This is a genomic window from Saccharothrix saharensis (genome assembly GCF_006716745.1).
GTDB lineage: Bacteria > Actinomycetota > Actinomycetes > Mycobacteriales > Pseudonocardiaceae > Actinosynnema > Actinosynnema saharense.
Genome location: NZ_VFPP01000001.1, coordinates 5,374,094 through 5,428,683, shown reverse-complemented (window position 1 = coordinate 5,428,683; position 54,590 = coordinate 5,374,094). Strand labels below are relative to the sequence as shown.

The following is a 54,590-nucleotide window of genomic DNA, read 5'->3' as shown; positions in this document are numbered from 1 at the left end:
CTGGGTCCGCTGAACCCGCCGAGCAGCACACCGATGATCGTGGCGCTGTCGGGCACGGGCGCGGGCGTCGGCCTGCTCCTGCTGACCCTGTTCATCGTCCACACCGTGAACCGCAACCGCGCCCGCCGCGCCCTCGCACCACCCAGGCGCTCGACGATCTGACGCCGGAAGGGCCGCCCGACGGGCGGCCCTTCCTCGTGAGTCCTACGTCCAGGCCCGTGAGTTCAACGCTCGGACAGCTCAGTCCTCGCCCAGGACGGGTGGTGCGGACTTCTTGGGCTTGCCGAACACCTGCTCGGTCGAGCCCGCGAGCTGGACCTTCGACTTGTGGTCCTTGTCGCCGCCCTGCTGGCCGCCCGCGCCCATGCCGCCCATCATCCCCGCGCCCATCATCCCGGTGCCGCCGGCCGCGGGCGGACCGGACGGGCCCGCCGCCGCGGCCGCCGCCGGACGTGCCCCGGGCTCCGCGGGACGGGGCTCGGACACCCCGGTCGACCCGCCCTGCTGCAACCGCTCCGCGTGCTCACCGCCCGGCACACCACCACCGCCGGGCACGCCACCGCCACCACCGGGCACACCGCCACCGCCGCCACCGGGCACACCGCCACCGCCCGATCCGGACCCGGCCCCACCGGACGCGGCCGGCTTCGTCTCCGCCGGAGGCGTGGTGGCCGGCGGCTCCGGCGCGGTCGGCTTCACGGGCGGGGTGTACGACCAGTTCCGCTCGGGGTAGCGGTGCTCCATCTTCACGTCGGCGAAGTCGTCCGAGCCCGACACCCCCTCGCACAGCCGCAGGAACGCCTCCAGCACGTCCCGCACCGACTCGTGCAGCTCCTTCGCCGGGTCGTGCAGCTCGTCCAACGCCTCCACCACGCGCCGGTCGCCGTCCACCGGCAACGCCGCCGCGCCGGACACCGCGTCGGCCGCCTCGGCGAACACCCGGGACATGTCCTGCACGATCCCGCGGATGCCCTCGGCGGTCTGGTCCAACGCCTCGCTCATCGCGTGCATCGCGTCGGACATGTCGTGCCCGGCCAGGCCGACCTCCCGCATGTGCTCCACGAACGAGTCCGCGTCCTTGCCCTGCCACGCCGAGTCGAGCTTGCCCAGCGGCTTGGTCAGGTCACGCGTCACGTGCTCGGCGACCAACCCGGCCTTGCGCCAGCGCTCCGCCTCCTCGTGCAGGTCGTTCCAGTCGCCCACGACGGGCGCGAAGTAGTCGGCCACGAGGTCGCGCACGCCGAGCCGCCTGCTGATCCCGGACAGGTAGTCCAGCTCCGGCCCGACCTCGGCGGCGATCTGCCTGCCGTCCTTGCCCCGCATCAGCCCAACCCCGCCCGCCGGTCGATCGCCTTGATCAACGCCACCGCGTCGTCGTCCTGGGCGCCGTAGTGCTCGGCCACGTCGTGCAGGCCCTTCGCCGCGGACGTCAGCACCTCGCACGCCCGGTCGAGCTGCTGGTGCAGCAGCCCGGCGGCCCGGCCGTACGCCTCGGCGCTGCGCAGGGTGCGCCCCAGCTCGCCGAAGCTCCGGGGGCCCATCGGCGCGTCCCGCAGCTCGGCCCGCGCACGGGTCAGCTCCTCGGCCGCCTCCTCGACGCGCCGCGCGTACAGCTCGAGCCGGCGCGGGTCGACCGCAACCTGCCCGCCGCCCGCCGGCCCGCGTGTGACCTCGTTCACCCCGACACCTCCTGCACCCTCTGACGGGAACCGGCACACGCCGGTTCCCCCGAAGGGCTCAGCACCGGAAAGTCAGCCGCCCTGCTTCCCGGCCTTCTCCTCGGGCAGCACGCCGTTGTTCTTCGGCACGGGGATCGAGTCCCAGCTGCGGGAGGCGTCGTTGCGGTTGAGCTGCGGCCCGTTGGGCAGCAGCCGCAGGATCGACTCCGGTCCGGGCGAGAACCCGTCCGCGCCGAGCCCGAGCGCGCCGCTGGTGGTGACGTCCGGGACGCCGTACTTGACGCCGCGGCCGGTGATCAGGTGGATCGGACCGCTGTCGAAGTCCTGGGTGGACGTCGCGCTGCGCACCACGGCCGACTTGCCCGGCGCCATCACGAACTGGCTGACGACCTCACCGGTCGCGCCCACCTGGTTGATCTCCACCGGCACCACGTTCGACGGGATCGGCAGGGACGGCGCGATGGTCACCTTGGTGTGCTGCGACTTGTTGTCCGACGTCACGTTCTGCGCCTGCCAGCCCAGGCAGATCACCCGGTTGTTCTGGTTCGGCTCCAGCACCTCGGGCACGTCCGGCGGGTAGTCGTCGAAGTCGAGCTGGTCCACGGTCGGCGCGTCGTTGGTGCGCGCGATGTCGACCAGCTTGGGTTCCGCGCCCTGGGCGTAGGCCGCGCGCAGCAGGTCGGCCGCGGCCCGGCTGATCTTCTGCAGGCCGTCCTTGAGCACCACGTGGAACTCGGACTCCGCACCGGAGCGGCGGACCTCGATGACCGCGCCGATCTTCAGGTTCTCGTTCTGCACGTAGTTCACGTTCTGGCCGCGGCCCGGGATCTCGGGCGCCACCAACGGCTTCGCCTCGGGGATCGCGTTGAGCAGGCCGGAGCTGATCGCGCGCGGCTTCTTCTGGCTCAGGTTGAGCGCGGTGCGCACCTCGGCGTTGGTCAGGTCGACCTTGGCCCGCACGGTGGACGTCGAGGTGATCTTCGAGTTCACCGGGGCCTTGTAGATCAGGTACGCCTGCTTGTCGTCGGTGCCCGCGCGCACCAGCAGGGCCCGGTTGCCGTCGAGCAGCTCGCCGCCGCCGCTGTAGCCCGCGAGGACGGTGGTGGTGAACTTGCCCGGCGCGGACGGGTCGTTCAGCGACTCGTCCAGCTGCAGCGTGTCGCACACCGACCAGTCCGGCCCGATGCGGTCGGCGGGCTTGGGCAGCACGTCCGGCCCGTCCGGGATGCCCGTCAGCCGCCCCTTGGGCAGCTTCGCCAGTGCCTTCTCGCTGACCAGCTTCGGCTCACCGCCCGCGACCTGCGGTCCCGCGTTGACCTGGCCCGCCGCCGCGTCACCACCCGAGACCGCCGCCTGCCCCTTGTCCGGGTTGGACCGCTGGAGCAGCAGCAGCCGGGCGGACGCGAGGTTGGTCATCGGGATCAGCGTCTTGTTCGAGCCGACCGTGTGCACGACGTAGACCTGGCCGGTCTCCTTGGAGATCGCGATCTGCGTCTGGTCGTCGACCTGCGGGTCCGGCGAGAAGAAGCCGAAGATCAGGAAGCCGAGCAACCCGATGACGCCGAGCAGGACGCCCACCGCGGTCGCGCGCGAGTGCGTGCGCATCGGGTCGTGCAGCATCACCGCGTCTCTGCGCACCAGGGCGGACTGCATCCTGCGCAGCACGAAGCGGTAGGCCTGGACCTGTGACTTGGTGGTGGGTGTTGATGCCATTCTCGGCTCGCTGCTCTCCCAGTCGCGGTACGGTCTGCACGATAGCCGGACGGCGGGTGGTCCGTGTGCGGGTTGGTCAGACCCGGTCGGTCCACCCGGCGCACGCCGACGGAAAGAGAACCAGAGCGGATGTCCGTGACCACCCCACATCCGGGCCAACCCAATCCCGCCATGGGACGCGCGCAGGCGGCAGGTGGCGCCGTGCGCGCCGCGCTGCTCCGGGCGCGCCGCCGCACCGCGGGCGCGAGCCTGGGCTCGCTGCCGGTCGCCAACCTGGTTGTCCTCGAGGTCGGCGTCGCGGTCGGCCTGGTCCTGATCGCGGTCGGCGCGACCGGTGACGGCGTCGCGCCCGTGCCGATGTACGTCGCGGGCGGCATCGTGCTGATCGCGTTGATCCTGGCGTTCACCCGGTCCCGGGGTCGCTGGCTGACCCAGTGGATCGGCCTGGTGTTCCGCTACGCGTTCCGCTCGCACGGCCGCACGGCCAAGCGCACCGGCCCGGTGGAGATGAAGCCGCCGTCGGAGGAGGAGTCCTCGGTCATCGGCCCGGACGACCCGCGGGTGGCGTTGCTGCGCCTGGCCGTGCCGGACCTGGTGGTGGCCCGGGGCGTCGACCACGAGCGCCGTCCGCTGGGCATGGCCTGGCACCAGGGCGCGTGGACCGCCGTGCTGCTGGTCGACCCGGCGCCGGGTCTGATCACCGCGGTGGGCAGCGCGCCGTCGTTGCCGCTCGGCGCGCTGGCGCCGACGTTGGAGGACCGCGGTGTGGTGCTCGACGCGATCTCGGTGATCTGGCACTGCTACCCGGGCAGCGCGGCGCTGCCCTCGAACTCGCCCGCGCTCAACTCCTACATGGAGGTGCTCGGCCCGCTGCCCGCGGCGGCGCGTCGGACCACGTGGATCGCGGTGCGGCTGGACCCGCGGCGGTGCGCGGCGGCGATCCGGGAGCGCGGCGGCGGCGTCGTGGGCGCGCACCGGGCGCTGATCGGCGCTCTCTCGCGCGTGCGCAACGCGTTGGAGTCGACGGGCGTGTCGATCCGGCCGCTGGACCCCGACGAGCTGATCCGGGCGGGCATCTCGGCGGCCGAGCTGACCTCGGTGGCCGGGTCGAACACCTCGGTGTCGTTGCGGGAGAAGTGGTCCGGCGTGACGGCGGGCGGCGTGGGCCACGCCAGCTACGCGATCACCGGCTGGCCGTCCAAGGGCATGCGCAACAACCTCAACGCGCTGACCGGCGTGCGCGCGCTGTCCTCGACGCTGTCCATGACGATCTCCCCGAGCAGCGAGCAGGGCCAGGTCGGCCTGCGCGGCATGGTGCGGGTGAGCGCGCGGACGCCGACCGAGCTCGACCGCGCCGACGACCGGCTCAAGGCGCTGGCCGACAAGCTCGACATCACGCTGACCCCGTTGAACGGCCTGCAGGTCGCCGGGCTGGCCGCGACGCTGCCGCTCGGAGGTGTGGCGTGAGCAACTCCCGGTTGATGGACACGAACGGCAGGGGCGTGGCACCGGAGTTCCTGGTGTCGCCGCAGATGCTGGACGTGGTGAGCCCGTCGGGCGACCGCGGCGGCATGGTGCTCGGCTCCGGCCTGCAGGGCGAGCCGCTGACGATCTCCGTGCTGCGGTCCGCGCCGACCCGCATGGTCGTGGTCGGCGGGCTGTACCTGGCCCGGCAGATCGCGTTGCGGGCGATGGCGACCGGCGCGTGGATCACCATCGCGACGGGCCGCCCGGCGGCCTGGCAGCCGGTGGTGCGCGCGGCGGGCGCGGGCCCGGACGGCAGGCCGTCGCCGCTGGTGCAGTTGCGCCGGCTGAGCCCGGTGGAGCTGCCGCGGCCGTCGGAGGACACCCCGCTGCTCGTCGTGCACGACGGCGGGCACGTGCCGCAGGAGTTGTTCCCGCCGCGGTCGCCGTGGCAGACCACGATGTACGTGTTGCCCTATTTGCACCCCCAGGCGGCGACCACCGCGAATTCCGCGGACCTCGTGCTGCTGCAACGGCTGCCGGTCGGGCAGGCGCAGTTGGCGAGCCAGATCTGGCGGCTGCCGCCGCAGATGGCTCACCAGCTCACCACGCTCAAGGACGATCAGGTGATCGCGCTCGGCACGAACCTGTGGCGGCCGCTGCGACTGGTCACCACCCCCGGTGAGCAGCAGATCCTGGGTGCGGTCCGACGCGGCGACTGACCCGCGCGCGACACCCGGCGTGCCCCTGGACCACCGGTCCGGGGGCATATTTTTCGCCCTCGGTCCAGTCACTCTCCGCAGCAATTCGTTCACAGCACGAATAAAACTGTGGAGGAGCCATTCGTCGGCTGTTGCCACCAAATTCTTGCGCCTCACCCGCAGGGCGAACTAGGAACTACTCACCGTGTCCGGTCGGTTTCGGGGGCGACACCGACCGGGCACCCACCCTGCGAAGAGGAGAACCCCCGCCATGGGAGACGTTCGCGCGTCCAGGACGAGACGGCTGGCCGGTGTCGGGCTGGCCACGGGCACGGCGTTCGCGGTCACGGCCGCACTGACCACCTTCACCTCCGCCGCCGCGGAGGGACAGATCCTCGGGGCCGACGCGCCCAACGCGGTCAAGGACAGCTACATCGTCGTGCTGAAGGACATGAGCACGAGCAGCGTCGGGACGTTGAGCGGCAAGTACCAGGCGAACGTCAAGCACACGTACACGAGCGCGCTGCGCGGCTTCTCGGCCACCATGACCGAGGCGCAGGCCCGCAAGCTCGCCGCCGACCCGTCGGTGTCGTACGTGCAGCAGGACGGCGAGGTGAAGATCTCCGGCACGCAGGCGCCGACCCCGTCGTGGGGTCTGGACCGGGTCGACCAGGCCGCGCTGCCGCTGGACAACTCCTACACCTACCCGAACGAGGGCGCGGGCGTCACCGCCTACATCATCGACACGGGCATCCGGTTCTCGCACAGCGACTTCGGCGGTCGCGCCGTGACCGGCCGCGACACCGTCGACAACGACAACGACGCCACCGACTGCAACGGCCACGGCACGCACGTCGCCGGCACGGTCGCGGGCTCGGCCTACGGCGTGGCGAAGAAGGCCAAGCTCGTCGGCGTGCGGGTGCTGAACTGCGCCGGCTCCGGCACGTACGCGGGCGTCATCGCGGGCATCGACTGGGTGACGGCGAACGCGGCCAAGCCGGCGGTGGCGAACATGTCGCTCGGCGGCGGCGCGGACGCCGCGGTCGACCAGGCCGTGCGCAACTCCATCGCGTCGGGTGTGACCTACGGCCTCGCGGCGGGCAACGACAGCGGCGCCAACGCGTGCAACACGTCCCCGGCGCGCACGGCGGAGGCGATCACGGTCGGCTCCACCACGAACACCGACGCCCGGTCGTCGTTCTCCAACATCGGCACCTGCCTGGACATCTTCGCGCCGGGCTCCAGCATCACGTCGGCCTGGCACACCAACGACACCGCCACCAACACGATCAGCGGCACGTCGATGGCGACGCCGCACGTGGTCGGCGCGGCGGCCGTCTACCTGGCCGCGAACCCCACCGCCACGCCGCAGCAGGTCCGTGACGCCCTGGTCAACGGCGCGACGAACGGCGTGGTCGGCAACGCGGGCACCGGTTCGCCGAACAAGCTGCTGCGCGTGATCGGCTCCTCCACCCCGCAGCCGGGCAACTGCGCGGCCAAGACCAACGCGACCGACGTGGCCGTGCCGGACCTGGGCACCGCGACCAGCCCGATCTCCGTGACCGACTGCGCCGGCAAGGCCGGCTCGACCGCCACGGTCGAGGTGCACGTCAAGCACACCTACCGGGGTGACCTGGCGATCGACCTGATCACGCCGAGCGGCGCGGTCAAGCAGCTGAAGGTGACGTCCGGTTCGGACAGCGCGGACAACGTCGACGCCACGTACACGCTGAACCTGTCGGCGGAGAACGCCAACGGCACCTGGCAGCTGCGCGTGCGTGACGCGTACAGCCAGGACACGGGCTACATCGACACCTGGACCCTCGACCTGTAAGCCGGTCGCCCGATCCAGTCGCACCACAGCGGCCCCTCACCACTTCCGCCGGTGAGGGGCCGCTCCGCGTTTCACCCGATCCGGCACTGCTTCGCCCCGGTGGGACTGCGCTACGGTCATGATCAAGTCGATCGTGGAGGTTGGAACCATGTCCGCAGCGCTGAAGGAAGAGACCCAGGCGCGACTGGAAGGGGCCGCCCTGCCGAACCCGTTGATCGGCCCGCACACCATTCAGGAATGGATCGAGCTGCCCTCCCCGGAGGACGGTTCGAGCGTCGAGCTGATCTTCGGACACTTCCACGTGGATCCCCCTCCTTCCGGCGAGCACCAGCTCGCGGTGACCCGTCTCATCCGGCCGTTCGAGGATTCGATCTCCGCGGCCGGCCGGACAGACCTCTACGCGGTGATCGGCGTGGGAGTGAAGATCTCCTCCACTCTCCGCAACGGTTCCATCCCCGATGTGGTGATCATGGACCGGCCGCCCGCCGGTGCGAGCTTCCCCGCCGAGGCGCTGCGACTGGCGGTCGAGGTCTGGTCACCGGGTAACGACCGGAACGAACGCGAAGCGAAGGTGGTCGCCTACGCCGCTGCCGGCGTGCCGTTCCTCTGGACGATCAGCCGCAAGGGTGATCATCCCGGGCTGGAGCTGATCGCGCACCGGTTGCACGAGGGCCAGTACGTGCTGGAGAACACCGTCCGGGCCGCCGGAGCCGCGACCATCACCGCCGCGCCCGTCCCGATCACGCTCGACTCGGCCGACCTCGTCTTCTAGCCCTCACACCCGCGCCGCGCACGAGCGCAGCGCCGCCAGCACCCGCGGCCACGTGCAGTGGGTCGGTTCGGTGGTCCGGTTGTGCGCCGCGATCCGCAGGCGTTCCTCCCGGTCGTGCGCCAGGCGCGCGATCCCCGCCGCCAGGTCGTGCGTCAGCAGCCCCTCCACCCCGTCGCGCACGAAGTCCGCCACCCCCGTCCCCGGCCGCGCCACCACCGGCACCCCCGCCGTCCGCGCCTCCAGCGCCGCCAGCCCGAACGCCTCCCGCACCGCCGGGTTCACGAACACGTCCGCCCCGGCCAGCAGGTGACCCACCCCCTGCCGGTCCAGCCGCCCGGGCAGGCTCACCCACCCCATCCCGTGCCGCTCGACGTACCGCCGCAGGACAGCCATCTCCGGCCCCGCCCCGGCCACCGTCGCCCGCAGCCGGACGTCCGACGACACCGCCCGCAACGCCCGCAGCAACGCCATGGGCTCCTTGCGCGCCGCCAGCCGACCCACCGACACCACGTGCACGGCGTCGTCCGGCCGCTGCGTCGGTAACCCGCGCCACGCCGACGGCACGATCCCGTTCGGCACCACCGCCACCGGCAACCCGGGGACGACCGCCCGCACCCGGTCCGCCGCCGCACGGCTCACCGCCGCCACCGCCACCCGCGCCGTGCTCCACGACGCCAGCCGGTCCAGCGCCCGGTAGCACCGCTGCACCACCGGGTCCCACATGCTGTGCACCACGACCACCGCGGGCAGGCCGAGCCGCAGTGCCGACCGCACCCCCGACCAGGCGAACGGCGAGATCGCGCCGACGTGCACGTACACCACCGACGGCCACCGCGCGGCGATCACCCGGTCGAGGTGCGAGCCCGCCCGCGGGTGCACGGGCAGGTCCCACGGCAGCCGCACGGCGATCCGGTGCACCTCGTACCCGTCCCCCGGTGCCGCGTCCCTGGTCGCGGTCACCACGTGCACGTCCTCCCCGGCGCGCGCCTGCTCGCGGGCCAACCCGGCCACCTGCACCTCGATCCCGCCCAGGCGCGGCAGGAAGCAGTCGGTGACGTGAACGATCGACAAGTGCACTCCCGTCAAGCCGCCGAACGGACCAACTGACACTCTTGCACCCGTGAGCCGAACGTGCGTCTTCTTCCACGCCCACCCAGACGACGAAGCCCTGCTGACCGGCGGCACGATGGCGCGCCTCGCGCGGGAGGGACACCGCGTCGTGCTCGTCGTCGCGACCGCCGGTGAACGAGGGCTGAGCGCGCATCGGACCGATCTGGGCACCGTGCGCACGAAGGAAGCGCACGCGGCGGCCCGTGCTCTCGGCTGCGCGCGGGTGGAGTTCCTCGGCTACCCCGACTCCGGCCTGGACGGGCGGCGCGGTTTCGCCCGCGCCGACGTCGGCGAGGCCGCCGAACGGCTGGCCGAGCTGCTGCACGAGGAACGCGCCGACCTGCTCACCGCCTACGACCCGCACGGCGGCTACGGCCACCCCGACCACGTGCAGGTGCACCGGGTGGGCGCGCTGGCCGCCGAACTCGCCGGCACGCCCCGCGTGTGGGAGGCGACGGTCGACCGCACGTGGCTGCTGCGCGGCCTGCGGCTGGCCCGCCTGGTCCGCGACTTCGACCTGGAGCCGTTCGAGCGCGCGTACACCGCCCGCGCCGAGATCACCCACTCGGTGGATGTCCGGCGGTACGCGGGGGCGAAGCGGCGCGCGATGGCGGCGCACGCCACCCAGACCACCGGCGGCGACTCGAGCCGCACCCTCGCCGCGCTGCTCAAGCTGCCGCCACCGCTGTTCAGGACGATCCTGGGAACGGAGTGGTACGTCGAGCGCAAACGATTGCGAGCGCGATGAGGCCGTGGCTGCGCGTCACCGCGTCGCTGGCGTCACTGGCCCTGGCGGCGTGGCTCGTGGTCGCCCTGGTGCCCGCCGTGAGCGGCGTGGCGTGGACGGCGGTCGCGGAGCAGTTGCGCGCCGTCGGCCCGGGCACGGCACTGGGGTTGACCGCGCTGTGGCTGGCCGGGCTCTGGGCCTACACCTACGTGCTCACCGGCTCGTTGCCCGGCCTGCGCAACACCCAGGCGTTCAGCCTGAACGCCGCGGGCAGCGCGGTCAGCAACGTGCTGCCGCTCGGCGGCGCGGCCGGGGTGGCGGTGACCGCGGTGATGGCCGCGAGCTGGGGCCACTCGGCGCGGGCGATCACCACGTCGGCGCTCGTCAGCGGCCTGTGGAACGCGCTGTCCCGGGCGGCGCTGCCGCTGCTCGCGCTGGCCGTGCAGGGCGCGGTGGTCTTCGGTGACGGCGTGCTGGTCGCGGCGGTCGGCGCGGCGGCCGGGCTGCTGCTCGCGGTGGTGGCGCTGATCCGCCTGCGGTGGGTGTGCCGGCTCCTCGGCGGCCGGGCCGCCCGGTTCCTGCTGCGGCTGCGCCGCCAGACCGGCGAGGTCGTCCGGGCCGGGTGGCGCCGGATGACCGCGGGCATGCTCGCCTACCTGCTGCTGCAGGGCGTGCTGCTGTGGTGGTGCCTGGCCGCCGCGGGCGTCCACCTGGGACTCGGTCCGACGGTGGCGGCCTTCGCGGTGAGCAGGCTGCTCACGCTGGCCGTGGTCACGCCCGGCGGCGTCGGCGTCACCGAGAACGGCACCATCGCGCTGCTGGTCGGCCTGGGCACGCCCGCCGCGCCGGCCGTGGCGGGCGTGCTCCTGTTCGCCTTCTTCACCTACCTGGCGGAGATCCCGCTGGGCGGCGCGGCCTGGCTCACCTGGTCGGCGCGCCGCGCACGTTCCGGGTGACGGCGGCCCGCGCGGCCAGCTCGTCGTCGGCCGGGTAGTCGACCCGGACCAGCGACAACCCGTGCGGCGGGGCGACGGTGACCTCGCTGGACCGCGCGGTCAGCGACAGCAGCGACGCGGGCCAGCCCACCGGCTTGCGCCCCTCGCCCACGGCCAGCAGCGCGCCGACCAGGCTGCGCACCATCGAGTGGCAGAACGCGTCCGCGGACACGTGCGCGGTCAGCACGGCGCCGTCGCGCACCCACTCCAGGCGTTGCAGCTCGCGGATCGTGGTCGCGCCCTCGCGGCGCTTGCAGAACGCGCAGAAGTCCTGTTCGCCCAACAACAACTGCGACGCCGCGTTCAACGCGTCCAGGTCGAGCGGACGCGGCCACGCCAGCGTGTCGAGCCGCCGCAGCGGGTGCGCCCCGAACGCGGCGTCGGTGACCCGGTACTCGTAGTGCCGGCGCAGCGCGGCGAACCGGGCGTCGAACTCGGCGGGCACCACCCGGGCCGAGAACACCCGCACGTCCGCGGGCAGCGCGCGGGCCAGGCGCTTCGGCAGGCCGGCGACGTCCACCGCGGCGGGCAGGTCGACGTGCGCCACCTGCCCGGACGCGTGCACGCCCGCGTCCGTCCGACCGGCCACGGTCAGCTGCACGTCCTCGCGCAGCACCGTCGACATCGTGTCCTCCAGGACACCGCACACCGTGCGGCGGCCGGGCTGCCGCGCCCACCCGGAGAAGTCCGTGCCGTCGTAGGCCAGGTCCAGTCGCACACGAACGAGCCCGTCGTCCCCAGCGGGAACGACGGGCTCGTCGGTGAAGTGCGCGTCCGTCAGGACTCGTCCTTCTTGTCCTCGGCCTTGCCGTCGGCCTTCGCCTCGGCGGAGGCGTCGTCGGCGCCCTCGGCGGGCTCCTCCGTCGCGTCCTTCGTGGCCGACTCGGGCGCCTCGGCGTCCTGGTCCTGCACGTCCTCGGACTTGGTCTCCTCGGCCTCAGCCGCCGCCGTGTCGTTCTTCGGGGTGGCGGTCTGGTCCTTGGCGAACTTCGTCTTGCGGGCGCGCTCCGCCTCGGAGGTCACGGTGGACTCCGCGACCAGCTCGATCACGGCCATGGGGGCGTTGTCGCCCTTGCGCGGCAGCGTCTTGGTGATGCGGGTGTAGCCACCGGGGCGGTCGGCGAACTGCGGACCGATCTCGGCGAACAGCTTGTGCACGATGTCCTTGTCGCGGATGACCTTGAGGATCTCACGACGGTTGTGCAGGTCGCCGACCTTCGCCTTGCTGATCAGCTTCTCGGCGTACGGGCGCAGCCGCTTCGCCTTGGCCTCGGTGGTCGTGATCCGACCGTGGGTGAACAGGGACGTGGCCAGGTTGGCCAGCATCAGCCGCTCGTGGGCCGGCGAGCCCCCGAGACGGGGTCCCTTGGTGGGGGTGGGCATCGAATTGCTCCTCGGATTTCTTTCTGATCCTCTGCTCCGGCCCGGCCGCTCAGCGACCTCAGAGCTGCTCGGTCTCCGCGTAGTCCTGGCCGTCGTCGTGGGAGTCCACGGCGGTGTCCGTGCCCCAGCCTTCGGCCGGGTAGTCGGACGCGGCGGCCGACGGGTCGAACCCAGGAGGGCTGTCCTTCAGCGCGAGGCCGAGACCGACGAGCTTCATCTTGACCTCGTCGATCGACTTGGCGCCGAAGTTGCGGATGTCCAGCAGGTCCGCCTCGCTGCGCGAGACCAGCTCGCCCACGGTGTGGATGCCCTCGCGCTTGAGGCAGTTGTAGGACCGGACGGTGAGGTCCAGGTCCTCGATCGGCATCGCGAACGCCGCGATGGTGTCCGCCTCGGCGGGCGAGGGGCCGATCTCGATGCCCTCGGCGTCGACGTTCAGCTCGCGGGCGAGACCGAACAGCTCGACCAGCGTCTTGCCCGCCGACGCGACGGCGTCGCGCGGCGTGATGGACGGCTTGGTCTCGACGTCGAGGATCAGCTTGTCGAAGTCGGTCCGCTGCTCGACACGGGTGGCCTCGACCTTGTAGGTCACCTTCATGACGGGCGAGTAGATCGAGTCGACCGGAATGCGGCCGATCTCGGCACCGGCCTGCTTGTTCTGCACGGCGGGGACGTAGCCGCGACCGCGCTCGACCACGAGCTCGATCTCCAGCTTGCCCTTGCCGTTCAGGGTGGCGATGTGCAGGTCGGGGTTGTGCACGGTGACACCGGCCGGAGGCACGATGTCGCCCGCGGTCACCGCGCCCGGCCCCTGCTTGCGCAGGTACATGGTCACCGGCTCGTCCTCCTCGGAGCTGACGACCAGCTCCTTGAGGTTGAGGATGATGTCGGTGACGTCTTCCTTCACACCGGGGACGGTCGTGAACTCGTGCAGCACACCGTCGATGCGGATGCTGGTCACGGCCGCGCCGGGGATGGACGACAGCAGGGTGCGGCGAATCGAGTTGCCGAGGGTGTAGCCGAAGCCCGGCTCCAGCGGCTCGATGACGAACCGGGAGCGGGTCTCGTTGACCGCTTCCTCGCTGAGCGAGGGGCGCTGGGAAATCAGCACTGGGTTCTTCCTCTCTGACCCCGACGCCCGCTATTTGACGTCGTGGGAACCGGTCGCGGAGACCGGCAAACGCATGCGGCACACCATTCCGTGCCGCCGCGGGACCCGACTGGAGGGGCGACCCGGGGCCGCCCCTCCAGGAGGATCACTTCGAGTAGAGCTCGACGATGAGCTGCTCGGTGACGGGCGTGTCGATCTGCGCCCGCTCCGGCAGCTGGTGGACCAGGATGCGCAGGTTGGACTGCACGACCTGGAGCCACGCCGGGATCGGCCGGTCGCCGAAGGAAGCGCGCGCGGCCTCGAAGGGCAGCGTGGGCAGCGACTTCGGCTTCACGTCGATGATGTCGAACTTCGACACCCGGAAGCTCGGGATGTTGACCTTCTGGCCGTTCACGATGAAGTGACCGTGGCTGACCAGCTGGCGGGCCTGACGGCGGGTGCGCGCGAGACCCGCGCGGTACACCACGTTGTCGAGCCGGGACTCCAGGATCTGCAGCAGGTTCTCACCGGTCTTGCCGGGGCGGCGAACCGCTTCCTCGTAGTAGCGCCGGAACTGCTTCTCCAGGACGCCGTACGTGTAGCGGGCCTTCTGCTTCTCCTGCAACTGCAGCAGGTACTCGGACTCCTTGATCCGACCGCGGCCGTGCTGGCCGGGCGGGTAAGGACGACGCTCGAACGCCTGGTCCCCGCCGACGAGGTCGACCTTGAGACGGCGCGAGATGCGAGTGGCCGGTCCGGTATAGCGAGCCATGTTGTCTTACTCCTCCCCGTGCCTCAGACCCGGCGCCGCTTGGGCGGGCGGCAGCCGTTGTGGGGCTGCGGGGTCACGTCCTGGATGGTGCCGACCTCGAGACCGGCGGCCTGCAGCGAACGGATCGCGGTCTCGCGGCCGGAGCCGGGACCCTTCACGAACACGTCCACCTTGCGCATGCCGTGCTCGGCGGCCTTGCGGGCGGCGTTCTCGGCGGCCATCTGCGCGGCGAACGGCGTGGACTTGCGGGAGCCCTTGAAGCCGACGTGGCCGGCGGACGCCCAGCTGATCACGTTGCCCATCGGGTCCGTGATGGACACGATGGTGTTGTTGAACGTGCTCTTGATGTGCGCCTGGCCGTGCGAGACGTTCTTCTTTTCCTTGCGCCGGACCTTCTTGACCCCGGCGCCCGTGCGGGACTTGGGTGGCATGTCTGGGTGAACTCCTACTTGCTAGAGACGCGAGGTCTTACTTCTTTCCGGCCTTCTTCTTGCCGGCGACGGTCTTCTTCGGACCCTTACGAGTGCGCGCGTTCGTCTTGGTGCGCTGCCCGCGGACGGGCAGGTTGCGACGGTGGCGCAGCCCCTCGTAGCAGCCGATTTCCATCTTCCGGCGGATGTCGGCCTGAACCTCGCGGCGGAGGTCACCCTCGACCTTGAAGTTGTTCTCGATGTAGTCCCGCAGCTTCGCCAGGTCGTCGTCACCGAGGTCCTTCACCCGGACGTCCGGGGAGATCTCGGTGGCGGTCAGCAGCTCCTTCGAGCGCGTCCGACCGATGCCGAAGATGTAGGTGAGCGCGATCTCCAACCGCTTCTCGCGGGGGAGGTCGACGCCAGCGAGTCGTGCCATACGGCGCTTGCTCCTAACAGTGGTGTCGCTCCAGGTCTGCTCCTCGCCCGATCCCGGGACTGACTCGCTGTGTCAGTTCCGGTCGCTCTCGCGACCGGTGTCCCGGCCCCGGCCTGGAGTCCGGGGGTGTGCCACACGTGGTTCCTTGTGTGACAGGTGCGAAGAGGCTTACTCGGTGTCGCGTCCGGTGAAGACTCGACTCGTGCTGGTCGTGCTCCGCTCAGCCCTGGCGCTGCTTGTGGCGCAGGTTCTCGCAGATCACCATGACCCGGCCGTGGCGGCGGATCACCTTGCACTTGTCGCAGATCTTCTTGACGCTCGGCTGGACCTTCACGCCTGAGCTTCTCCTGCGTCAGCCGACGCGCCCGTGCTGGGGCGCGCCGGAGGTCACTTGTAGCGGTAGACGATGCGCCCGCGGGACAGGTCGTAGGGCGAGAGCTCCACGACAACCCGGTCCTCAGGGAGGATGCGGATGTAGTGCTGACGCATCTTGCCGCTGATGTGTGCCAGGACCTTGTGACCGTTCTCCAACTCGACGCGGAACATCGCGTTGGGGAGCGGCTCGACTACGCGGCCCTCGACCTCAATGGCCCCGTCCTTCTTGCCCATGTCCTCCGCGTTTCGTGACGGTGGGTGTTACTTCCGGAGTGCGGGCACGCGGCACCCCGACTCCTCCAGGCCCTTGCGAACCCTTGCCAGCCGGCGGGGAGCAGATCCCCGGGCATGACGGAACCGGCGCGACGTATGCGCCACCGCTCCATAGTACGCGGGTCAGCTCGAACGCCCAAATCGACCCTGGTGGGCGACGAGGAGGACCAGCCCCCAGGGCCCGGCGACCCAGACCCACCAGGGGTGGAGCACCTCGCCGAGGGAGAGGCTGATGATGCCCCAGATGAGGAAGTTGATCGAACTGGCCACGAGCCACGTGCCGACCATCACCCTGAAGAGCGCGTTCGACCGCCGTTCGACCGGGGCGGGTGCGGAGCGGGGCAGGTCGGCGGTCAGGGCGGTGAGCTCGGCGTACGTCCGGGCCCGGTGGACGGCGCGGGTGCGCTCGTCGAACTCGGACAGCGTGAGCCTGCCCTCGGCGTGGGCGCGGGTCAGCTCCTCGGCGACCGCCGCCCGGTCGTTGTCAGCCGCCCGGGTGAAGGACTCGTGCACGTCACCACCTCCGCTCGCCGCCCCACCTAATCGTAACAGCGTTACCGTTTCGGTCCGGTGCTGAGCCAGATGACCCCGAGCACGGCACCCGGCGGCACGGACACCCAGAGGAACCACGGGTGCACCAGCCCGTCGCCACCGAGGAGGCTGACGAGCAACCAGAGGGCGAGGTTGAGCGCGCTGACGCTCAACCAGATCGTCGTGAGCACCTTCAACGCCTTCCGCCCGCCACCGCTTTTCACCGGAACGGGTGACGGGGGCAGCGGAGATCCCGGGACCGGTTGCGCGAGGTGCATGGTGGGCAGGTCCGCCGTGAGGGCGGCCAGCTCGCCCCTGGTCTTCGCCTGCCAGGTGCGCACCACCCGGTTGTCGAACTCGGCGAGGTCGAGGCTGCCGTCGGCGTGCGCACGGTGCAGCCACTGCTGGACCAGTTCGCGCTCGGCGTCTGAGGCCCGCATGTCCTCGGGCCGCACAGGCTGGGTCACCGTTCAATCGTGGCGGGGCGGGTCGGCTCGTAACAGGGGGCTAACCCCCGGTTCCCGGCCGCCGAACGGCGCTCGACGCCGAGTGCGGGGTGCCGAGTGGGCGTGCGGGGAGGGGGTGCGAGGTGGCATCGGCACACCGCTCGGGCGAGCGGCGAGCGGCGAACGATGACAGCGCCCTCGGGGCTTTCGCCCACCGAACACCAACGCCGGCGGACCGGGAACGGTCCACCGGCGTCAGCAGGTCCTACAGCCTCACAGGCACTACCGGACGTTCAGTCGTCCAACGCCGTCAGCACCCAGGGCCCGTCGTCCGTGATCGCCACCGAGTGCTCCCAGTGCGCCGCCCGCGAACCATCCGCGGTGATCACGGTCCACCCGTCATCCAGCTCGACGGTCCGCTCGGTCCCCAGCGTCAGCATCGGCTCGATCGCGATCGCCATGCCGGCCTTCAACCGGGGCCCCTTGCCGGGCTTGCCGTGGTTCGGCAGGAACGGGTCCATGTGCATCTTCGTGCCGATGCCGTGCCCGCCGTACCCCTCCACGATGCCGTACTCGACGCCGTGCTCCTCGCCCGCGCGAATGGTCGCCGTCTCGATCGCGAACGAGATGTCGCTCAACCGCGCACCGACCACCGCGGCCTCGATGCCCGCGACCATGGACGCGCGCGTCGCCTCGGACAGCTTCAGCTCGCCCTCGGTCACCGAGCCCACCGGCAGGGTGATCGCCGAGTCGCCGTGCCACCCGTCGAGGATGGCGCCGCAGTCGATCGAGATCAGGTCACCCTCGGCCAGCACCTGCGTCCGGCTCGGGATGCCGTGGACCACCTGCTCGTTCACCGACGCGCAGATCGACGCCGGGAAACCGTGGTAGCCCTTGAAGGACGGGATGGCGCCCGCGTCGCGGATGCTCTGCTCCGCCAGCTCGTCCAGCTCGGCGGTGCTGACGCCCGCCTTGGTGTGCGACGCCAGCAGCGCCAGCGTGCGCGCCACGACCAGCCCGGCAGCCCTCATGGCTTCGAGCTGGCCGCGGCTCTTGATCTCGATCATGCGATCACGACCGGGAACGACCTGGGCGACCCGACGCAGCGCATCGACAAGTCCACCGCTCACTTCAGGTCGCGCAGCGCGCGGAGGGCGCGCCCGCTGATCTCGTCGACCTCGCCCACCGCGTCGATGCTCACGACGATGTCGGCGTAGTAGTCGAGCAGCGGAGCGGTCTCCGTCCGGTACACCTGCTGGCGGTGCCGGATGACGTCTTCCTTGTCGTCCGTGCGACCCCGGGCGAGCAGGCGCTCGACCACGACGTCCTCGTCGATCCGGAACTCCAGCACCGCGTCGAGCTTCTGGCCCTCGGTCGCCAGCATCTCGCCCAGCACGCCCGCCTGGGCGGTGTTGCGCGGGAAGCCGTCGAGGAGGAAGCCGTTGGCGGCGTCCGGCTGGGAGAGCCGGACGCGCACCATCTCGTTGGTCACCTCGTCCGGCACCAACTCGCCCGAGTCCAGGTACTCCTGGACTTCCTTGCCCAGGTCGGTCTGCTCGCTGATGTGGGCGCGGAACAGGTCCCCGGTGGAGATGTGCGGCACGCCGAGCTCACGGCTGAGCGTTGTGGCCTGGGTGCCCTTGCCCGCACCGGGCGGGCCGACGAGAACGAGTCGCACTAGCGGAGGAACCCTTCGTAGTTGCGCTGCATGAGCTGGCTCTCGATCTGCTTCACGGTGTCGAGGCCGACACCGACCATGATCAGCACCGCCGTGCCGCCGAACGGGAAGTTCTGGTTCTGGCCCTGACCGGTGAGGTCGAGGAACAGGTTCGGCAGGATGGCGACGATGCCCAGGTAGAGCGAGCCCGGCAGCGTGATCCGCCCCAACACGAAGCGGAGGTACTCGGCGGTGGGACGTCCCGGCCGGATGCCCGGGATGAACCCGCCGAACTTCTTCATCTCGTCGGCACGCTCGTCCGGGTTGAACGTGATGCCGACGTAGAAGTAGGTGAAGAAGACGATCAGCAGGAAGTAGAGCGCGATGTGGACCGGGCTCGACTGGCTGACCAGGTGGGTGGCGACGAAGCTCTCCCACCAGTTGGGCGCGGAACCGTCGGTGGAGGCGGTCAGCCTGGAGATCAGGTCGGGCAGGTAGAGCAGCGACGAGGCGAAGATGACCGGGATGACACCGGCCTGGTTCACCTTCAGCGGCAGGTAGGTCGACGTGCCGCCGTACATCCGCCGGCCGATCATGCGCTTGGCGTACTGGACCGGGATGCGGCGCTGTGCCTGCTCCACGTAGATGACGCTGGCGATGATCAGCAGGGCCGCGACGCAGACCAGGAAGAAGGTCAGGCCACCGCGGTCGAGGATGATCTTGCCCTCGATCGGGATGCGGGCCGCGATGCCGGTGAAGATCAGCAGCGACATGCCGTTGCCGATCCCCTTCTCGGTGATGATCTCACCGAGCCACATGATCACGCTGGTGCCGGCGGTCATGGTGACCACGAGGACGACCAGGTTGAAGATGCTCTCGTCGGGGATGACGGGCACGTCGCAGTTCTGGAACAGCTGGTCGCGCACGGCCAGGGCGATGATGCCCGTGGACTGCAGCACGGCGAGCGCGATGGTCAGGTAGCGGGTGTACTGGGTCAGCTTGCCCTGACCCGCCTGCCCTTCCTTCTTCAGCTGCTCGAACCGCGGGATGACGACGGTGAGCAGCTGGATGATGATGCTCGCCGTGATGTACGGCATGATGCCGAGCGCGAAGATCGACAAGTTCAGCAGCGCGCCACCGCTGAACAGGTTGATCAGGGAGTAGATCCCCTGCTGGTCCACCTGCTCGACGCACTGTTTGACGTTCTTGAAGGAGACGCCCGGCGCGGGCATGGTGGCGCCCAACCGGTACACCACGACGATCCCGAGTGTGAACAGGATCTTCTTGCGTAGGTCCGGCGTCGCGAGAGCCGAGCGGAATGCGCCGAGCACGCGAACCTCCATCAGCGTTGCCGCCCCACTGGGGTCGGCATCCTGCGGTGCCGGCTGTGTTGCCGGCACAGTCTTGCGAACATGCCGTCGACCCATCGCCGACGGTGGCGGAAGCGACGGATGGCCGCGACCGACCCGGAGGGCATCCGGGTTCAGCCCGCGACTTTAACAGTCGCCTGGCCGATCGCCGTAGTCAGTCTTCCCTCACACTTCGTACCCGATCGACTACCGCCGCCGGCAAGCCCCCGAATGGATCAAGTTCGACCGGTGGCCAGCAGGCCCGCCATGCCCAGCAGGACGGCCGCCGTGCCCTTGTCGAGCCGGGCCCTGGCCCGCCGCGTCAGGCCCGCCTTGCGGATGCCCGCGCCGAGCGCCACGTACGCCGTGCCGGCCAGGGCCTCGGCGGCCAGGTAGACCGCGCCCAGGGTCGCGAGCTGCAGCGGGATGGGGCCGCGGGCCGGGTCGACGAACTGGGGCACGAACGCCGTGAAGATCAGCAGCGCCTTGGGGTTGGTGATCGCCACCAGGAACTCCTTGCGCAGCGGGGTGCCCTTCCCGACCGGGGCTTCCGCGCCGGTCTCGGTCACCAGGATGCGCACGGCCAGGTAGACGAGGTAGGCGACGCCGACCCACTTGACCACGGTCAGGGCGGTCCCACTGGCGGCCAGCACGGGCCCGAGCCCGGCCACGACCGCGCCGACCATCAGGGAGAAGGCCGCAAGGCGGCCCAGGAGCGCCGTAGCGGCCCGCAACGGGCCGTGGTGGACCCCGTGGTGCATCCCGAGGAGGTTGTTGGCGCCAGGCGTCAGCGCGACCAGCACCGAGGCGCCGAAGAAGACCGCGAGCCACATGGGTGCACGCTAACCGGGCCCGCCAACTGCTTTTACGCCCTGCGCGAACGACCGTCTCAGCAGCCCGCCCACCACCGGCGGGACGCCCCACCAGCGCCGGCAACCGTCAAAAACCCGCGCACGCGAACGGCCCCGGAGCGGGGGGCTCCGGGGCCGTTCGGCAGTGCTTCGCGCGTCAGAGCACGGTGGTGGTGCCACCGGCGGCGGCGATCTTCTCGACCGCGCTGCCGGAGAACTTGTTCGCCACGACGTCGACCTTCACGCCGTCCAGGTCACCGTTGCCGAGGACCTTGACGAGCTCGTTCTTGCGCACCAGGCCCGCGTTGATGAGGGCGTCCACGTCCACCCGGCCACCGTTCGGGAACAGGCGGGCGATGTCGCCCACGTTCACGACCTGGTACTCCGTGCGGAACGGGTTGCGGAAGCCCTTCAGCTTCGGCAGGCGCATGTGCAGCGGCATCTGGCCACCCTCGAAGCGCGGGGAGACGTTCTTCCGCGCGCCGGTGCCCTTCGTACCGCGACCGGCCGTCTTGCCCTTGGAGCCCTCACCGCGACCGACACGGGTCTTCGCGGTCTTGGCGCCGGGGGCCGGACGCAGGTCATGGATCTTGATGGTCACGACTGGACCTCCTCGACGACCACCAGGTGGCGCACGGCCTGGATCAGGCCACGCACCTGCGGCGTGTCCTCGCGGACCACCGACTGGCGGATCTTGCGCAACCCCAGGGTCCGGAGGGACTCGCGGTGGTTGTGCTTGGTACCGATGCTGCTCTTGACCTGGGTCACCTTGAGCTGGGCCATGGTCACACCGCCCCTGCACGGGCACGGAGCATGCCGGCGGGAGCCACATCCTCGAGCGGCAGACCGCGACGGGCGGCCACCTCCTCGGGACGCTGGAGGCCCTTCAGGGCCGCCACCGTGGCGTGCACGATGTTGATGGCGTTGTCGGAGCCCAGCGACTTGCTCAGCACGTCGTGGACGCCAGCGCACTCCAGCACCGCGCGGACCGCGCCACCGGCGATGACACCGGTACCGGCCGAGGCCGGGCGCAGCAGCACGACACCGGCCGCCTTCTCGCCCTGCACCGGGTGGGGGATCGTGCCCGCGATGCGAGGGACGCGGAAGAAGTTCTTCTTCGCCTCCTCGACACCCTTGGCGATCGCCGCGGGGACTTCCTTGGCCTTGCCGTAACCGACACCGACCATGCCGTCACCGTCGCCGACCACGACCAGCGCGGTGAAGCTGAAGCGACGACCACCCTTCACGACCTTGGAGACGCGGTTGATCGCAACCACGCGCTCCAGGTGCGGGGTCTTCTCCTGGGCCGCTCCGCCGCGGCCACCGTCACGGCGGTCGCGGCGCTCTCCGCGCTCGCCCCCGCCGCCTTCGCGACGCGTGCGTCCTGGCATCAGGCGTCCCTCTCAATTCGGTTCATGTGCATTGTCAGAACTCCAGCCCCGCCTCGCGAGCGGCATCGGCCAGAGCGGCGATCCGACCGTGGTAGGCGTTGCCGCCCCGGTCGAAGACCACCTTGGTGATCCCGGCGTCCTTGGCGCGGGCGGCGGCCAGCTGACCGACCTTCGCCGCACGGGCCTTCTTGTCGCCGTCGATCGACCGGACGTCCGCCTCCACGGAGGACGCCGCCGCCAGGGTGCGGCCGGCGAGGTCGTCGATGATCTGCACGGTGATGTGCTTCGACGACCGGTGCACGACCAGGCGCGGGCGCTCCGGCGTGCCGCTGACCTTCTTGCGGAGGCGGAAGTGACGGCGGGTCTTGGCGACGCGGCGGGTGGTCGAGATGTCCTTGCCCACCGGCTTGCGCTTCGTTGCAGTCTCGCTCATGTCACTTACCCGTCTTTCCGACCTTGCGGCGGATCTTCTCGCCCGCGTAGCGCACGCCCTTACCCTTGTACGGGTCGGGCTTGCGCAGCTTGCGGATGTTGGCGGCGACCTCGCCCACGAGCTGCTTGTCGATGCCGGACACGGAGAAGCGGGTCGGGGTCTCCACCGCGAAGGTGATGCCCGCGGGGGCCTCGACCTTCACCGGGTGGCTGTAGCCCAGCGCGAACTCCAGGTCGGAGCCCTTGAGCGCCACGCGGTAACCGACGCCGTGGATTTCCATCTTCTTCTCGTAGCCCTGGGTCACGCCCACGACCATGTTCTGCACCAGGGTGCGCGACAGGCCGTGCAGCGACCGGCTGCGACGCTCGTCGTTCGGGCGCTTCACCTCGAGGGTGCCGTCTTCGGCCTTCTCGATGATGATCGGCTCAGCGATGTTGAGCGACAGGGTGCCCTTGGGGCCCTTGACGCTCACAGCCTGGCCGTCGATGTTCACGTCGACCCCGGAGGGGACGGTGATCGGCAGCTTTCCGATGCGCGACATTGCCTAGTCCCCCTTTCTCACCAGACGTAGGCGAGGACTTCTCCGCCCACGCCCGACTTGTTGGCCTGGCGGTCGGTCATCAGACCGCCAGAGGTCGAAATGATCGCGACGCCCAGACCGCCCAGCACCTTCGGCAGGTTGGTCGACTTCGCGTACACGCGCAGACCGGGCTTCGACACGCGGCGGAGGCCGGCGATGCTGCGCTCCCGGTTCGGGCCGTACTTCAGCTCGATAACCAGGTTCTTGGCCACGTCGCCCTGCTCATCGCGGTAGCTCGCGATGTAGCCCTCGCGCTTGAGGATCTCGGCGATGTTGGCCTTCAACTTCGAGTGCGGCATCACGACCTTGTCGTGGTAAGCCGAGTTCGCGTTCCGCAGACGCGTCAACATGTCTGCGATCGGGTCGGTCATCGTCATGGTGACCTGGTCAACCTTTCTCGCTGCGGTTCCCCAGCCAGGGTCCGAGCCGGCCTCGCGGCCGGCTGGTCGTGGACGGGCCTACAGCGAAGTGATGAGTCAAAAAACCTGCCGCCGAGCCGGACTTACCAGCTGGACTTGTTCACACCGGGCAGCTCGCCCCGGTGCGCCATCTCGCGGAGGCAGATCCGGCACAGGCCGAACTTGCGGAACACCGAGTGCGGGCGACCGCAACGCTGGCAGCGGGTGTAAGCCCGCACCTTGAACTTCGGCTTGGCCGCGGCCTTGTTGATCAGCGCCTTCTTGGCCATGATCAGTTCTCCTTGAACGGGAAGCCCAGGAGCTTCAGCAGCGCCCGGCCCTCTTCGTCGTTGGTCGCGGTCGTGACCACGGTGATGTCCATACCGCGGGGACGGTCGATGGCGTCCGGGTCGATCTCGTGGAACATCGACTGCTCGTTGAGGCCGAACGTGTAGTTGCCGTTGCCGTCGAACTGCTTGCCCGACAGACCGCGGAAGTCGCGGATGCGCGGCAGCGCGATCGTCAGCAGGCGGTCCAGGAACTCCCACATCCGGTCGCCGCGCAGCGTGACGCGCGCGCCGATCGGCATGCCCTCGCGCAGCTTGAACTGCGCGATGGACTTGCGGGCCCGGCGGACCTCGGGACGCTGACCGGTGATGATCGAGAGGTCCTTGACGGCACCCTCGATCAGCTTGCCGTCGCGGGCGGCGTCGCCGACACCCATGTTGACGACGACCTTCACCACGCCCGGGATCTGCATGACGTTGGCGTACTCGAACTGCTCGCGCAGCGAGGCGACGATCTCCTCGCGGTAGCGGGTCTTCAGCCGCGGCATGGTCTTCTCAACGGTGGTCATCAGATGTCCTTCCCGTTACGACGGGAAATGCGGACCCGCTTGCCCTCGTCGTTCGTCCGGTAGCCCACACGGGTCGGCTTGCCGTCCGAGTCGACCACCATCACGTTGGACACGTGGATGGGGGCCTCCTGGGTCACGATGCCGCCCGACTGCGCGCCGCGCTCGGTCTGCGTGATCCGGGTGTGCTTCTTCATGCGGTTGACGCCCTCGACCAGGACGCGGTTCTCAGCGGGGTAGGCCTGGATGACCTTGCCGCGAGCACCCTTGTCCTTGCCGGCGATAACCACGACGGTGTCGCCCTTCTTCACCTTCATGGTCAGAGCACCTCCGGCGCCAACGAGATGATCTTCATGAACTTCTTGTCGCGCAGCTCACGACCGACCGGGCCGAAGATGCGGGTGCCCCGCGGCTCGTTGTCGTTCTTGATGAGCACCGCGGCGTTCTCGTCGAACCGGATGTAAGAGCCGTCGGGACGGCGCTTCTCCTTGACGGTGCGGACGATGACCGCCTTGACGACGTCGCCCTTCTTGACGCCGGCACCGGGGATGGCCTGCTTCACCGTCGCGACGATGATGTCCCCGATGCCCGCGTAGCGGCGGCCCGAGCCACCGAGAACACGGATGCAGAGGATTTCCTTCGCACCGGTGTTGTCGGCGACGCGCAGCCGCGACTCCTGCTGGATCACTTACCTGCTCCTTGACCATTCCTGGCCCGCCAGATTTCCGACCTGACGGGCTCGGTCGAACGACTGGCTACTTGGCCTTCTCGAGGACCTCGACGAGGCGCCAGCGCTTGGTGGCCGACAACGGCCGCGTCTCCATCAGCAGGACGCGGTCGCCGACGCCGGCGGTGTTCTGCTCGTCGTGCGCCTTCACCTTGGTGGTGGAGCGCATGACCTTCGAGTACCGGCGGTGCTTCTTGCGGTCCTCGACCGCCACCACGATCGTCTTGTCCATCTTGTCGGACACGACGTAGCCCTCGCGGACCTTGCGGTCGTTGCGAACCTCGGTAGTCACTTCGTTGTTCTCGCTCATGCCGCACCCTCACCAGTGGAAACCGCGTCGGGAGAGACCGACAGGCCCAGCTCCCGTTCCCGCATCACGGTGTAGATCCGGGCGATCTCGTGCCGGACCGTGCGCAGGCGGCGGTTGTTGTCGAGCTGCCCGGTGGCCATCTGGAAGCGGAGGTTGAACAGCTCCTCCTTCGCCTCCCTCAGGCGCAGCACGAGCTCTTCCTCGGTGAGCTCACGCAGCTCGGAAGCGGTGGTACCCGCTGCCATCAGAACTCACCACCCTCACGCGTAACGATGCGGCACTTCATCGGGAGCTTGTGGATCGCGCGACGCAGCGCCTCGCGGGCCACAGCCTCGTTCGGGAAGCTCATCTCGAAGAGCACCCGACCCGGCTTGATGTTGGCCACCCACCACTCCGGCGAACCCTTACCGGAACCCATGCGGGTCTCGGCGGGCTTCTTGGTCAGCGGGCGGTCCGGGAAGATGTTGATCCAGACCTTGCCACCGCGGCGGATGTGCCGGGTGATCGCGATACGAGCCGACTCGATCTGCCGGTTGGTCACGTAGGCGGGCTCCAGAGCCTGGATGCCGTACTCGCCGAAGGTGACCCTCGTGCCGCCCTTGGCAGCACCGGACCGTCCGGGGTGGTGCTGCTTGCGGTGCTTAACCCTGCGCGGGATGAGCACGACTCAGCCCTCCGTCTTCTCATCGGTCGGTGCGGCGGCCTGGTCGCCCGCAGCGGCCCGGCCGGCCTCGGTGCTCGTCGCCGTGGTGCCGCTGGCGCCGGAACGACGCGCCCGGTTCGGGCGGTCGGCACGGTCGCGGCGCGGCGCGCGGTCGGCCGCCGGGGCGGCGTCGCGCTCGCGCTTGGCGCTGATGCCGCCGACCACGTCACCCTTGTAGATCCACACCTTCACGCCGATCCGGCCGAACGTGGTGCGGGCCTCGAAGAAGCCGTAGTCGATGTCGGCGCGCAGCGTGTGCAGCGGCACGCGGCCATCGCGGTAGTGCTCGGAGCGGGACATCTCGGCACCGCCGAGACGGCCGCCGCACTGCACGCGGATGCCCTTGACCTGAGGCGAGCGCATGGCCGACTGGATGGCCTTGCGCATCGCGCGGCGGAACGCCACGCGGTTGGACAGCTGCTCGGCCACGCCCTGCGCGACGAGCTGGGCGTCCGACTCCGGGCTCTTCACCTCGAGGATGTTGAGCTGCACCTGCTTCTTGGTGAGCTTCTCCAGCTCACCGCGGATGCGGTCGGCCTCGGCGCCGCGGCGGCCGATGACGATGCCCGGCCGGGCGGTGTGGATGTCGACGCGGACCCGGTCACGGGTGCGCTCGATCTCCACCTTCGAGATGCCGGCCCGCTCCATGCCCTTCGAGAGCAGCTTGCGGATCTTGACGTCCTCCGCCACGTACTCCGCGTACTGCTTGTCGGCGTACCAGCGGGACTTCCAGTCCGTGGTGATACCAAGTCGGAAGCCGTGCGGGTTGATTTTCTGGCCCACTACCGAGCCCCCTTCCTGTCAGCGCCGGCCTTCGCGCTGGTCTTCTTCGGACGGCTCTCCACCTCGACGGTGATGTGGCTCGTCCGCTTGCGGATCCGGTAGGCGCGGCCCTGGGCGCGCGGGCGGAACCGCTTGAGGGTCGGACCCTCGTCCACGTAGACCTTCGACACCCACAGGGTGTCGGGGTCCAGGGACAGGTTGTTCTCGGCGTTGGCCACGGCGCTCTGCAGCACCTTGCGGACCGGCTCAGATGCCGCCTGCGGCGCGAACTGGAGCACGGCCAGGGCCTCGCTGGCGCTACGACCCCTGATGAGCTCGACGACGCGACGCACCTTCATGGGCGTGTCACGGACGTAGCGAGCCCGAGCCACGGCGCGCGGGAACTCCGGCGCTTCGGCTTCGTTACGGGCGTTCATCGCTGCTTCCCCTTGCTCTTCCTCTAGTTCGTCGCCTAGCGACGGCGCGACTTCCGGTCGTCCTTGATGTGGCCCTTGAACGTGCGGGTCGGGGCGAACTCGCCGAGCTTGTGCCCGACCATCGCCTCCGTCACGAACACCGGCACGTGCTTGCGGCCGTCGTGCACCGCGATCGTGTGGCCCAACATGTCGGGGATGATCGTCGACCGGCGGGACCAGGTCTTGATGACGGTCTTCTTGCCCGACTCGTTGAGGACGTCCACCTTCTTGAGCAGGTGGTCGTCCACGAAGGGGCCCTTCTTAAGGCTGCGAGGCATCCTTCACTCCCTCCCTGCTCAGCGCTTCTTACCGGTGCGACGACGCCGGACGATGAGCTTGTCGCTTGGCTTGCGGCGGCGGGTGCGACCCTCGGGCTTGCCGGCCGGGTTCACCGGGTGGCGACCACCGGAGGTCTTGCCCTCACCACCACCGTGCGGGTGGTCCACCGGGTTCATGGCGACACCGCGGACGGTGGGCTTCTTGCCCTTCCACCGCATGCGGCCGGCCTTGCCCCAGTTGATGTTCTGGTGCTCGGCGTTGCCGACCTCGCCGACCGTGGCGCGGCACCGGACGTCCACGTTGCGGATCTCGCCCGAGGGCATCCGCAGCTGGGCGTAGGGGCCGTCCTTGGCGACGAGCTGCACGCTGGCACCGGCCGAGCGGGCGATCTTCGCGCCGCCGCCGGGGCGGAGCTCGATCGCGTGGACCACCGTGCCGACGGGGATGTTGCGCAGCGGCAGGTTGTTGCCCGGCTTGATGTCGGCCTTGGGGCCGTTCTCCACGACGTCGCCCTGCTGGAGCTTCGACGGGGCGATGATGTAGCGCTTCTCGCCGTCGAAGTAGTGCAGCAGCGCGATGCGCGCGGTGCGGTTGGGGTCGTACTCGATGTGCGCGACCTTGGCCGGCACGCCGTCCTTGTCGGTGCGGCGGAAGTCGATCAGGCGGTAGGCCCGCTTGTGACCGCCACCCTTGTGCCGCGTCGTGATCTTGCCCGACGCGTTGCGACCACCACGGCCGTGCAGCGGGCGGATCAGCGACTTCTCCGGCGTCGTCCGAGTGATCTCGGCGAAGTCGGAGACGCTCGCACCGCGACGACCGGGGGTCGTCGGCTTGTACTTGCGAATGCCCATCTCTACGCAGTCCTCGTCGTCATCAGGCGGCCGGGCCGCCGAAGATCTCGATCGGCTTGCTCTCGGCGGACAGCGTCACGATGGCGCGCTTGGTGTCCTTGCGCTTGCCGTATCCCGTGCGGGTCCGCTTGCGCTTCCCCTGGCGGTTGATCGTGTTGACGCTGACGACCTTGACGCCGAAGACCTTCTCCACGGCAATCTTGATCTGGGTCTTGTTCGAGCCGGGAGCCACCACGAAGGTGTACTTGTTCTCCTCGAGCAGCCCGTAGGACTTCTCGGAGATGACCGGCGCGAGCAGGATGTCCCGGTGGTCGGGGATCACTTCGCGGCCTCCTCGTCGGCGTCGGACGACGTCGCGGTGGCCTCGGCGGAACCCTGCCCGTGCTGGGCCTTGCTCGCCAGGAACACGTCGAGCGCGTCCTTGGTGAACACCACGTCGTCGTTGACCAGCACGTCGTAGGTGTTGAGCTGGTCCGGCGCGATGATGTGCACGTGCGGCAGGTTGCGCAGGCTGACCCACGAAACCTCGTCGGTGCGCAGCAGCACGGCCAGCACGCGGCGCGCCTCGGTCACCGACTCCAGCACCTTGCGGGCCGACTTGGTCGACGGCGTGTCGCCCTCGACGAAGCTCGTCACCACGTGGACCTGGCCGGCACGCGCCCGGTCGGAGAGGGCACCACGCAGGGCGGCGGCCTTCATCTTCTTGGGGGTGCGCTGGCTGTAGTCACGCGGCTGCGGGCCGTGGACGACGCCACCACCGGCGAACTGCGGCGCGCGGGTCGAGCCCTGGCGGGCGCGGCCGGTGCCCTTCTGCCGGTACGGCTTCTTGCCACCACCGCGGACGTCGCCGCGGGTCTTGGTCGCGTGCGTGCCCTGGCGGGCCGCGGCCAGCTGGGCCACGACGACCTGGTGCAGCAGCGCCACGTTCGCCTGCGCGTCGAAGATCGCGGCGGGCAGCTCGACGTTGCCGTCGGCCTTGCCGGCCGGGGTGCGGATCTCAACGGAAGTCATGATCAGGCACCACCCTTCGCAGCGGTCTTGATGAACACGGTGCCGCCCTTGGGGCCTGGCACGGCGCCCTTGATGAGCAGCAGGCCGGACTCGGCGTCCACGCGGTGCACCTTGAGGTTCTGGGTGGTCACCCGCACGTGGCCCATCCGGCCCGCCATCCGCAGGCCCTTGAACACGCGGCCGGGCGTGGCGCAGCCGCCGATGGAACCCGGCGAGCGGTGCTTGCGCTGCGTGCCGTGGCTCGCGCCGAGGCCGCGGAAGCCGTGGCGCTTCATGACACCCGCGGTGCCCTTGCCCTTGCTGGTGCCGACCACGTCGACCACCGCGCCGGCCTCGAAGACCTCGGCGGTGACTTCCTGGCCGACCGTGTACTCGGACGCGTCCGTGGTGCGCAGCTCCGCCAGGTGGCGGCGGGGCGTGACGCCCGCCTTGGCGTAGTGGCCCGCGACGGGCTTGTTGACCTTGCGCGGGTCGATCGCGCCGAAGGCCAGCTGCACGGCCGAGTAGCCGTCGTTCTCCTGGGTCCGAACCTGGGTGACCACGTTCGGCTCGGCCTTGACGACGGTCACCGGAACGATCCGGTTGTTCTCGTCGAAGACCTGAGTCATGCCGAGCTTGGTGCCCAGGAGGCCCTTAACCTGCCTGTCAGACATGGGTCTCGTTACTCTCCGCCCCAAATGGGATCAACACTGCCGCGTCCAACGCTTACTGGATGTTGACGTCGACGCTCGCCGGCAGGTCGATGCGCATGAGCGCGTCCACCGTCTTCGGCGTCGGGTCGAGGATGTCGATCAGACGCTTGTGCGTGCGCATCTCGAAGTGCTCGCGCGAGTCCTTGTACTTGTGCGGCGAGCGGATGACGCAGTAAACGTTCTTCTCAGTGGGCAGCGGCACAGGCCCGACGACCCGAGCGCCGGTGCGCGTCACGGTCTCGACGATCTTGCGCGCGGACGCGTCGATCGCCTCGTGGTCGTAGGCCTTGAGCCGGATGCGGATCTTCTGTCCCGCCATGATGGCTTGCCGTTCCTCTGCTTCTAGTACCGCTGCGGTGCGGGCACCTTGCACGAGGTCACGTGACCTCCGGCGCGCTCCGCCCCCTATTCAGGATTGACACCGAGCGGTGTCACGGTGCCCGGTCCACGCGGTCGGGCGTGTCGCGCCCCAACGCATAGACCGGTCCCACTGATGAAACCTGTGGGATTGTCTTGCTCGATCAAACCCCGCTCGTGGCGGGGCGGCCGAGTCCAGAACTCGAACCGGCCGCCCCGACGAGCAACCCGTCAATGGTCGCACACCGGGGTGCGCAGACCAAATCGGGGGGTGGAAGTTAGAGCCAGGTCACTTGATGATCTTGGTGACCGAACCCGCGCCGACGGTGCGGCCACCCTCGCGGATGGCGAACCGCAGGCCCTCGTCCATGGCGATCGGCTGGATCAGCTTCACGGCCATCGACGTGGTGTCGCCCGGCATGACCATCTCGGTGCCCTCGGGGAGGGTCACGACGCCGGTCACGTCGGTCGTGCGGAAGTAGAACTGCGGGCGGTAGTTGTTGAAGAACGGCGTGTGGCGGCCACCCTCGTCCTTCGACAGGATGTAGACCTGCGCCTCGAACTCGGTGTGCGGGGTCGTGGTGCCCGGCTTCACGATCACCATGCCGCGCTCCACCTCCTCGCGCTTGATGCCGCGCAGCAGCAGCGCCGCGTTGTCGCCGGCGCGACCCTCGTCGAGGAACTTCTTGAACATCTCGATCGAGGTGACCGTCGTCTTCTTCGAGGTCTCCTTGATGCCGACGATCTCGACCTCTTCGTTGACCTTGATGATGCCGCGCTCGATGCGGCCGGTCACCACGGTGCCACGACCGGTGATGGTGAACACGTCCTCGACCGGCATCAGGAACGGCCGGTCGACCTCGCGCTCGGGCTCCGGGATGTTCTCGTCCACGGCGTCCATCAGGCCGATGAGCTTCTCGCCCCACTCGGCGTCGCCCTCCAGCGCCTTCAGCGCGGAGACGCGGACGACCGGCAGGTCGTCACCGGGGAACTCGTACTCGGAGAGCAGCTCGCGGACCTCGAGCTCGACGAGCTCCAGGATCTCCTCGTCGTCCACCATGTCGGCCTTGTTCAGGGCGACCACGATGTAGGGCACACCGACCTGGCGGGCCAGGAGGACGTGCTCCTTGGTCTGCGGCATCGGGCCGTCGGTCGCCGCGACCACCAGGATGGCGCCGTCCATCTGCGCCGCACCGGTGATCATGTTCTTGATGTAGTCGGCGTGACCGGGGCAGTCGACGTGCGCGTAGTGGCGCTTGTCGGTCTGGTACTCGATGTGCGCGATCGAGATCGTGATGCCGCGCTGCTTCTCCTCCGGCGCCTTGTCGATCTGGTCGAACGGCGTGAAGGGGTTCAGGTCCGGGTACTTGTCGTGCAGGACCTTGGAGATGGCAGCCGTCAGCGTCGTCTTACCGTGGTCGATGTGACCGATGGTGCCGATGTTGACGTGCGGCTTCGTCCGCTCGAACTTCGCCTTCGCCACTGGAATGTCCTCCTGGACTTCTATTGCTTAGCCCGGCGGGCGGGTTCCCACCCGCCGGGCTTCACGTCAGGGTCGGTTGTGCGGACCCCGGGGCATCCCCCCGGAGAGCCCGCGTGGTGCTGCGGTGCTCCGGTTGGGGTTACTCGCCCGTCGCCTTCGCGATGATCTCCTTCGCGACGTTCGCGGGAACCTCGGCGTAGGAGTCAAAGGTCATCGAGTAGTTCGCGCGACCCTGGGTCTTGGACCGCAGGTCGCCGACATACCCGAACATCTCCGACAGCGGGACCAGCGCCTTGACGACGCGGGTGCCGCTGCGCTCTTCCATGGCCTGGATCTGGCCACGGCGGGAGTTCAAGTCGCCGATCACGTCGCCCATGTACTCCTCGGGCGTGGTGACCTCGACGGCCATCAACGGCTCGAGGATCGCCGGGCTCGCCTGCCGGGCGGCTTCCTTGAGCGCCATGGAGCCCGCGATCTTGAACGCCATTTCCGACGAGTCGACCTCGTGGTAGGCGCCGTCGACCAGCGTCACCTTGACGCCCACCAGCGGGTAGCCCGCCAGCACGCCGTACTGCATCGCGTCCTGGGCGCCCGCGTCCACGGACGGGATGTACTCCCGCGGGATGCGACCACCGGTGACCGCGTTGACGAACTCGTAGAGAGCGCCGTCCTCGGTCTTCTCCAGCGGCTCCAGGTCGATGAGGACCTTCGCGAACTGGCCGGAGCCACCGGTCTGCTTCTTGTGGGTGTAGGAGTACTTCTCCACCTTGCGGCGGATCGTCTCCCGGTACGCCACCTGCGGCTTGCCGATGTTGGCCTCGACCTTGAACTCGCGGCGCATGCGGTCCACCAGGATGTCCAGGTGGAGCTCGCCCATGCCGGCGATGATCGTCTGGCCGGTCTCCTGGTCCAGGTTGACCCGGAACGTCGGGTCCTCCTCGGCCAGCTTCTGGATCGCGGTGCCCAGCTTCTCCTGGTCGGCCTTCGTCTTGGGCTCGATCGCCACCTGGATGACCGGCTCGGGGAAGGTCATGGACTCCAGCACGATGGGCGCCTGCGGGTCGCTCAGCGTCTCACCGGTGGTGGTGTCCTTCAGACCGATCACGGCGTAGATGTGACCGGCGATGGCCTCGTCGACCGGGTTCTCCTTGTTGGCGTGCATCTGGAAGATCTTCCCGATGCGCTCCTTGCGGTCCTTGGTCGAGTTGATGACCTGGGTGCCGGAGGCGACCTTGCCCGAGTAGACCCGGATGTAGGTCAGCTTGCCGAAGAACGGGTGCGCGGCGATCTTGAACGCCAGGGCCGAGAACGGCTCCTCCGTCGAGGGCTTGCGGAAGGCCGGCGTCTCGCCGTCCTGCAGCGTGCCCTCGACCGGGGGCAGGTCCAGCGGCGCCGGCAGGTAGTCGATCACCGCGTCGAGCATGGGCTGGACGCCCTTGTTCTTGAACGCCGAGCCGCACAGCACCGGGTAGGCGGTGCGGTTCTGCACGATCGCGCGGATGCCCGTCTTGATCTGCTCGACGGTGAGCTCCTCGCCGCCGAGGTAGGCCTCCATCAGCGCGTCGTCGGTCTCGGCCACGGCCTCGACCAGCGCCTCGCGGTACTCGGCGGCCTTGTCGGCGAGGTCGGCCGGGATCTCCTCGACCGTGTAGTCCTCACCCTTCTGGACCTCACCGCGCCAGGTCAGCGCGCGCATCTCGACCAGGTCGACGACGCCGATGAAGTCGCTCTCCGACCCGATCGGGATCTGGATCGGCAGCGGCTTCGCGCCGAGGCGCTCGGAGATCGTGCGCACGGTGAAGTAGAAGTCCGCGCCCAGCTTGTCCATCTTGTTGACGAAGCAGATGCGCGGGACGTCGTACTTGGTCGCCTGGCGCCAGACCTGCTCGGACTGGGGCTCGACGCCCTCCTTGCCGTCGAACACGGCAACGGCGCCGTCGAGGACGCGGAGGTTGCGCTCCACCTCGACGGTGAAGTCGACGTGGCCGGGCGTGTCGATGATGTTGATCTGGTGGTTCTTCCAGAAGCAGGTCGTCGCGGCCGACGTGATCGTGATGCCGCGCTCCTGCTCCTGCTCCATCCAGTCCATGACCGCGGCGCCGTCGTGGACCTCGCCGATCTTGTAGCTGATCCCGGTGTAGAACAGGATCCGCTCGGTCGTCGTGGTCTTGCCCGCGTCGATGTGGGCCATGATCCCGATGTTGCGGACCTTGGCCAGGTCGGTGAGCACGTCCTGTGCCACGGGTGTCTTCCCCTGTCTTGAGCTAGCTGGTAGCAGGCTCACTAGGGCTGGGAGAGCCCCGCCGGTCCCCGGGGACCGGCGGGGCGTCACATCACCAGCGGTAGTGGGCGAAGGCCTTGTTGGACTCGGCCATCTTGTGCGTGTCCTCGCGGCGCTTGACGCTCGCGCCGAGGCCGTTGCTCGCGTCGAGCAGCTCGTTCATCAGGCGCTCGATCATGGTCTTCTCACGGCGCTGCCGGGAGAAGGTGATCAGCCAGCGCAGCGCGAGGGTCGTCGAGCGGCCGGGCTTGACCTCGACCGGCACCTGGTAGGTGGCGCCACCGACGCGGCGGGACTTCACCTCGAGCGCGGGCTTGACGTTGTCCAGGGCGCGCTTGAGCGTGACGACCGGGTCCGTGCCGGTCTTCTCGCGGGCACCTTCGAGGGCGCCGTACACGATCCGCTCGGCCACGGAGCGCTTGCCGTCGACCAGCACCTTGTTGATGAGCTGGGTCACCAGCGGAGAGCTGTAGACCGGGTCGGAGATCAGCGGCCGCTTCGGGGCCGGTCCCTTGCGGGGCATCAGCTCTTCTCCTTCTTCGCGCCGTACCGGCTGCGAGCCTGCTTGCGGTTCTTCACGCCCTGCGTGTCGAGGGAACCGCGGATGATCTTGTAGCGGACACCGGGGAGGTCCTTCACACGACCGCCGCGCACGAGCACCATCGAGTGCTCCTGGAGGTTGTGGCCCTCACCGGGGATGTAAGCCGTGACCTCGATACCGCTCGTCAGCTTCACGCGGGCGACCTTGCGCAGCGCCGAGTTCGGCTTCTTGGGCGTGGTCGTGTAGACGCGGGTGCACACACCGCGCCGCTGCGGGCTGCCCTTGAGCGCCGCGGTCTTCTGCTTGGCGACCTTGTCCTGCCGGCCCTTGCGGACCAGCTGCTGGATCGTTGGCATACGCCGGCTGCTTCTTCCCTTTACGTGCCCGCCGCGTGGGCGACGAGCCCTGTTTACTTGGTCCCTCTCTGCACCCGAGGTCGGGCGTGTCGCCACTTCCGGCGGTGCCGAAAGTGCGTGCACTGCGCCCCAGGTCCGCAGGCGACATCCCAGGATGCCCCTACGCGTGGAGGTCACCGCGGCCGGCTTTCCAGCACCACTGGCGCGTAGGCACGCGGAGCGGCCCGACATGGGTCGGGCACGAGTACCAAAGATACCCCGCCTGGTTCCCACGGGTCAAAACGGCCCCACCGTCGAACCTGCTCCCGCGGACGACGTGGTGGGCGTGGGCCCATCGCGGGGGTGGATCGGTGGCGGCCCTCGCAGCCGCCGGCCGGCCGAGCCCCGCCGTGGCGGAGCCGCTCACCGCTCAGGACAGCACGAATGTGCCGGACGCGCCGGTCGACGTGACCGCTATTTCACTCGATCGAGTCGTACGCGGGGTCGGGCGCGAGTCGGGTCACACTGGTCCGGTGAACTCCGATCTCATCGCGGGCATGGCGGCGCTGGTGGCCGCCGACGCCTCGCCCGAGGTGCTCGCGGTGCGCGGCGACGTCGTCGTGGTCCGGGTCGCGGACGTGGTGCTCAAGGCGCACGAGCGCGGCACGGACCTCGGCGTGCTCACCGCCCGGCTCCGGCTGGCCGCCGACCCGCGGCTGGGCGGGCTGCTGCTCGCGCCCCGCTCGGCGCCCGCGGTCGTGCTCGGCCGGGTCGTGACGGCGTGGCCGATGGGCACGCCGGTGCCGCAGGGCGAGCCCGAGGACCTGCCGATGGAGGCCGCCGGGCGGATGCTCGCCGCGCTGCACCGGTTCACCTCGGCGGACTTCGCGCCGCCCGTGCCGGCCGCCGGCGCCGTGCCCCGGATGCGGCGGGCCGTGCGCGACCTGGCGCTGCACACGCCCGCGGCCGACCTCGTGCGGCGGGCGTTCGCGACGTTGCCGGAGTTCGAGGCGGGCGGCACCACGCTCATCCACGGCGACTGGCACCTGGGCCAACTCGTGCGGCGGGACGGGTACCGGCTGATCGACGTCGACGACCTGGGCGTGGGCGATCCGGCGTGGGACATGGCGCGGCCGGCCGCGCTGCACGCGGCGGGCGTGCTCGACGCGCAGGCGTGGGGCCGGCTGCTCGGGGCGTACCTGGACTCGGGCGGCGCGGGCGTGCCGCGGGCCGATCCGTGGTCGGTGCTGGATGCTCCGGCGCGCGCTTTGGTCGTGCAGATGGCGGCGCGTGCCCTTTCCGCTGCGGAGCGCGACGGAACCGGGTTGAACGACGCTCAGGAAGCGCTGATCGACGCTTGCGCCCGGATCGTGTCGACACACGAACCCATTCGGCGCGGCTAATATCGAATCCATCGCGTCAAGAGCAGGAGGCTCACACGATGCAGTGTCCCAAGTGTCATGCGAACATGCGCACCTTCGACCGCATGGGCGTGCACATCGAGCAGTGCGATGGCTGCCGCGGGGTCTTCCTCGACTACGGCGAGCTGGAGGCCATCACCCGGCTCGAGCAGCAGATGGCTCCGCCGCCCCCGCCGCCCGTCGCGCCTCCTGCGCAGGTGCACTACGTGCAGCAGCCGGCTCCGCAGCCGGGTTGGGGCTACGGCGGCGGCCACTACGGCCACCGGAAGCACCGCGGCCTGGGCGGGTTGTTCTTCTCGTCCTGATCTTCACCCTCGGTGGCCCCGCACCCCGGTGCGGGGCCACCGTTGCTACTACCGAAAAATCGGGTGATACTCGGTAGTGACCCGAGGAGGCCCGTCATGTCCGTCGCCACCGAGGCTGCGCGGATCCGCGACCTGTTCGACCAGATCGAGGAGATCGAAGAGGTCGCGTCGAGCTTGTCGGAGGACGACGAGCGGCGGCGCAAGCTGCACGGCGTGGTGGCGAAGGCCCTGCGCACGGCGCCGCCGGTGCGGCCCGTGGTGGCCGGCGAGCTGCTCGACCTGACCGAGAAGACGGTCAAGGCGTGGGCGCGCGAGGGCGTGCTGGCCATCCACAGCCAGGAGCCCCGGATGCTGCTGGACGCCGTGCGGCTGCACGAGGTGCTGCACGTCGTGTCGGACCTGCGGCGCGCCGGCAAGAGCCGCGGGCTGTTGGACGAGGTGCACCGGCGGTTGAGCGACGCGGCGCTGCTGGACCGTGACGACCTCGCCACCAGCCTGGACCAGCTGCACCGCGGCGAAGGACGCGTAGTTCGCTGATCACCGTCGTCGAAACGCCCGTCGCGGCCGGTCAGGCCGCCGGCCTGCGCGGTGCCGCCCGCGCCGCCTACGACCGGTTCCTGGACGAGCTCGCCCACAGCGGCTGCCTGGCCCTCGGCTACCGGGTGACCGGCCCCGAACCCCTGCCGCGCCTGTGCGTGAAGCACCTCCGCGGCCCCGACCGCGTGGTGGTCGCCTTCCCCGCGCCGCACACCGCGTGGGTCCTGCTCGTCGGCCCGCACGACGACGACCCCGGCCGCGACCTCTACGAGGCGCTGTACGAGCTGGCCGGCGTCCGCCCGAAGCTGACCGAGAAGCGCACCAAGCCTCCGTGCTGCTCGGACGCCACTCCCCCGCTCGCGGACTCGGACCTGGTCGACGACCTGGTCGCCCGCGCCCGCTCCCTGGCCAGGTCCCGCCGCCGCCCCTGACCACCCGCGTGTCGAACCCTCAGGACCCGCGTGTCGAACCCTCAGGCCCGCGTGTCGAACCCCCAGGACCCGAGAGTCGAACGCTCAGGACCCCTGAATTCGACATTCAGAACGCACCGGCGGCCCGCCATCGGGCGTCCGCACGTCCTGAGCGTTGAATTCAGGGGTCCTGAGCGTTCGACACACGAGGCTTGAGCGTTCGACACACGGGAAGGGCCCCCGGAGCGGGAGGCTCCGGGGGCCCTTCACGGGACTAGCTGCTTCAGCGGTAGTCGCGGCCGAAGTCGTAGTCGTCCAGCGGGACCGCGGCGCCCGTGCCCGTGCCGAAGACGTCCGGCGTGTAGTAGCCGTCGTCGTAGCTCGGGATGGCGTACGCCGCCGCACGCGCTTCCTCGGTCGGCTGCACCTGGATGTTCCGGTACCGGTTGATGCCGGTGCCGGCCGGGATCAGCTTGCCGATGATCACGTTCTCCTTCAGGCCGATGAGCTTGTCCGAACGCCCGTTGATGGCGGCGTCGGTCAGCACCCTCGTCGTCTCCTGGAAGGAGGCCGCCGACAGCCACGAGTCCGTGGCCAGCGACGCCTTCGTGATGCCCATCAGCACCGGACGGCCGGCGGCGGGCTCGCCGCCCTCCGCCACCACGGCCCGGTTGCCCGACTCGAACTCCGCGCGCTCGACCAGCGAGCCCGGCAGGAACTCGGTCGCACCCGAGTCGATGATCGTCACCCGGCGCAGCATCTGCCGGACGATGACCTCGATGTGCTTGTCGTGGATCGCCACGCCCTGGGCCCGGTAGACCTTCTGGACCTCCTGCACCAGGTGCAGCTGGGCCTCGCGGGGCCCCATCACGCGCAGCACCTCGTGCGGGTCGGGCGTGCCCTCCAGCAGCTGCTGGCCCACGTGCACGTGGTCGCCGTCCTGCAGCGGACCGGTGGCCGTGTTGGCCAGCCGCTGACGCTTCGACAGCTTCTCGAAGACGATCTCCTCGGACCCGTCGTCCGGGATGAGGGTGATCTTCCAGAACCGGTCGCCGTCCTCGATGCGCACCCGGCCGTCGACGTCCGCGATGGGCGCCTTGCCCTTCGGCACCCGGGCCTCGAACAGCTCCTGCACACGGGGCAGACCGGTGGTGATGTCGTCACCGGCCACACCACCCTGGTGGAACGTGCGCATGGTCAGCTGCGTGCCGGGCTCACCGATGGACTGCGCGGCGACGATGCCGACGGCCTCGCCGACGTCGACCAGCTTGCCGGTCGCCATCGAACGGCCGTAGCACGACGCGCACACACCGACCGCGGACTCGCAGGTCAGCACGGACCGGACCTTGACCCGCGTCACGCCCGCCTCGACGAGCGTGGCCAGCGCCGGGTCGCCCAGGTCGTCACCGCGGTTGAGCACGATGTTGCCATCGGCGTCGGTGATGTCCTCGGCGATGGTCCGCGCGTACACGCTGGTCTGCGCGAACTCGTGCAGCCCGACCTTGTCGCCCTGCCGCTCGCCGACCGTCATGTTCACGCCGCGGCTGGTGCCGCAGTCGATCTCGCGGATGATCACGTCCTGCGAGACGTCCACCAGACGACGGGTCAGGTAACCCGAGTCGGCGGTGCGCAGCGCGGTGTCGGCCAGACCCTTGCGGGCACCGTGCGTGGCGATGAAGTACTCCAGCACCGACAAGCCCTCGCGGAACGAGTTCTTGATCGGACGCGGGATGTACTCGCCCTTCGGGTTGGTCACCAGACCACGCATGCCGGCCAGCGACCGGACCTGGGTCATGTTGCCCGCCGCCCCGGACTTCACGATCATGCGGATCGAGTTGTCCTCGGGGAAGTTGGCCTCCATGACCTCGGCGACCTCTTCGGTGGCCTTGGTCCACACCTTGACGAGCTCGTTGTTGCGCTCGGTGTAGGAGAGCTGACCGCGCTGGTAGCGCTTCTCCACCGCGTCCGCGAGCTTCTCGTACTCGTCCAGGATGCCCTGCTTGGCCTCCGGCACGAGCACGTCGGAGATCGCGACCGTGACGCCCGACCGGGTGGCCCAGTAGAAACCGGCGTCCTTCAGCTTGTCCAGCGTCCGGGCGACGGTGACCATCGGGTACCGCTCGGCGAGGTCGTTGATGATCGTCGCCTGCCGCTTCTTCGGCATGACCTCGTTGATGAACGGGTAGTCCTGCGGCAGGACCTCGTTGAACAGCACGCGACCGAGGGTGGTCTCGGCCAGCCACGGCTGACCGGGCTCCCAGCCCTCCGGCTCGGCGCCCTTCGGCGGGTTCTTGTCCGTGATCCGGATCTTGACCATCGCCTGGAGTCCGAGCACCTTGCGGTCGAACGCCATCAGCGCCTCGGCGGGCGAGGAGTACGCCTGGCCCTCGCCGAGGTCGTCCTCCTTGTGCCGGGTCAGGTGGTACAGGCCGGTGACCATGTCCAGACGCGGCATGGCCAGCGGCTTGCCCGACGCGGGCGAGAGGATGTTGTTCGACGACAGCATCAGCACGCGCGCCTCGGCCTGCGCCTCGGCGGACAGCGGCAGGTGGACCGCCATCTGGTCACCGTCGAAGTCGGCGTTGAACGCTTCACAGACCAGCGGGTGCAGCTGGATGGCCTTGCCCTCGACCAGCTGCGGCTCGAAGGCCTGGATGCCCAGCCGGTGCAGCGTGGGCGCGCGGTTGAGCAGCACGGGGTGCTCGGTGATGACCTCTTCGAGCACGTCCCACACGGCGGGGCGCGCGCGCTCCACCATCCGCTTGGCGGACTTGATGTTCTGCGCGTGGTTGAGGTCGACCAGCCGCTTCATCACGAACGGCTTGAACAGCTCCAGCGCCATCTGCTTGGGCAGGCCGCACTGGTGCAGCTTCAGCTGCGGGCCGACCACGATGACCGAACGGCCCGAGTAGTCGACGCGCTTGCCGAGCAGGTTCTGGCGGAACCGGCCCTGCTTGCCCTTGAGCAGGTCGGACAGCGACTTGAGCGGCCGGTTGCCCGGGCCCGTCACCGGCCGGCCGCGGCGGCCGTTGTCGAACAGCGCGTCGACGGCCTCCTGCAGCATCCGCTTCTCGTTGTTGACGATGATCTCGGGCGCGCCGAGGTCGATCAGCCGCTTGAGGCGGTTGTTGCGGTTGATGACGCGGCGGTACAGGTCGTTCAGGTCGGACGTGGCGAAGCGGCCACCGTCGAGCTGCACCATCGGGCGCAGGTCCGGCGGGATGACCGGGACGCAGTCCAGCACCATGCCCTGCGGGTTGTTGCGGGTCGCCTGGAAGGCGGCCACGACCTTGAGCCGCTTGAGGGCGCGCAGCTTCTTCTGGCCCTTGCCGCTGCGGATGGTCTCGCGCAGCACGTCGGCCTCGGCGTCGACGTCGTAGTCACCCAGGAGCTTCTGGATGGCCTCCGCGCCCATGGCGCCGGTGAAGTAGTCGCCGTAGCGGTCGTACAGCTCGCGGTAGAGCAGCTCGTCCGCGATCAGCTGGGCGCGCTCGAGCTTGGTGAACGTGGACCAGATCTCGTCGAGCCGGTCCAGCTCGCGCTGGGCGCGGTCGCGGAGCTGGCGCATCTCGCGCTCGCCGCCCTCCTTGACCTTGCGGCGGACGTCGGACTTGGCGCCCTCCGCCTCCAGCTCGGCCAGGTCGGCTTCCAGCTTCTGCGCACGGGCCTCGACGTCGGCGTCACGCCGGTTCTCGACCCGCTTGCGCTCGACCTGCATCTCGTTCTCGAGCGTGGGCAGGTCGTTGTGGCGCAGCTCGGTGTTCACGCCCACGATGACGTAGGCGGCGAAGTAGATGATCTTCTCGAGGTCCTTCGGGGCCAGGTCGAGCAGGTAGCCCAACCGGCTGGGGACGCCCTTGAAGTACCAGATGTGCGTGACGGGGGCGGCCAGTTCGATGTGGCCCATCCGCTCGCGGCGCACCTTGGCGCGGGTCACCTCGACGCCGCAGCGCTCGCAGATGATGCCCTTGAAGCGGACGCGCTTGTACTTGCCGCAGTAGCACTCCCAGTCCCGGGTGGGACCGAAGATCTTCTCGCAGAACAAGCCGTCCTTCTCCGGCTTGAGCGTGCGGTAGTTGATGGTCTCGGGCTTCTTGACCTCGCCGTAGGACCACTGGCGGATGTCGTCCGCGGTCGCGAGACCGATGCGAAGCTCATCGAAGAAGTTGACGTCGAGCACGTCTACTCTCTTCCCCTTTTTGGTTCGGTGCTGCTTGGGGTGCTGGTGGCTGGGTCACCGGGGACGCCCCCGACCGGGCGGGGTGCGCGCCCCCGGTGACCGGCGAGCGTCAGTTGACGACGTCGTCCACGGACGGCGACTCGGACCTCGACAGGTTGATGCCGAGGTTCGCGGCCGCGCGCTCGAGGTCTTCGTCGTCGCCGTCGCGCATCTCGATCGCGGCGCCGTCCGAGGACAGCACCTCGACGTTGAGGCACAGCGACTGGAGCTCCTTGAGCAGCACCTTGAAGGACTCCGGGATACCGGGCTCCGGGATGTTCTCGCCCTTGACGATGGCCTCGTAGACCTTCACGCGGCCGAGCACGTCGTCGGACTTGATCGTGAGCAGTTCCTGGAGCGTGTACGCGGCGCCGTACGCCTGCATCGCCCAGCACTCCATCTCACCGAAGCGCTGACCACCGAACTGCGCCTTACCACCCAGCGGCTGCTGCGTGATCATCGAGTACGGGCCGGTGGACCGGGCGTGGATCTTGTCGTCCACCAGGTGCAGCAGCTTCAGGATGTACATGTAGCCGACCGACACGGGGAAGGGGTACGGCTCGCCGCTGCGCCCGTCGAGGAGCACCGCCTTGCCGTTCTCCTTGACCATGCGCTCGCCGTCGCGGTTCGGGATCGTCGAGCCGAGCAGGCCCGTGATCTCGTCCTCGCGCGCGCCGTCGAAGACCGGCGTGGCGGTCTTCGTGCCCGGCTCCACGTGGTAGAGCTCCTCGGGCAGGTTCTTCGCCCAGTCCGGGTCGCCGTTGATGCTCCAGCCCTGCTTGGCGATCCACCCGAGGTGGGTCTCCAACACCTGGCCGATGTTCATACGACGCGGCACGCCGTGCGTGTTCAGCACGATGTCGACCGGGGTGCCGTCCTCGAGGAACGGCATGTCCTCGACCGGGAGGATCTTGCCGATGACGCCCTTGTTGCCGTGGCGGCCGGCGAGCTTGTCACCGTCCTGGATCTTGCGCTTCTGGGCCACGTAGACGCGCACCAGCTCGTTCACGCCGGGGGGCAGCTCGTCGTCGTCCTCGCGGCTGAACACGCGGATGCCGATGACCTTGCCGTACTCGCCGTGGGGCACCTTCAGCGACGTGTCGCGCACCTCGCGCGCCTTCTCGCCGAAGATCGCGCGCAGCAGCCGCTCCTCCGGGGTCAGCTCGGTCTCGCCCTTGGGCGTGACCTTGCCGACCAGGATGTCACCGGGCTGGACCTCGGCGCCGATGCGGATGATGCCGCGCTCGTCGAGGTCGGCCAGGACCTCCTCGGAGACGTTCGGGATGTCCCGGGTGATCTCCTCGGCGCCCAGCTTGGTGTCCCGCGCGTCGATCTCGTGCTCCTCGATGTGGATCGAGGTCAGGACGTCGTCCTGCACGAGGCGCTGCGACAGGATGATCGCGTCCTCGTAGTTGTGGCCCTCCCACGGCATGATCGCGACGAGCAGGTTCTTGCCCAGCGCCATCTCGCCGTTCTCGGTGCACGGGCCGTCGGCCAGGACCTGGCCCTCCTGCACCCGGTCGCCCTCGTTCACGATGGGCTTCTGGTTGATGCAGGTGCCCTGGTTGGACCGGCGGAACTTGTGCAGGCCGTAGGTCTGCCGCGAGCCGTCGTCGGCCATGATCGTGACGTAGTCGGCGGAGATCTCCTCGACCACACCGGTCTTCTTGGCGACCACGACGTCACCGGCGTCGACCGCGGCGCGCAGCTCCATGCCGGTGCCGACCAGCGGGGACTCGCTGCGCAGCAGCGGCACCGCCTGGCGCTGCATGTTCGCGCCCATCAGGGCGCGGTTCGCGTCGTCGTGCTCGAGGAACGGGATCATCGCGGTCGCGGCCGACACCATCTGCCGCGGCGAGACGTCCATGTAGTCCACGTCGGACGGGTCGATCTGCTCGACCTCGCCGCCCTTCTTGCGGACCAGGACCTTGTCCTCGAGGAAGTTGCCCTCGTCGTCGATCTTGGCGTTCGCCTGCGCCTTGACGTAGCGGTCCTCTTCGTCGGCCGTCAGGTAGTCGATCTGGTCGGTGACCCGGCCGTCGACGACCTTGCGGTACGGCGTCTCGATGAAGCCGAACGGGTTGACCCGCCCGTAGGAGGACAGCGAGCCGATCAGGCCGATGTTCGGGCCTTCCGGCGTCTCGATCGGGCACATGCGGCCGTAGTGCGACGGGTGGACGTCGCGGACCTCCATGCCGGCGCGCTCACGGGACAGACCACCCGGGCCCAGCGCCGACAGGCGGCGCTTGTGGGTCAGACCCGCGAGCGGGTTGGTCTGGTCCATGAACTGCGAGAGCTGGGACGTGCCGAAGAACTCCTTGATCGCCGCCACCACCGGGCGGATGTTGATCAGGGTCTGCGGCGTGATGGCCTCGACGTCCTGGGTCGTCATGCGCTCGCGGACGACGCGCTCCATGCGGGACAGGCCGACCCGGATCTGGTTCTGGATCAGCTCGCCGACGGTGCGCAGGCGGCGGTTGCCGAAGTGGTCGATGTCGTCGACCTCGACGGGCACCTCGACGTCGCCGGGCTGCATCGTCGTCTCACCCGCGTGCAGGCGCACCAGGTACTCGATCGTGGTGACGATGTCTTCCTCGGTCAGCACGCCCGTGGTGATGGGGGTGGACAGGCCGAGCTTCTTGTTGACCTTGTACCGGCCGACCTTCGCGAGGTCGTAGCGCTTGTCCTTGAAGAACAGGTTCTCCAGCAGCGCCTGCGCGGACTCCTTCGTCGGCGGCTCGCCCGGACGCAGCTTGCGGTAGATGTCGAGCAACGCCTCGTCGGTACCCGCGGTGTGGTCCTTCTCCAGCGTCGTCAGCAGCGTCTCGCTGAACGAGAAGCGCTCGCGGATCTGCTCGGTCGTCCAACCCAGCGCCTTCAGCAGCACGGTCACCGGCTGGCGGCGCTTGCGGTCGATGCGGACGCCGACGGTGTCGCGCTTGTCGACGTCGAACTCCAGCCAGGCACCCCGGGACGGGATGATCTTGACGCTGAAGACGTCCTTGTCGGTCGTCTTGTCGATCGCGGTGTCGTAGTAGACACCCGGCGAGCGGACGAGCTGGGAGACCACGACCCGCTCGGTGCCGTTGATGATGAACGTGCCCTTGTCGGTCATCATCGGGAAGTCACCCATGAACACCGTCTGGCTCTTGATCTCGCCGGTGGTGTGGTTGGTGAACTCCGCCGTGACGAACAACGGGGCGGCGTACGTCATGTCCTTGTCCTTGCACTCCTCGGTCGAGGCCTTGACCTCGTCGAAGCGCGGGTCGGAGAAGGAGAGCGACATCGAGCCGGAGAAGTCCTCGATCGGGGAGATCTCGTTCAAGACCTCCTCGAGGCCGCCCGTCGGCGCCTCGTCACCTTCGTCGACGCGGCGCTGGAACCACGCCTCGTCACCGGTGAGCCATTCGAACGACTGGATCTGCAGGTCGAGCAGGTTGGGCGTCTGAAGCGGTTCGTGGATCTTCGCGAAAGAGACTCGCTTCGGCGCTCCGGGAATCCCCGACGTGGAGTTGGTCGCAGCAGTGGCCTTGGTCGCGCGAGAGATCGCCAAGATGCGTCCTTCCAGGGACAGGTAGCTGGCTAGTCAGCGGAACTAGCACGGCTGTCAAGGGTGCGGCGATGCCCGGCAATCCAGCTCTCGGCGAAGGGCAAACGGAAAGAGGGCAGCGCAAAGGAGCAGTCTAGCCACGCGCGCGGCAACTGTCGAGAGGCACCTGGAAGGACCTTTCTCGTGCTCACCGACAGAGTGACCCGGCCAACGCCCACAGTCAAGATGCCACGCGGCGATCACTCCACTGGCGCAAGGTGCGATAACGCGGAGTTACCGCTGTGACCTGCGAAAATACATGGACGTGAGCCCGTGTGAACCTTTGGCGGGCGTTGCGACCCCGAAGGGAGATGCCGACGATTCCGTTCGGTCACCGATCGAAAATGTGGTGCAGATCACGTTGTGCTGAGGCATGGAATCGGGTTCGCAGTCCTGAGTGGACGCCCGCGGCGACCGTCCGGCCGCCCCCGGGTCAGCACTTGGCGGTTTCGGCCGCCTGGTCGCCGCTCTGGCCGAACATCTCCATGTTGTCGACCTTCCACCGGCCGTCGACCTTCTGCGCGCCGACCCGCATCATCGCGATGCCGCCGCCGCTCTGGTTGTCGGTCGTGCGGGTGGTGACCTGGTCGAGGAACAGCAGCACGGTGGCGCGGTCGCCGTCGAGCGTGGTGACGCCGCTGGACACGGCCTTCACCGTGACCACGAGCTTCTGCTCGGGCGCGAGCGTGCGGACCGGGCCGAAGATCGCGTTGTACTGGCACTTGGCCTTGCCGATGAGCAGCTCGTTGGCGGCTTCCTCGGTGGCGGGGACGTCGGCGTAGTTGTAGGAGAACGCCTTCTCGACCGCCTCGCGGGCCTGACCGGCGACCTCGGTCGTGCCGCCGCTGTCCACCAGCGCCTGGTTGTAGCGGACCTGTCCCGCCTGGCTCTGGAACCACACGCCCAGGCCGACCAGCAGCGCCGCGAGGACGACCAGGGAGAGGGGCAGGACCAGGCCGGGCCCGGGGCGGTCGTCGGTGTGCCGGGCGGCCCAGTCGTCGGCGTCGTCCGTCGCGCGCCCGGGCTCGTCATCGGCCAGGACGCTGGGCGCGACGGCCTCGCCGGTGCGCTTGCGGCGGCCGGTCGGGCGGGGTCGGGGCGCGGGCTCGGGGAAGTCCTCGGCGTCCCCGCCGTCCTCGCGGGGCTCGATCAGGCCGGTGACGCCGGTGGACCCGGTGATGTCGCGGTCGCTCGGCAGGGTCTCGGCGCCGGGCCGGGCGGCGGTCGGTTCAGCGGCGGTCGGTTCAGCGGCGGTCGGTTCAGCGGCGGTCGGTTCAGCGGCGACACCGGCCGCGGCGTCGGTGCCGCCGACGTCGTCGCGCGCACCCGCGACCCGGGTGTCCTCGACCGGCGTGGCACCGGTGTCAGGGCGTTTGCGCAGGCCGGCGACGCGTGGCCGGATGCTGGGCGTGGTCGGGACCGGGCGGCGGCGGGACGGTGGCACTGACGTCATCTCCTCGGTTCACGCGCCGCCGGCCGCGACCGGCCCCAGCGCGCTGAGCTTCCAACCGGCATCGGTGCGGGTCAGGTCCGTCTGGTACCGGTTGACCTTCTTCACCGCCTGCCCGCCCTCCGGCGTCACCGTGGTCTCCACGACGGCGATCAGGTGCGCCTTGCCGGCCCGGTCGTCGAGCTCGGTGACGGCGGCGTCCAGCACCCGGCTCACGGTCACCGTCCGCGCGTCCTCGATCTGCTTCTTGCGGCTGTCCCGACCACCCTCGATCTCGGCCCGCAGCTCACCGGTGGACGACTCCAGCCACCGGTCGAGGTCGGCGTCGACCTTCTTGTAGTCGAGGGTGGTGAAGTTCGCGATCCCGACCTGGCCGACCCGCAGCACCTCGTCCCGCTCCCGCGAGAACACCACCGAGTCGTCGGACGTCGCACCCCACCACGACACCCCGGCCCACACCGCGTACCCGGCGGCCAGCACCGCGAGCACGGCCGCGACCGGCAGCACCCAGCTCCTCTGGGCCGACCGTCGAACGTCCATCAAGTCCCTCCTCAGCCCGGCAGACCGAGCAACTGGCCCAGGCTGGTCAGCAGCGGCGCCTCGGCGGCGGTCTGCCCGGTGGTCGGTTCCCGGCCCGGCTGCGCCGTCGCGTCACCCGTCGGCGTCGTCACCGGGATGCCACCGTAAGGCGCGTTCTGGGCACCCCGCACGCCGGTGGCGCTGCCCGGGGCCAACGCGCAGTAGGCCTGCGTGTTGAACTCCGCCGGGGTGGTGTCGGTGCCCTGCCGGATCGTGGTGCCGTCGTAGCCGACCGTGCACGGCGGCGGGTCGAACACGTTCAGGGCCAGCCCGAAGTGCGCGCCCGTGCCGTCGCCCTTGGCCACGGTGAACCCGCCGCCGACGATGATCGGGTACGTCACCGCGATCTGCTCCAGCCCGTCCAACCGGCTGACCAGGATGTTCCCGGTGGTCAGCAGGTTGGCCAGCACGACGCCCAGGTTCGGCCCGGTCTCCCGCAGCAGGGCCGACACCTGTTCGGCGGTCCGCGGCGAGACGGCGATGAGCCGGCGGATGTCGGTGTCGGAGTTCTTCAGCTGCTCGGCCAGCGACCGCAGGTCCGCCGAGAACGACCGGATCGCGCCACCCTGCGCGGCCTGCGTGTTCAGCACGACCAGCCCGCTGTCGAGCAGCGCCTTGGTCTGCGGCAGGTGCTCCGTCGCCGCCCGGGTGAACGCCTCCGTGTTGTCCAGCAGGACCTGCAGGTCGGGCCCGGTGCCGTTGAACGCCAGGTCCAGCTCGTCCACCACGGTCCGCAGCGACTCGGTCGGCACGGACTTGGCGAACGCGTCGAGGTTGGTCAGCAGCCCGTCCACCGGCGGCGGGGTCCTGGTGGCCGAGCGCGGGATGACGGACCCGTCCGCCAGGAACGGCCCGTCCTCGGCGCGGGGCCGCAGGTCGACGTACTGCTCGCCCACCGCGGACCGGTTGGCGACCACGGCCTCCAGGTCGGCCGGGATCGACGGCGCGCTCGGGTCGATGTCGAGGTCGACCTCCAGCCCGTCGGAGGTCAGCCGCATCTGGCCGACCCGCCCCACGGCGACGCCGCGGTAGGTGACCTCGGCGTTGGTGAACACGCCACCGGACTCGGCGAGCTGCATCGTCACCACGTACCCGGACGCGCCGAACACCCGGCCGAGGCCGACGTAGCGCGCGCCGACGTAGCTCACGCCGACCAGCGCGATCAGCACGAACACGCCGATCTGGAGCTTGATGCGACCGGGGATCACCGCTTGCCCCCCAGCAGTCCGCCGAGCAGGTCGCCCAGCCCGGAACCGGCCGACACGCCGGGCAGCGGCAGGTTCGGCAGGGGCAGCGGCAGCGACGGCGCGGTGCCGTCGACCCCGGGCAGGCCGGGCAGGGTCGGCAGCGGCGACTGCCGCGACCGGCCCAGGTTGTCCACGATGGTGCCGAGGTCCAGGTCGATGTCGGCGTACAGGTTCGTGTAGTCGCCCTTGATCGCGTCCACCGCCGAGTCCGGGAACGGGTAGGTCAGCAGCAGCTCGAAGCCGTGGGGCAGGTTCGCGCCCGCCTCGGCGAGCTTCTGCAACGTCGGTGTCAGCGCCTTCAGGTCGGCCACCAGGTCGTCCTTGGACTTGTTCACCGTGTCCACCGCGACGTCGGACAGCGCGTCCAGCGACTGGAGCAGCGTGACGAGCTGGGTGCGCTGCTCGCTGAGCACCTTGAGGCCCGGCTCCAACCCGTCGAGCACGCCGGTGATCTGGTCGCGCTGGGCGTTCAGCGTGCCGCCGAGCCGGTTGACGCCGTCCAGCGCGCGGGTGATCTCGCCCTTGTGCGAGTCCAGGTCGCCGACCAGCTCGTTCAGGTTGGCCAGCAGCGACCGGATCTCGGGCTCGTTGCCCTCCAGGGCCGCGCTCAGCTCCCGGCTGATGTCCTGGAGCTGGGCGATGCCACCTCCGTTGAGCAGCATGGACAGCGCGCCGAAGACCTCTTCGACCTCGGGGTTGCGGTTGGTGCGCTCGACCGGGATGACCGCGCCGTCGGCCAGCGCGCCCTCCTCCCGCCCCTCGGCGGGCCCGGCCAGCTCCACGTACTTCTCGCCGAGCAGCGCGGACTGGCGCAGCCGGGCGACCGCGTTGCCCGGCAGCTTCACGTCGCCGTTGACCAGCACGGTCACCTCGGCGGTCCAGCCGTCCGCGCCCAGCGCGATCCGGTCCACCCGGCCGACCGGCACGTCGTTGACCTTCACGCCGGCCTGCGGTACCAGGTCCAGCACGTCCTTGAACTGCACCTTCACCGCGTACGGCCGGTCGCCGACGTCCGCGCCGCCGGGTAGCGGCATGTTGTAGACGCCGTCGAAACCGCCCGAGCCGCAGCCCGTCAGCACCAGGGTGCTCGCCACGAGCACCGCGAATCGCCTCACTGGGGCACCCCCGCGAGCGGCAGGGGCAGCGGCAGCTTGCCCTGGGAGAGGTCGGACACCACTTCGGCGGGCGTCTTCAGCGGCACCGCGCCGCTGAGCACCGGCTCCAGCTGCCGGCACGTCTGCGCCAGCACGCCGGGCACCCGGCCCGGCTCGACGCCCTGGATGAGCTTGCAGATCAGGACGATCGGCGGCTGGTTCAGCTCGTTCAGGTCGGCCCTGGTGTCGAGCGTGCCGGAGGCGGCGTTGTAGGCGTTCTGCAGGTTGCCCAGGGCCAGCGGTCCGACGTCGAGCGCCTCGGCCAGCGACGCGCGCTGGTCGACCAGGACCTGGGTGATGCCCGCGAGCTTGTCGACGTTGGACTGGAGCGCGGCCCGGTTGTCGGTGATGAAGCCCTGCACCTGGCCCAGCGCGGTGGCCAGCTCGGTGAGCGCGGCGCCCAGGTTCTCCCGCTCGTCGGCGAGGAACCCGGCGACCTCGGCGAGCTGCCGGTTCAGGTCGCGCACCTGGCTGTCGTTCGCGGCCAGCATGCCGGTGAACTCCTGCAGGTTGTCCACGGTGCCGAACAGGTCGTCCTTGGAGCCGGACAGCGTGCGGGTGGCGTCACCGAGCTGCTTGACGGTGTCGCCGAGCGCCTGCCCGTTGCCCTGGAGGGTGGCCGCGGCCGAGTCGAGCAGGTCGGACAGCGCGCCGTCCTGGTTGGCCCCGTCCGGGCCGAGGGCGGTGGTGAGCTTGTCCAGGCTCGCGTACAGCTCGTCCAGCTCGACGGGGGTGGCGGTGCGCTCGCGGGGGATGGTCGCGTTGTCGGCCAGCACCTCGCCGCCGGTGTACACGGGCGCGAGCTGCACGTACCGGTCGCTGACCACGCTGGGCGCGACCACGACCGCCTGCGCGTCCGCGGGCACCTTCACCGTGCGGTCGAGCGACATGACGACCTTCACCGTCGCGCCCTGCGGCTCGACCTCGTCGATCGTGCCCACCCGGACGCCGAGCACCCGCACGTCCGAGCCGGGGTAGACGCCGACGGCCGCCCCGAACACCGCGGTCACCCGGTGGCTGTTCGCGCCCGCGAACACCCACCACATCGCCGCCGCGGCCACCAGCGCGAGCACGCACGCCATCGCCACCGCGCGGGCCAGGCCGCGGCCCGCTCTCGTCGTCGCCACGTCAGTTCCCTCCCCCGGGCGTCGGGGAGCGCTGCACGCCGGGGGGCAGGCAGCCCTCTTCGTTGAAGCCGACCACGCCGAGGTTCACCGACGGCGGCAGCAGGCCGCAGATGTAGACGTCGAACCAGCGGCCGTTGCCGAGGGTGTTGGCGAACACGCGGAAGAACGGGCCCATCAGCGACAGGCTGCGGTCCAGCGAGTCCTGGTTGCGCTGCAGCATCGTGGTGACCCGCGCCAACTGCTCCAAGGCGGGCCGCAGCTGCGCCGAGTTGTCGGCGACCAGGCCGGACAGCTCCTCGGACAGCGCACGGGTGCCGTTGAGCAGGGCGCTGATGGCGTCCCGCCGCTTGCGCAGCTCGCCCAGCAGCAGGTTGCCGTCCGCGAGCAGCTTCTCGAACTGCTCGTTGCGGTCGGCCAGGGTCTTGGTGATCTGGTTGGTGTTGGCCAGCAGCTGCGCCAACTGCTCGTCCCGCGACGAGATCGTCTTCGACAGCGCCGACAGGCCGTCCAACGCGCCGCGCACGCTCTCCGCCGAGCCCGCGAAGGTCTCCGAGAGGACCTGGAAGCTGTCCGCGAGCTGATCGGTGTCGATCCGGCCGACCGTGTCCGCCAGCCCGTTGAACGCCTCCTGCACGTCGTACGGCGACAGCGTGCGCTCGCGCGGGATCGGTCGGCCCGGGTCCAGCGGCTCGGTGCCCTGCGGGTCCAGGGCCAGGAACTTCTGCCCCAGCAGCGTCTTGATCCGGATCACCGCGGTGGTGCGGTCGCCCACCCAGGCGTCCTTGACCCGGAACGACACCTTCACCTTGTCGCCGTCCAGCTCGACGTCGGTCACCTTGCCGACCTTGACCCCGGCCACCCGCACCTCGTTGGACGGGACCAGGCCCGCGGCCTCGGTGAACTCGGCCGAGTACGTGGTGCCGCCGCCGATGATCGGCAGGTCGTCGGAGTTGAACGCGGCGAGCAGCAGCAGGGCGATCACGGTGAGGCCGACCACGCCGACCGTCACCGGGTTGCGTTGCACCTTCATCGGCGGCACCTCGGTTGCGTGACCGGCAGAGCCGTGATCGGGATCGGGTCGTTGATGATCGGCGGCACGGCCACCTGCCCGGTGCCCTCGCACAGGAAGAAGTTGAACCAGGACCCGTAGGACGCGGTCCGCGACATCGCCTCGATCTTGCCCGGCAGGTTGCGGATGACGCCCTCCACGACCGACTCGTGGTCGGCCAGCGTCTGCGACACCAGGCCGAGGTTCGCGATGTCGTCCTTCAACGGCTGCCGCGACCGGTCGAGCAGGTCGGCGGTCGTCGTGGTCAGCTCGCCCATGGCGCTGATCGCCTCACCGATCGGCTCGCGGTCGCCCGCGAGGCCCGTCGTCAGCTCCTGCAAGGTGGTGACCAGCGTGGACACCTGGTCGGTGCGCGAGTTGACGGTGTCCAGCACGGCGTTGAGGTTGGTGATCACCTCGCCGATCACCTGGTCGCGGCTCGCCAGCGTCGACGTCAGCGACGCCGTGTGGCGCAGCAGGCTGTCGATCGTGCCGCCCTCGCCCTGCAGGACCTGGATGATCTCGTTGGACAGCTTGTTCACGTCGTCCGGGTTCAGCGCCTGGAACAGCGGCTTGAAGCCGTTGAACAGCACGGTGAGGTCGAGCGCGGGCTTGGTGCGCTCCAACGGGATGACGTCACCGGGCCGCAGCGCGGACGCGTCGCCCACGCCGTGCTCCAGCGAGATGTACCGCTGGCCGACCAGGTTGCGGTACTTGATCGTCGCGGTCACCGACGCGGGCAGCGTGCGGTCGCCCTCCAGCGAGAACCCCACCTCGGCCAGCCGCCGGTCGACCACCCGGATCTCGTCGACCTGGCCGACCCGGACGCCCGCGATGCGGATGTCGTCGCCCTCGTTGAGCGCCGTCACGTCGGTGAACCGGGCCGTGTAGCCGGTGGCGCCGTTGAAGTTGACGTTCGAGATGGTCACCGCGAGCAGCGTGGTCGCCACGATCGTGATGGCGGCGAAGACGCCGAGCTTGATCAGCGGCGCGGCCAGGGACCTCATGCCGTCACCTCCGCTCCCCGGTACAGGGGTCCGAGCAGCAGCGCGGTGAAGCTCGGCATCTCCCGCTCCTTCAAGCCGAACTGCGGTGCCAGCAGCGCGGCCAGGAAGTCCTGCTCCTCCGGCGAGTTCGCCAGCGACGGCACGCCGCTGTAGGACGACACGACAGTGCCGTCGTCGCGGATCGTCCCCGTGTTCGGCGGCAGCAGGCCGTCGGTGGCCGACCGCGCGGGCGGCGGCGACGTGGAGCCGTCCTTGACCGGGCCCTCCGGCGGGTACTGCGGGAACGGGTCCGGCCGCGGCACGATGTCGTAGCAGCGCGGGCCGCGCTTGTCGGCGTACTCCGGGTCGTCCTTGCCGGGCTCGTACTTGCCGCGGCTGGCCGTGATCTCCAGCGTGATGTGCAGGCCCGGCTCGTCGGTGCCCTTGCCGAACACCTGGTCCATGATCGGCTTGAACTCCGACAGGCCCTTGAGCAGGCACGGGTACTCGGGCGCGTACTTGGCCAGCAGCTCCAACGTCGGCCTGCTGACGTCCGCGAGCTGGATCAGGTTGTTCTTGTTCACCGCGAGGAAGCTGTTCAGGTCCAGCGACGTGGTGGTCAGCGTGCCGTACATGGCCAGCAGGTTGTCGCGCTGCTCGACCAGCGTGCGGCTGGTGACGGTGGCGTCCGACAGCGCCTGCACCAGGTCGGGGGCGGCGTCGGCGTAGACGTTCGAGACGTCGGCGAGGCGGCTGATGCCGTCCTTGAGCTTGGGCAGCTGCGGGTTGAACTCGCCGAGGTAGGCGTCGAGCTGCACCAGCGTCTCGCCCAGGGGCTTGCCCCGGTTCTCCAGCGCCTGCGACATCGCGGTCAGCGTGGTGGCCAGCTTCTCCGGCTGCACGGCCCGCAGCACCGGCATCAGGTCGTCGAGCACGCGTTCCAGCTCGATGGCGCTGCTGGAGCGGTCCTGCTCGATGACGTCGCCCTCGGCGAGCGGGTCCTGGCGCTCGGCGGGCACCACGAGGTTCACGTACCGCTCGCCGAACAGGGTCTTCGGCAGCAGGCGCGCGGAGACGTTGGCCGGGATGTGCCTGACCTGGTCCGGGTCCAGCGCCAGCTCCAGCTCGGCGCCGTCGCCCGTGGTCCGGATGCCCTTCACCTGACCGACGATCATGCCCCGGACCTTCACGTCGGAGTCGATCAGCAGCTGGTTGCCGACCCGGTCGGTCTTCAGCGTCACCTTCACGACCTGCGTGAACACGTCGTTGTACAGCGCCACCGTGACCGAGAGGAACAGGGCGATGACCGCGATGAACACGACACCCAGGAGCCGCCGCTTGATCATCCGGCGATCCTCACCGTCGTCGTGGTGCCCCAGATGGCCATGCTGAGGAAGAAGTCCAGCAGGCTCGTCGTCACGATCGCGGTGCGCACCGCGCGGCCGACCGCGACGCCCACGCCCGCCGGGCCGCCGCTGGCCCGG

General features: G+C 69.7%; 65 protein-coding genes (2 of these 65 running past the window's edge). 11 read left to right on the top strand and 54 right to left on the bottom strand.

All coding sequences use genetic code 11. The features are described 5' to 3' along the window. Window positions 1-162, top strand: the 3' portion of a protein-coding gene (gene mycP, locus FHX81_RS24375; protein WP_141980331.1) for a type VII secretion-associated serine protease mycosin. 1,263 nt of this gene lie to the left of the window's left edge; only the last 162 of its 1,425 coding nucleotides appear in the window; its start codon lies beyond the left edge, outside the window; it ends in the stop codon at window positions 160-162. 78 nt (window positions 163-240) lie between these two features. Here mycP and FHX81_RS24370 read toward each other — a convergent pair whose 3' ends face one another. The 3 genes from FHX81_RS24370 to eccB form a co-directional block, all read right to left on the bottom strand. Continuing rightward, the gene (locus FHX81_RS24370) at window positions 241-1,323 is read right to left on the bottom strand and encodes a WXG100 family type VII secretion target (RefSeq protein WP_141980330.1); all 1,083 of its coding nucleotides are present in this window, start codon (window positions 1,321-1,323) and stop codon (window positions 241-243) included. Beyond that, on the bottom strand, window positions 1,323-1,679 hold the full coding sequence (locus FHX81_RS24365; RefSeq protein ID WP_141980329.1) for a hypothetical protein: 357 nt from the start codon (window positions 1,677-1,679) through the stop codon (window positions 1,323-1,325). The genes FHX81_RS24370 and FHX81_RS24365 overlap by 1 nt, the downstream gene beginning before the upstream one ends. 72 nt (window positions 1,680-1,751) lie before the next feature. Continuing rightward, the gene (eccB, locus tag FHX81_RS24360) at window positions 1,752-3,392 is read right to left on the bottom strand and encodes a type VII secretion protein EccB (protein WP_141980328.1); all 1,641 of its coding nucleotides are present in this window, start codon (window positions 3,390-3,392) and stop codon (window positions 1,752-1,754) included. Between the two features lie 171 nt (window positions 3,393-3,563). Between eccB and eccE the strand changes: the two genes are divergently transcribed. From eccE to FHX81_RS24340, 4 genes are all read left to right on the top strand, one after another. Next, window positions 3,564-4,859, top strand: coding sequence for a type VII secretion protein EccE (eccE, locus tag FHX81_RS24355; RefSeq protein WP_170232155.1), 1,296 nt, complete (start codon window positions 3,564-3,566; stop codon window positions 4,857-4,859). 14 nt (window positions 4,860-4,873) lie between these two features. Continuing rightward, the gene (locus FHX81_RS24350; protein ID WP_141984108.1) at window positions 4,874-5,578 is read left to right on the top strand and encodes a hypothetical protein; all 705 of its coding nucleotides are present in this window, start codon (window positions 4,874-4,876) and stop codon (window positions 5,576-5,578) included. Between the two features lie 250 nt (window positions 5,579-5,828). After that, window positions 5,829-7,391 carry a S8 family peptidase gene (locus tag FHX81_RS24345; protein WP_141980326.1) on the top strand — a complete coding sequence of 521 codons (1,563 nt, stop codon included), beginning with the start codon at window positions 5,829-5,831 and terminating at the stop codon, window positions 7,389-7,391. Window positions 7,392-7,509: 118 nt separating this feature from the next. After that, the gene (locus tag FHX81_RS24340; protein ID WP_141980325.1) at window positions 7,510-8,163 is read left to right on the top strand and encodes a Uma2 family endonuclease; all 654 of its coding nucleotides are present in this window, start codon (window positions 7,510-7,512) and stop codon (window positions 8,161-8,163) included. Between the two features lie 3 nt (window positions 8,164-8,166). On the opposite strand, the gene FHX81_RS24335 is transcribed toward FHX81_RS24340, so the two are convergent. Further along, a complete protein-coding gene (locus FHX81_RS24335) occupies window positions 8,167-9,234 on the bottom strand; it encodes a glycosyltransferase family 4 protein (protein WP_141980324.1) in 1,068 nt (355 codons plus the stop codon). 49 nt (window positions 9,235-9,283) lie between these two features. Between FHX81_RS24335 and FHX81_RS24330 the strand changes: the two genes are divergently transcribed. Together FHX81_RS24330 and FHX81_RS24325 are read left to right on the top strand one after the other, a co-directional pair. Beyond that, window positions 9,284-10,021: a PIG-L deacetylase family protein gene (locus FHX81_RS24330; RefSeq protein WP_141980323.1), complete on the top strand. Its 738-nt coding sequence runs from the start codon at window positions 9,284-9,286 to the stop codon at window positions 10,019-10,021. Continuing rightward, window positions 10,018-10,956 carry a lysylphosphatidylglycerol synthase transmembrane domain-containing protein gene (locus tag FHX81_RS24325; protein ID WP_141980322.1) on the top strand — a complete coding sequence of 313 codons (939 nt, stop codon included), beginning with the start codon at window positions 10,018-10,020 and terminating at the stop codon, window positions 10,954-10,956. The genes FHX81_RS24330 and FHX81_RS24325 overlap by 4 nt, the downstream gene beginning before the upstream one ends. On the opposite strand, the gene truA is transcribed toward FHX81_RS24325, so the two are convergent. From truA to rpsL, 39 genes are all read right to left on the bottom strand, one after another. Further along, window positions 10,922-11,713, bottom strand: a complete 792-nt coding sequence (gene truA / locus FHX81_RS24320; protein ID WP_246107953.1) for a tRNA pseudouridine(38-40) synthase TruA — start codon at window positions 11,711-11,713, stop codon at window positions 10,922-10,924. The genes FHX81_RS24325 and truA overlap by 35 nt on opposite strands. A gap of 59 nt (window positions 11,714-11,772) precedes the next feature. Further along, window positions 11,773-12,378 carry a 50S ribosomal protein L17 gene (rplQ, locus tag FHX81_RS24315; protein WP_141980320.1) on the bottom strand — a complete coding sequence of 202 codons (606 nt, stop codon included), beginning with the start codon at window positions 12,376-12,378 and terminating at the stop codon, window positions 11,773-11,775. Window positions 12,379-12,436: 58 nt separating this feature from the next. Further along, the gene (locus FHX81_RS24310) at window positions 12,437-13,489 is read right to left on the bottom strand and encodes a DNA-directed RNA polymerase subunit alpha (RefSeq protein WP_141980319.1); all 1,053 of its coding nucleotides are present in this window, start codon (window positions 13,487-13,489) and stop codon (window positions 12,437-12,439) included. A gap of 145 nt (window positions 13,490-13,634) precedes the next feature. Then, window positions 13,635-14,240, bottom strand: a complete 606-nt coding sequence (gene rpsD / locus FHX81_RS24305; protein WP_053718426.1) for a 30S ribosomal protein S4 — start codon at window positions 14,238-14,240, stop codon at window positions 13,635-13,637. A gap of 23 nt (window positions 14,241-14,263) precedes the next feature. Further along, a complete protein-coding gene (rpsK, locus tag FHX81_RS24300; RefSeq protein ID WP_033436732.1) occupies window positions 14,264-14,671 on the bottom strand; it encodes a 30S ribosomal protein S11 in 408 nt (135 codons plus the stop codon). Window positions 14,672-14,708: 37 nt separating this feature from the next. Then, the gene (rpsM, locus tag FHX81_RS24295) at window positions 14,709-15,089 is read right to left on the bottom strand and encodes a 30S ribosomal protein S13 (protein ID WP_141980318.1); all 381 of its coding nucleotides are present in this window, start codon (window positions 15,087-15,089) and stop codon (window positions 14,709-14,711) included. Window positions 15,090-15,309: 220 nt separating this feature from the next. Then, window positions 15,310-15,423, bottom strand: a complete 114-nt coding sequence (gene rpmJ, locus FHX81_RS24290; protein WP_010148647.1) for a 50S ribosomal protein L36 — start codon at window positions 15,421-15,423, stop codon at window positions 15,310-15,312. Window positions 15,424-15,476: 53 nt separating this feature from the next. Then, entirely contained in the window at window positions 15,477-15,698 is a 222-nt protein-coding gene (gene infA, locus FHX81_RS24285) for a translation initiation factor IF-1 (RefSeq protein WP_005166804.1), read from the bottom strand. A gap of 162 nt (window positions 15,699-15,860) precedes the next feature. Next, entirely contained in the window at window positions 15,861-16,250 is a 390-nt protein-coding gene (locus FHX81_RS24280; protein ID WP_141980317.1) for a DUF1707 SHOCT-like domain-containing protein, read from the bottom strand. A gap of 41 nt (window positions 16,251-16,291) precedes the next feature. Then, a complete protein-coding gene (locus FHX81_RS24275; RefSeq protein ID WP_141980316.1) occupies window positions 16,292-16,735 on the bottom strand; it encodes a DUF1707 SHOCT-like domain-containing protein in 444 nt (147 codons plus the stop codon). A 272-nt stretch (window positions 16,736-17,007) separates the two neighbouring features. Next, on the bottom strand, window positions 17,008-17,781 hold the full coding sequence (map, locus tag FHX81_RS24270; protein ID WP_141980315.1) for a type I methionyl aminopeptidase: 774 nt from the start codon (window positions 17,779-17,781) through the stop codon (window positions 17,008-17,010). A 59-nt stretch (window positions 17,782-17,840) separates the two neighbouring features. Further along, complete coding sequence (locus FHX81_RS24265; RefSeq protein WP_141980314.1) at window positions 17,841-18,392, bottom strand: adenylate kinase; 552 nt, start codon at window positions 18,390-18,392, stop codon at window positions 17,841-17,843. Beyond that, the gene (gene secY / locus FHX81_RS24260) at window positions 18,392-19,702 is read right to left on the bottom strand and encodes a preprotein translocase subunit SecY (RefSeq protein ID WP_141980313.1); all 1,311 of its coding nucleotides are present in this window, start codon (window positions 19,700-19,702) and stop codon (window positions 18,392-18,394) included. The genes FHX81_RS24265 and secY overlap by 1 nt, the downstream gene beginning before the upstream one ends. Before the next feature lie 254 nt (window positions 19,703-19,956). Further along, complete coding sequence (locus FHX81_RS24255) at window positions 19,957-20,553, bottom strand: LysE family translocator (RefSeq protein ID WP_141980312.1); 597 nt, start codon at window positions 20,551-20,553, stop codon at window positions 19,957-19,959. A gap of 175 nt (window positions 20,554-20,728) precedes the next feature. Continuing rightward, entirely contained in the window at window positions 20,729-21,172 is a 444-nt protein-coding gene (rplO, locus tag FHX81_RS24250; protein ID WP_037329521.1) for a 50S ribosomal protein L15, read from the bottom strand. Continuing rightward, window positions 21,169-21,354, bottom strand: coding sequence for a 50S ribosomal protein L30 (gene rpmD / locus FHX81_RS24245; protein WP_141980311.1), 186 nt, complete (start codon window positions 21,352-21,354; stop codon window positions 21,169-21,171). The genes rplO and rpmD overlap by 4 nt, the downstream gene beginning before the upstream one ends. Before the next feature lie 2 nt (window positions 21,355-21,356). Next, window positions 21,357-21,962, bottom strand: coding sequence for a 30S ribosomal protein S5 (rpsE, locus tag FHX81_RS24240; protein WP_015105247.1), 606 nt, complete (start codon window positions 21,960-21,962; stop codon window positions 21,357-21,359). Between the two features lie 34 nt (window positions 21,963-21,996). Beyond that, window positions 21,997-22,395 carry a 50S ribosomal protein L18 gene (rplR, locus tag FHX81_RS24235; RefSeq protein WP_141980310.1) on the bottom strand — a complete coding sequence of 133 codons (399 nt, stop codon included), beginning with the start codon at window positions 22,393-22,395 and terminating at the stop codon, window positions 21,997-21,999. 1 nt (window position 22,396) lies between these two features. Continuing rightward, window positions 22,397-22,936: a 50S ribosomal protein L6 gene (gene rplF, locus FHX81_RS24230; protein WP_073885911.1), complete on the bottom strand. Its 540-nt coding sequence runs from the start codon at window positions 22,934-22,936 to the stop codon at window positions 22,397-22,399. A 17-nt stretch (window positions 22,937-22,953) separates the two neighbouring features. Further along, complete coding sequence (rpsH, locus tag FHX81_RS24225; RefSeq protein WP_033428586.1) at window positions 22,954-23,352, bottom strand: 30S ribosomal protein S8; 399 nt, start codon at window positions 23,350-23,352, stop codon at window positions 22,954-22,956. Between the two features lie 125 nt (window positions 23,353-23,477). After that, on the bottom strand, window positions 23,478-23,663 hold the full coding sequence (locus tag FHX81_RS24220; RefSeq protein ID WP_141980309.1) for a type Z 30S ribosomal protein S14: 186 nt from the start codon (window positions 23,661-23,663) through the stop codon (window positions 23,478-23,480). Between the two features lie 2 nt (window positions 23,664-23,665). Then, window positions 23,666-24,229, bottom strand: coding sequence for a 50S ribosomal protein L5 (gene rplE / locus FHX81_RS24215; RefSeq protein ID WP_141980308.1), 564 nt, complete (start codon window positions 24,227-24,229; stop codon window positions 23,666-23,668). After that, the gene (gene rplX, locus FHX81_RS24210; RefSeq protein WP_073885913.1) at window positions 24,229-24,543 is read right to left on the bottom strand and encodes a 50S ribosomal protein L24; all 315 of its coding nucleotides are present in this window, start codon (window positions 24,541-24,543) and stop codon (window positions 24,229-24,231) included. The genes rplE and rplX overlap by 1 nt, the downstream gene beginning before the upstream one ends. A 2-nt stretch (window positions 24,544-24,545) precedes the next feature. Continuing rightward, complete coding sequence (gene rplN / locus FHX81_RS24205) at window positions 24,546-24,914, bottom strand: 50S ribosomal protein L14 (RefSeq protein WP_033436721.1); 369 nt, start codon at window positions 24,912-24,914, stop codon at window positions 24,546-24,548. 67 nt (window positions 24,915-24,981) lie between these two features. Next, window positions 24,982-25,263, bottom strand: a complete 282-nt coding sequence (rpsQ, locus tag FHX81_RS24200) for a 30S ribosomal protein S17 (protein WP_141980307.1) — start codon at window positions 25,261-25,263, stop codon at window positions 24,982-24,984. After that, a complete protein-coding gene (gene rpmC / locus FHX81_RS24195) occupies window positions 25,260-25,508 on the bottom strand; it encodes a 50S ribosomal protein L29 (RefSeq protein WP_141980306.1) in 249 nt (82 codons plus the stop codon). The genes rpsQ and rpmC overlap by 4 nt, the downstream gene beginning before the upstream one ends. Further along, window positions 25,508-25,927 (bottom strand): 50S ribosomal protein L16, encoded by a 420-nt coding sequence (gene rplP, locus FHX81_RS24190; RefSeq protein ID WP_053715230.1) that lies wholly within the window; start codon window positions 25,925-25,927, stop codon window positions 25,508-25,510. The genes rpmC and rplP overlap by 1 nt, the downstream gene beginning before the upstream one ends. A gap of 3 nt (window positions 25,928-25,930) precedes the next feature. Further along, the gene (gene rpsC / locus FHX81_RS24185; protein WP_141980305.1) at window positions 25,931-26,749 is read right to left on the bottom strand and encodes a 30S ribosomal protein S3; all 819 of its coding nucleotides are present in this window, start codon (window positions 26,747-26,749) and stop codon (window positions 25,931-25,933) included. Beyond that, window positions 26,749-27,165, bottom strand: a complete 417-nt coding sequence (gene rplV / locus FHX81_RS24180; RefSeq protein ID WP_053715232.1) for a 50S ribosomal protein L22 — start codon at window positions 27,163-27,165, stop codon at window positions 26,749-26,751. The genes rpsC and rplV overlap by 1 nt, the downstream gene beginning before the upstream one ends. Before the next feature lie 35 nt (window positions 27,166-27,200). Next, window positions 27,201-27,482, bottom strand: coding sequence for a 30S ribosomal protein S19 (rpsS, locus tag FHX81_RS24175; protein ID WP_015105260.1), 282 nt, complete (start codon window positions 27,480-27,482; stop codon window positions 27,201-27,203). 18 nt (window positions 27,483-27,500) lie between these two features. Further along, window positions 27,501-28,334 carry a 50S ribosomal protein L2 gene (rplB, locus tag FHX81_RS24170; protein ID WP_141980304.1) on the bottom strand — a complete coding sequence of 278 codons (834 nt, stop codon included), beginning with the start codon at window positions 28,332-28,334 and terminating at the stop codon, window positions 27,501-27,503. A gap of 22 nt (window positions 28,335-28,356) precedes the next feature. Further along, the gene (rplW, locus tag FHX81_RS24165; protein ID WP_073885918.1) at window positions 28,357-28,656 is read right to left on the bottom strand and encodes a 50S ribosomal protein L23; all 300 of its coding nucleotides are present in this window, start codon (window positions 28,654-28,656) and stop codon (window positions 28,357-28,359) included. Further along, window positions 28,653-29,345, bottom strand: coding sequence for a 50S ribosomal protein L4 (gene rplD, locus FHX81_RS24160; protein WP_141980303.1), 693 nt, complete (start codon window positions 29,343-29,345; stop codon window positions 28,653-28,655). The genes rplW and rplD overlap by 4 nt, the downstream gene beginning before the upstream one ends. 2 nt (window positions 29,346-29,347) lie before the next feature. Then, on the bottom strand, window positions 29,348-29,998 hold the full coding sequence (gene rplC / locus FHX81_RS24155; protein ID WP_141980302.1) for a 50S ribosomal protein L3: 651 nt from the start codon (window positions 29,996-29,998) through the stop codon (window positions 29,348-29,350). Between the two features lie 52 nt (window positions 29,999-30,050). Continuing rightward, on the bottom strand, window positions 30,051-30,356 hold the full coding sequence (gene rpsJ / locus FHX81_RS24150; protein WP_003938093.1) for a 30S ribosomal protein S10: 306 nt from the start codon (window positions 30,354-30,356) through the stop codon (window positions 30,051-30,053). Window positions 30,357-30,683: 327 nt separating this feature from the next. Next, the gene (gene tuf, locus FHX81_RS24145; RefSeq protein WP_141980301.1) at window positions 30,684-31,877 is read right to left on the bottom strand and encodes an elongation factor Tu; all 1,194 of its coding nucleotides are present in this window, start codon (window positions 31,875-31,877) and stop codon (window positions 30,684-30,686) included. A 139-nt stretch (window positions 31,878-32,016) separates the two neighbouring features. Next, window positions 32,017-34,119 carry an elongation factor G gene (gene fusA, locus FHX81_RS24140; RefSeq protein WP_141980300.1) on the bottom strand — a complete coding sequence of 701 codons (2,103 nt, stop codon included), beginning with the start codon at window positions 34,117-34,119 and terminating at the stop codon, window positions 32,017-32,019. Window positions 34,120-34,210: 91 nt separating this feature from the next. Then, window positions 34,211-34,681: a 30S ribosomal protein S7 gene (rpsG, locus tag FHX81_RS24135; protein ID WP_073885923.1), complete on the bottom strand. Its 471-nt coding sequence runs from the start codon at window positions 34,679-34,681 to the stop codon at window positions 34,211-34,213. Further along, window positions 34,681-35,055: a 30S ribosomal protein S12 gene (gene rpsL, locus FHX81_RS24130; RefSeq protein ID WP_030473471.1), complete on the bottom strand. Its 375-nt coding sequence runs from the start codon at window positions 35,053-35,055 to the stop codon at window positions 34,681-34,683. The genes rpsG and rpsL overlap by 1 nt, the downstream gene beginning before the upstream one ends. Before the next feature lie 512 nt (window positions 35,056-35,567). Here rpsL and FHX81_RS24125 point away from each other — a divergent pair. From FHX81_RS24125 to FHX81_RS24110, 4 genes are all read left to right on the top strand, one after another. Continuing rightward, window positions 35,568-36,437: a phosphotransferase family protein gene (locus FHX81_RS24125; RefSeq protein WP_141980299.1), complete on the top strand. Its 870-nt coding sequence runs from the start codon at window positions 35,568-35,570 to the stop codon at window positions 36,435-36,437. Window positions 36,438-36,475: 38 nt separating this feature from the next. Next, entirely contained in the window at window positions 36,476-36,760 is a 285-nt protein-coding gene (locus FHX81_RS24120; RefSeq protein WP_141980298.1) for a TFIIB-type zinc ribbon-containing protein, read from the top strand. A gap of 96 nt (window positions 36,761-36,856) precedes the next feature. After that, entirely contained in the window at window positions 36,857-37,297 is a 441-nt protein-coding gene (locus FHX81_RS24115) for a hypothetical protein (protein WP_141980297.1), read from the top strand. 158 nt (window positions 37,298-37,455) lie between these two features. Continuing rightward, entirely contained in the window at window positions 37,456-37,728 is a 273-nt protein-coding gene (locus tag FHX81_RS24110; RefSeq protein ID WP_141980296.1) for a hypothetical protein, read from the top strand. 262 nt (window positions 37,729-37,990) lie between these two features. On the opposite strand, the gene FHX81_RS24105 is transcribed toward FHX81_RS24110, so the two are convergent. From FHX81_RS24105 to FHX81_RS24055, 11 genes are all read right to left on the bottom strand, one after another. Continuing rightward, the gene (locus tag FHX81_RS24105) at window positions 37,991-41,887 is read right to left on the bottom strand and encodes a DNA-directed RNA polymerase subunit beta' (protein ID WP_141980295.1); all 3,897 of its coding nucleotides are present in this window, start codon (window positions 41,885-41,887) and stop codon (window positions 37,991-37,993) included. A gap of 109 nt (window positions 41,888-41,996) precedes the next feature. Beyond that, window positions 41,997-45,479, bottom strand: coding sequence for a DNA-directed RNA polymerase subunit beta (gene rpoB / locus FHX81_RS24100; protein ID WP_141980294.1), 3,483 nt, complete (start codon window positions 45,477-45,479; stop codon window positions 41,997-41,999). Window positions 45,480-45,948: 469 nt separating this feature from the next. Beyond that, entirely contained in the window at window positions 45,949-46,968 is a 1,020-nt protein-coding gene (locus FHX81_RS24095; RefSeq protein WP_141980293.1) for a hypothetical protein, read from the bottom strand. A 9-nt stretch (window positions 46,969-46,977) separates the two neighbouring features. Further along, the gene (locus FHX81_RS24090) at window positions 46,978-47,505 is read right to left on the bottom strand and encodes a hypothetical protein (protein WP_141980292.1); all 528 of its coding nucleotides are present in this window, start codon (window positions 47,503-47,505) and stop codon (window positions 46,978-46,980) included. 11 nt (window positions 47,506-47,516) lie between these two features. Further along, window positions 47,517-48,752: an MCE family protein gene (locus FHX81_RS24085; protein ID WP_141980291.1), complete on the bottom strand. Its 1,236-nt coding sequence runs from the start codon at window positions 48,750-48,752 to the stop codon at window positions 47,517-47,519. Further along, window positions 48,749-49,906, bottom strand: coding sequence for an MCE family protein (locus FHX81_RS24080; RefSeq protein WP_141980290.1), 1,158 nt, complete (start codon window positions 49,904-49,906; stop codon window positions 48,749-48,751). Before FHX81_RS24080 ends, FHX81_RS24085 begins: the two co-directional genes overlap by 4 nt. Further along, window positions 49,903-51,072: an MCE family protein gene (locus FHX81_RS24075; protein ID WP_170232154.1), complete on the bottom strand. Its 1,170-nt coding sequence runs from the start codon at window positions 51,070-51,072 to the stop codon at window positions 49,903-49,905. Before FHX81_RS24075 ends, FHX81_RS24080 begins: the two co-directional genes overlap by 4 nt. 1 nt (window position 51,073) lies before the next feature. Next, window positions 51,074-52,102, bottom strand: coding sequence for an MCE family protein (locus FHX81_RS24070; protein WP_141980289.1), 1,029 nt, complete (start codon window positions 52,100-52,102; stop codon window positions 51,074-51,076). Next, window positions 52,099-53,127 carry an MCE family protein gene (locus tag FHX81_RS24065; protein WP_141980288.1) on the bottom strand — a complete coding sequence of 343 codons (1,029 nt, stop codon included), beginning with the start codon at window positions 53,125-53,127 and terminating at the stop codon, window positions 52,099-52,101. The genes FHX81_RS24070 and FHX81_RS24065 overlap by 4 nt, the downstream gene beginning before the upstream one ends. Continuing rightward, entirely contained in the window at window positions 53,124-54,452 is a 1,329-nt protein-coding gene (locus tag FHX81_RS24060; RefSeq protein WP_141980287.1) for an MCE family protein, read from the bottom strand. The genes FHX81_RS24065 and FHX81_RS24060 overlap by 4 nt, the downstream gene beginning before the upstream one ends. Next, window positions 54,449-54,590, bottom strand: partial view of an MlaE family ABC transporter permease gene (locus FHX81_RS24055; RefSeq protein WP_141980286.1) — the end only. 689 nt of this gene lie beyond the right edge of the window; the window shows 142 of its 831 coding nt (coding positions 690-831); its start codon lies off the right edge, out of view; its stop codon occupies window positions 54,449-54,451. Before FHX81_RS24055 ends, FHX81_RS24060 begins: the two co-directional genes overlap by 4 nt.

What these genes read in the sequence shown, in the direction of transcription:
- FHX81_RS24370 (WP_141980330.1), bottom strand. Translation starts at nt 1,323, where the DNA reads ATGCGGGGCAAGGACGGCAGGCAGATCGCCGCCGAGGTCGGGCCGGAG.
- eccB (WP_141980328.1), bottom strand. Translation starts at nt 3,392, where the DNA reads ATGGCATCAACACCCACCACCAAGTCACAGGTCCAGGCCTACCGCTTC.
- eccE (WP_170232155.1), top strand. Translation starts at nt 3,564, where the DNA reads ATGGGACGCGCGCAGGCGGCAGGTGGCGCCGTGCGCGCCGCGCTGCTC.
- FHX81_RS24350 (WP_141984108.1), top strand. Translation starts at nt 4,874, where the DNA reads ATGGACACGAACGGCAGGGGCGTGGCACCGGAGTTCCTGGTGTCGCCG.
- FHX81_RS24345 (WP_141980326.1), top strand. Translation starts at nt 5,829, where the DNA reads ATGGGAGACGTTCGCGCGTCCAGGACGAGACGGCTGGCCGGTGTCGGG.
- FHX81_RS24340 (WP_141980325.1), top strand. Translation starts at nt 7,510, where the DNA reads ATGATCAAGTCGATCGTGGAGGTTGGAACCATGTCCGCAGCGCTGAAG.
- FHX81_RS24325 (WP_141980322.1), top strand. Translation starts at nt 10,018, where the DNA reads ATGAGGCCGTGGCTGCGCGTCACCGCGTCGCTGGCGTCACTGGCCCTG.
- rplQ (WP_141980320.1), bottom strand. Translation starts at nt 12,378, where the DNA reads ATGCCCACCCCCACCAAGGGACCCCGTCTCGGGGGCTCGCCGGCCCAC.
- rpsD (WP_053718426.1), bottom strand. Translation starts at nt 14,240, where the DNA reads ATGGCTCGCTATACCGGACCGGCCACTCGCATCTCGCGCCGTCTCAAG.
- rpsK (WP_033436732.1), bottom strand. Translation starts at nt 14,671, where the DNA reads ATGCCACCCAAGTCCCGCACGGGCGCCGGGGTCAAGAAGGTCCGGCGC.
- rpsM (WP_141980318.1), bottom strand. Translation starts at nt 15,089, where the DNA reads ATGGCACGACTCGCTGGCGTCGACCTCCCCCGCGAGAAGCGGTTGGAG.
- infA (WP_005166804.1), bottom strand. Translation starts at nt 15,698, where the DNA reads ATGGGCAAGAAGGACGGGGCCATTGAGGTCGAGGGCCGCGTAGTCGAG.
- map (WP_141980315.1), bottom strand. Translation starts at nt 17,781, where the DNA reads ATGATCGAGATCAAGAGCCGCGGCCAGCTCGAAGCCATGAGGGCTGCC.
- FHX81_RS24255 (WP_141980312.1), bottom strand. Translation starts at nt 20,553, where the DNA reads ATGTGGCTCGCGGTCTTCTTCGGCGCCTCGGTGCTGGTCGCGCTGACG.
- rpmD (WP_141980311.1), bottom strand. Translation starts at nt 21,354, where the DNA reads ATGGCCCAGCTCAAGGTGACCCAGGTCAAGAGCAGCATCGGTACCAAG.
- rpsE (WP_015105247.1), bottom strand. Translation starts at nt 21,962, where the DNA reads ATGCCAGGACGCACGCGTCGCGAAGGCGGCGGGGGCGAGCGCGGAGAG.
- rplR (WP_141980310.1), bottom strand. Translation starts at nt 22,395, where the DNA reads ATGAGCGAGACTGCAACGAAGCGCAAGCCGGTGGGCAAGGACATCTCG.
- rplF (WP_073885911.1), bottom strand. Translation starts at nt 22,936, where the DNA reads ATGTCGCGCATCGGAAAGCTGCCGATCACCGTCCCCTCCGGGGTCGAC.
- rpsH (WP_033428586.1), bottom strand. Translation starts at nt 23,352, where the DNA reads ATGACGATGACCGACCCGATCGCAGACATGTTGACGCGTCTGCGGAAC.
- FHX81_RS24220 (WP_141980309.1), bottom strand. Translation starts at nt 23,663, where the DNA reads ATGGCCAAGAAGGCGCTGATCAACAAGGCCGCGGCCAAGCCGAAGTTC.
- rplE (WP_141980308.1), bottom strand. Translation starts at nt 24,229, where the DNA reads ATGACCACCGTTGAGAAGACCATGCCGCGGCTGAAGACCCGCTACCGC.
- rplX (WP_073885913.1), bottom strand. Translation starts at nt 24,543, where the DNA reads ATGAAGGTGAAGAAGGGCGACACCGTCGTGGTTATCGCCGGCAAGGAC.
- rpsQ (WP_141980307.1), bottom strand. Translation starts at nt 25,263, where the DNA reads ATGAGCGAGAACAACGAAGTGACTACCGAGGTTCGCAACGACCGCAAG.
- rpmC (WP_141980306.1), bottom strand. Translation starts at nt 25,508, where the DNA reads ATGGCAGCGGGTACCACCGCTTCCGAGCTGCGTGAGCTCACCGAGGAA.
- rplV (WP_053715232.1), bottom strand. Translation starts at nt 27,165, where the DNA reads ATGAACGCCCGTAACGAAGCCGAAGCGCCGGAGTTCCCGCGCGCCGTG.
- rpsS (WP_015105260.1), bottom strand. Translation starts at nt 27,482, where the DNA reads ATGCCTCGCAGCCTTAAGAAGGGCCCCTTCGTGGACGACCACCTGCTC.
- rplB (WP_141980304.1), bottom strand. Translation starts at nt 28,334, where the DNA reads ATGGGCATTCGCAAGTACAAGCCGACGACCCCCGGTCGTCGCGGTGCG.
- rplD (WP_141980303.1), bottom strand. Translation starts at nt 29,345, where the DNA reads ATGACTTCCGTTGAGATCCGCACCCCGGCCGGCAAGGCCGACGGCAAC.
- rplC (WP_141980302.1), bottom strand. Translation starts at nt 29,998, where the DNA reads ATGTCTGACAGGCAGGTTAAGGGCCTCCTGGGCACCAAGCTCGGCATG.
- rpsJ (WP_003938093.1), bottom strand. Translation starts at nt 30,356, where the DNA reads ATGGCGGGACAGAAGATCCGCATCCGGCTCAAGGCCTACGACCACGAG.
- rpsG (WP_073885923.1), bottom strand. Translation starts at nt 34,681, where the DNA reads ATGCCCCGCAAGGGACCGGCCCCGAAGCGGCCGCTGATCTCCGACCCG.
- rpsL (WP_030473471.1), bottom strand. Translation starts at nt 35,055, where the DNA reads ATGCCAACGATCCAGCAGCTGGTCCGCAAGGGCCGGCAGGACAAGGTC.
- FHX81_RS24120 (WP_141980298.1), top strand. Translation starts at nt 36,476, where the DNA reads ATGCAGTGTCCCAAGTGTCATGCGAACATGCGCACCTTCGACCGCATG.
- FHX81_RS24115 (WP_141980297.1), top strand. Translation starts at nt 36,857, where the DNA reads ATGTCCGTCGCCACCGAGGCTGCGCGGATCCGCGACCTGTTCGACCAG.
- FHX81_RS24095 (WP_141980293.1), bottom strand. Translation starts at nt 46,968, where the DNA reads ATGACGTCAGTGCCACCGTCCCGCCGCCGCCCGGTCCCGACCACGCCC.
- FHX81_RS24090 (WP_141980292.1), bottom strand. Translation starts at nt 47,505, where the DNA reads ATGGACGTTCGACGGTCGGCCCAGAGGAGCTGGGTGCTGCCGGTCGCG.
- FHX81_RS24070 (WP_141980289.1), bottom strand. Translation starts at nt 52,102, where the DNA reads ATGAAGGTGCAACGCAACCCGGTGACGGTCGGCGTGGTCGGCCTCACC.
- FHX81_RS24065 (WP_141980288.1), bottom strand. Translation starts at nt 53,127, where the DNA reads ATGAGGTCCCTGGCCGCGCCGCTGATCAAGCTCGGCGTCTTCGCCGCC.
- FHX81_RS24060 (WP_141980287.1), bottom strand. Translation starts at nt 54,452, where the DNA reads ATGATCAAGCGGCGGCTCCTGGGTGTCGTGTTCATCGCGGTCATCGCC.